The following is a 57,671-nucleotide window of genomic DNA, read 5'->3' as shown; positions in this document are numbered from 1 at the left end:
CGGACTTTGAAGGGATTATTCTATTAGATGGAAAATCCATTCATCAATACAGTACAAATGAATGGCAGGATAAGGTTAGTGCTATTTTCCAAGACTTTGTTAGATATGAACTAGATGTTAAAGATAATATTGGCTATGGTGATTATAAAAAAGCCGATCAAGTGATGGCTATACAAGCGGCTGCTAAAAAATCTGGAGCATTAAAGATGATTAATAATTTGCCTAACAAAATGGATACACAACTTGGTAAAACTTTTGCGAACGGAATACAGTTATCTGGAGGACAATGGCAAAGAATCGCCATTTCACGAGCATACATGAGGGATGCGGGCCTATATATTCTAGATGAACCTACTGCCGCATTAGATCCAGAAGCAGAAGAAGAGGTTTTTAGAGATTTTAAAGAAATTACAAAGAATTGTATGGGGCTTTTTATATCTCATCGGTATTCAACTGTAAGGCATGCTACAAAGATTATGGTCCTTGATAAAGGTAGAGTCGCGGAACTAGGTACTCATAATGAATTACTAAAAGTAAAAGGAATATACGCAAGACTATTTGAGTTGCAAGCTAAAAATTTTATAAATCATTCTAAAATTCAAGTGAAGGTGTAATTAGAGAGGAGAAAACTATGCGATTAACTACAGAAAAAAAATCATTTTGGTTACAGGGAATTAGTATTGAAAAAAGAAATAAAGCATTAAAGTTAGTTCGTGATATAGCAGAGCGATTAAAGGATCCGATGTATGTAGAAAAAATTGTTATGGAGCCTGATAATATACCAAACGGAGGAACACTTCATCCATGGGACCCCATTACTTTATCCCATGGTTATCCAGGAACTATTATGTTATTTGCAGAATTAGATCGACAGTTTCCAGAAGAGGGATGGGATCTTATTGCACATAGTCACTTGATAGAAATACAAAAGGCAATAGAAAAACAAGGTGTGAATAGTATTTCTATGTTTGGCGGTGTTTCTGGTATTGCGTATGCGACTTCATATGCTTCGCGTAACTATGAAAGATATCATATATTTTTGAAAAAGTTAAATGAATTTGTATTATCGCAGTTACATCTTGTATTGAACTATCAGAAAGAAGAGTGTGGTGTTCATCCATTTATGTACGATACAATTCAGGGCGCTACTGGAGTAGGTCGTTATTTGTTGCAAAATATTCAACTTGAATCAAATTCAGAAGCACTCAAAAAAATTCTCAATTGTTTTATTAATATGTCTAATGACATTGAAGTGAATGGTGAAGTTGTACCTGGTTGGTACGTACCGTACGCCAATCAGTTTTTGGAAACTGATAAGATACTATTTCCGGATGGGAATTTCAATTGTGGCCATGCTCATGGAATGCCTGGCCCGCTTTCCTTGATGGCGTTGGCTATTGAACAAGGAATTGAAGTCCCTGGGCAAAAGCAAGCGATTCGTAAAATGATAGATTGGTTAATAAGATGGCAAGATGAAGGTTCGTGGCCTGCCAGGCTTAGTTTTAAAGAAGTGGTCAATGACCAAGCATACCATGTGTATCCAAAGCGAAAAGGTTGGTGCTATGGAAATCCAGGAGTAGCAAGAGCTCTCTATCTGGCTGGGAGATCTTTGAAGGATCAGAAATCCATGAAAATAGCTTTAAGTTCTTATCAAGATACACTTTTGCAAAGTGAGGAGGAATGGGATTTAGCATCTCCAACATTTTGTCATGGAAGAGCGGGATTATTACAAATGTCTATTAGGATGGCAAAGGATGAAAATGGGGAGATATCGATGCAGTCCATTATAAAATTAATAGATTATGTAATGGATGCATATGATCCTCAAGCACCATTTGGTTTTAAAGACTTACAATCCAATGAGCAAACATCCAATGAGTTAAACAAGGTTGGACTATTGGAAGGTGTAAGTGGTGTACTTTTAACTTTATTAAGTCTAAGCGCAGTAGAGGAGCCATGGTGGGACGGAGTATTTTTAATTTCCTAATAAAAAATTGAGAGGATGTTACAGTATGGACCAAATGAAGCAATTGCTCAGTTCTAAGAAAATATTAGTAGGAGTAAGCGGATCTATTGCAGTAGCTGGGATTTTTCAATATTTAGCTATATTGAAAGCGAATTTTAGTGAAGTAAAGGTTATCATGACAAAAAGTGCAATAAAGCTTATCCCTGCAGAAACTGTGAAATTATATTGTAATGAGGTATTTGTTGATGAGGAACTTACTCTAAGTGGTAAACCAGGTCATGTGGAATTGGCTAGATGGGCAGACTTACTAATGGTACTACCGGCTACAGGAAATACTATTTCAAAAGTAGCTCATGGTTTAGCTGATGATTTATTAAGTACAGTCATTCTTGCTCATGATAAACCAGTTCTCTTTTTTCCTAATATGAACAAATTAATGTGGGAGAAAAAAGTAGTTCAGAATAATGTTAGTCTTTTAGGAGAATATGATCATATAGTGATTCCGCCTTTGAAAACAACGGCTTTTGAAATTGCGACTATGTCTTTGAAACCGAACTATGTTTTACCTAATAATCAAGAAGTATTGCATATACTCTTTAAGGAATTTGAGAAAAGAAAGTCAGTAACTGTACATGAAACAGTTGAAATGCACTAAAACTCACAAAAATGTGAGTTTTTTATTTTTTTATTTTTTTCTTTCTTTTCTTTATTTTTTTTTTATATTTGTCTTCTATATTAGTCCATAAGGAGGGATTTTATATGAATAATGAAATAGTTTTAGAAGCAAATCACTTAACAAAAACAGTAGGTGGTAAGACAATAGTAAATGATTTTTCAACTAAAATATATAAAGGAGATATTTGTGGTTTTCTGGGGCCGAATGGGGCAGGAAAAACAACTGTTATGCGTATGTTTACAGGATTAATTCGCCCGACAAAAGGGGCCATAAAAATAAGTGGTCAAGATGTAAATCAAAATAGACAACAGGCTTTGCTGAATATGGGGGCAATTATTGAATCACCAATATTCTTCCCATATATGACGGGTAGAAAAATGCTACAAAATTTAGCGAGATTATACCCTGCTCTTTCGCGAAAAGAACAATTGGAACAAGTAGAAGCAATACTATCTATTGTAAGGTTAACTGAGGATGCGGATGTGAAAATTAAAAATTATTCATTAGGAATGAGACAGCGACTTGGCATTGCACAAGCTCTTCTAGGTGATCCTGATGTTATTTTGTTAGATGAGCCAGCAAATGGCCTGGATCCTATGGGCATGAGAGAGTTAAGGGAATTAATTCTTGAACTTCGTGAAAAGAAAAATTTAACCTTTTTTATTTCAAGCCATTTACTAGATGAAATTCAGCAAATGTGTGACCGTCTTGTCATAATTAGAAATGGAAAACTTATTACGCAAGGAAGGAAAGATGAATTAATTACAGATCCAACAAAAAGGTTGGAAGATGTGTTTGTGGAGATGATGACATCATGAGGGGACTTTTTATTTCTGAATTCGAAAGGCTTTGGACGCAAAAAATAACTTGGTTAATCTTGCTTTTCTTACCTTTAATGGTAGTTGCGTCAGTGAAATATTACTTAAACTGGAATCAACATACTTCTCCTGGAAGACCAGATTACGTTACTGCTTTAAATTTTCCTATAATAAGTATTTCTGAGCATCTTGTGGTTTCGTTTAATATTATCGCTATAATACTGATTTCCACTGTTATAGCGTATGAAGTAGAAAATGGACAATTAAGAATGATTTTAATTCGTCCATTCTCTACCTCACAATTGTTTGTAGCTAAACTTGCTACTATATTAACTACCATGTTTCTATATTTAACTTTGTTTTGGATTTTTAATTCTATAGCGGGTTATTTATTCTTTCCAAAGGTAGATACATTAATAACATTTATAGATGAAACCAAGGTGTCTATTGCAGGGGCGATATTATATAACTTAAAGTATTTTTTCGCATGTTTCATTACTATGGTTTGTATTGTTTCTGTATTTACATTAATAGGGGCGTTAAGTAGAAGTACGATGATTACTCTTGGATCAGGAGTAGCCTTTATTTTCTTTGCTATTGCAATTCCACAGATGTTAGAATTCTCTAACCAAACGATAATTAGCGCTAATACTGTACTACACCTTATGTACATGTCAATCGTTAAAATTCAGCATACAGGTATAGCATTTATACTTTCAACAAGTAATAGTATAAACATTTATATTGTTATAGTGGAAGCGATTTATATTTTCCTATTTGGAATGTTCGCATACCTGTCATTTGTGAAAAGAGATTATTTTATTTGAAAACTAGGAGGGAGTTTAATTGAAAGCATTAGTTATAAGTGAATGGGAACGACTATGGAATCAGAAAAAAAGCAAATGGATGTTGGGGATTTTTACTGTCATTGTTTTTCTTCAGGCTTGGTTTTTAAAGTACTATGGAGTGGGGATTTATAATGATGGGCAACAAGTTCCACTAAATTCTTGGAATTTTTCATGGTTTTTATTAAAGGAATCTTCTTTCTTAATTACTTTGATTTTCATGCCTGTAAGTTTCTTGAATAGCTTAAATGTAGAATACAACTCAGGAGCATATCGTCTATTTTTAATTAGGCCTTTTCAACGTATAACCTTTCTTATGTCAAAATGGTTTTCTCTTTCTATAATGGTGTTACTCTACTTATTTGTTGTTCTTTTTGTTGGCATAGTACTTGGGTTGGTGTTTTTTAAAGCCGATGATGCTTTTATGTTCTACGGCCAACAAAAGACCGCGATAGAAGCGATATTATATACAGTACAAGTATATGGATTGTTTTTTATTATTCAAATGTGTGGCTTAGCTCTTGCTAGTTTAATAAGTGTCATAATTTCAAATGCAGTTATTAGCTTTTTCCTTCTGATCGGAATCTACATCGGGTGCTTGTACATTAGTCAATTATCGTTCTTTTTATTATCTGTCCAGAGTATCTTCCATGCGCTCAGCACAGGAAGTAACACTTTATACGTTCTGATTCTAGGTATCATGATTATTAGTGTTAGCGTTTGTATAAGCATTTGGAATAAAAAAGAATTTACATGTTAATGCACAGGATAGAATGGAGGTATACCATGATTATGTTAGAAGCTAAAGGAATCGAAAAAGTTTACAAAACTAAATTCCGAGAATATCCAGTTTTAAATAATGTCAACTTAACTGTTCATGAAGGAGATTTTGTAGGAATTATGGGACCTTCAGGGAGTGGAAAGTCTACACTTTTAAATGTACTTTCCTCTCTTGATTTTCCTTCAAATGGAGATATTACAATTAAAGGACAAAATTTAACTAATATGGATGGTAATCAATTAAGCAATTATCGTCGTGAAAATATTGGTTTTATTTTTCAAAATTATAATTTGTTAGATCACTTAACAATTGAAGAAAATATTCTTCTACCCGCAGCTTTAAGAATGGGGAGTAAAAAAGGTGTCAGGGATAAACTCAATACATTAGGGAATGAACTAAATATTGAATCACTTTTGCCAAAGTATCCCTATGAAATCTCTGGGGGACAACAACAAAGAGCAGCTATTATCCGTTCATTAATTAATGATCCTTATCTGTTATTTGCTGATGAACCGACGGGAAATCTAGATTCAAAATCTGCTTATGATGTATTGAATATACTAAAAACATTGAATGAAACACATAAAACAACTATTTTAATGGTAACTCACGACTCTGTAGCTGCTAGTTTTTGCAACAGGGTCATATTTTTGAAAGATGGCAAGATTGTTCATGAGATGCAACGTTCCTATGAAGAAAAGCAATTCAGTTTCAATCAACGTATACTACTGTATATCTCTAAAGAAGTGGGGGAGAATGATGTCAATATTTTCACTCGCACTTAAAAATATAACTCGCAATTTTTCACTGTATATAGTGTATCTTGTAAGTAGTATTCTATCAGTTACAATTTTTTATATGTATGCAGCATTTCTTTCATATCCAAAAGTTTCTGGAATAGAGCAACTGTTAATTGCATGTGAATTCATTATCCTGCTATTTTCATGTTTTTTCATTTCCTATTCTTATGACCATTTTCTTACTGAACGGAAAAAGGAAATTGGTATTTGGAAAACGTTCGGAGCTTCTAAAAAACAATTATTTATTATCATTGTTTTAGAAAATACGATAATTGGAGCAATTTCTATCGTAATTGGAATTATACTTGGTATAGCACTATCAAAAAGCTTTTTTGAATTCATCGGGAAATCGCTCTTCTTAAGTGAGTCATTTTCCTATTTCTTCTCTCCAATTGCTACTTTTTTTACAGTTATTTTGTTTGGAGTTCTATTCTTTTTTGTTTCATTACGTAGTTATTATAAAATTGGACGCATTTCTGTTTTGGAGTTATTTCAAGAGACAAAAAAAACAAAAGATTTACCTAGGTTTTCTAAGAAGAAATTCATAATTTCCCTGTTAATTTTGGTTATTTCGTATGTTTTTATCCTTTATGCAACTTTACCTGTACTATTATTTTCTTTTTTGCCTTTATCTGCTCTTTTATTGTTAGGGACGTACCTTTTTTGTTCACACGGATTAGTAGGAACTGTATCGTATTTAATTAATAAAGAAAAAAAACATTTAAATGGCATTCGAATGCTAATATTTATAAGTCTAAGGAAAAAACTTTATTATAATGCTAAAATCATCTTTCTTGTTTCAATATTCTTATCAATGATAATGATATTAATCAGCTCTATATATTTATATTCGGAGTTGAATGATCAAAGAATGCGAAGTAGCCACCCACAGCCAGCTGTATTTATTGTTGATAAAAAACAAGAGAATACATTAGAATCTGCTTTAGAAAAAAATTTCAAAGGAGAGGTTGAGGGATTTCATAAGAAAAAATGGGAAGGTGTATTACTGAAATCATCAAAGGAAGAAGGACAAACTCTTATACTACAAACAGATTCATTCTTTATAAAGAACTGGACAAAAACAAAAAAAGATAACCTGTTATTTAGTAAAAAAAATGCTAATATCGATAAGTTGAATATCCAAACAAATAAAGGGAATACAAAATTGATAGTAAAAAATGTAGTTGAAGGACATGCGATAAACCCGGTATCTGGGATAGATAATGTAGTTTTTGTACCAGCAGATATACTTAATGAATTAGAGAAGGGAATATTACCTACTCAACATGTTTCATTTTATACATTAGATTTCAAGGAAGATAATAAGAGTTATAGTGCACTAAAAACTTTATTTGAGGCACTCCCTTTAGAGATAAAGGAACAGTCCAGCGTTCGTCTTCTTCATTATGAAAATACAGTTCAATTAACTTCAGTTTTATGGATAATAGCATTATTTATTGGTTTTATCTTGCTAATTGCTTTATCCAGTCTTCTTTGGTTTAAGTTATACGAAGATATATCTAATGATAGAAAAATATTTCACGCTTTAAGAAAAATTGGTTTGAATTTCAATGAAATAAAAAAAACATTAAGAGTTCAAATTGCAATAATTTTCTTTGTACCAATTATTCTCGGGGGAATAAATCTATTCATAGCAATCTATGCCTTGCAAAATATATTGGGAGGATTTAAAATTTACTCAATAATATTAATATTTTTTATTTTCTTGGTATTCCAATTGGTATTTTGCTTCATTTCAAACCACGTTTATTATAAGAAGGTTGTTCATGAAAAGAATATTAATTAGCAAGAAAATATATTTCACAAAATAATAAGAGTTTTAAAATAAACTAGAGAGGAGTGTTTTTTTGAATGGAACGATTCTTGTTGTAGATGATGAGTCAGAAATTGTAGATGTACTCTCTGATATATTCTGTGATCGGGGTTATAAAGTTCTCAAGGCCTACAATGGAGAACAAGCTCTAAATCATTTGAAAACACAAGTTGATTTAGTCATTTTAGATATTATGATGCCAAAAATGGACGGTTTTGAATTTTGTAAGGTCGTTCGTGAACAAATAAAATGCCCGATTCTATTTTTGAGTGCTAAACATTCAGAAATAGATAAAGTGAAAGGCTTTACTTTAGGTGGAGATGATTATATTACAAAACCATTCCAAGTTAAGGAGCTCATCGCACGTGTGGAGGCCCACTTGAGGCGTGAGAAAAGAGAACGTGTAAACTTGCAAAATCAACGTTTCTTAGGAAACTTGACCATTAACTATTTACAGCATGATGTTTTTATTGATGGAGTAAAAATAGATGTAACGAGTAAAGAGTTTAAAATATTAGAGCTTTTAACGGTAAATTTAGGACAAATTTTTTCTAAGGAACAAATTTATGAGAAAATTTGGGGATTGGATGCAGTAGGAGATCTCAATACAATAATAGTGCATATTAATAACTTAAGAGCTAAATTAAGTTTGGGTATGTCAACTTACCATATTAAAACCGTATGGGGAGTTGGCTATAAGTTGGAGAAATGTTAATGTTAAAAAAATTATCGTTGAAAAACCAATTTATTCTAACATTTGCAGCTGTAATATTTTTAAGTATTGTCAGTACGGTTTGTACGTTAATTTTAATATACTCTTTTCTTTTTATTTATAATGAAAAATCTGTTTTACCTGCCAACCATTATGAAAAACAAGTGCCTAGCATTGAAAAATTTGTAGAAATGAATGGAGATAAAATAGTAGATTTATCCTATCAAAAAAAAATAGAGAAAGTGATTCCAATGCAAGGAATTACTTATCAAGTTATGAATACGAATGGAAATAGGTTATATGGTACATTGAGTGATGAATTATTGAAAAACGATAAAGAAGTGTATCATAAAATAAATACCTCTACTCAAAATGGTAAACTAATTACAAAATACATTCCAATTATGAGTAATGATCAACTAGTTGGTGTGCTTGCTGTACGATACATACTAGCTGCATCTATTGATTATTACATAGAATATGTTTTTATTATTGCTTTTCTTATTCCTTTTATATTTTTAACGCTTTATTCTTATCTATTAGCTAAACGTTTAGGAAAACAATTGAATAAACCTATTAAAGAAGTAATAATGGCCTCACAAAAAATTAAAAACAAAGATTTAGACTTTGAAATAAAATATGAAAGCGAAAATGAAATAGGTATATTAATTGATTCATTTAACAGTATGAAGGAAGAATTAAAAAATTCATTATATGTTCAATGGAAATTAGAACAGGAACGTCGGGATATGGTTGCTTCCATTGCACATGATTTGCGAACACCGCTAACTATTATTTTGTCTCATGTAGAAGTATTAATGGAGCCCATGCCAAATAATCAAAAACGACTTCATCACTACTTACAAACAATAAAGAATAATACCGAAAGAGTATTGCATTTAACCGAAGAGATGAGAAGAATTTCTGAAGTGGATAACCCTGATTTCACTCTTATGATTTGTAATATAGCTCCAGCTGAAATGATTCCAGAAATGCTTGAAGAGTTTAAGGAATTGGCAAAAAATGAAGATATCCAATTAACCTATACTTTACTTATTAAACCAGAAGAAAAAAATCTTAAGTTTGCACTTGATCCAAATCGCTTGCATCAAATTCTGACGAATATTATTTCTAATAGTATTCGCTTTACGCCAAAAAAAGGAAGGATTAATGTGCAAGTGGAGGTGAAAAAAGACGTTATGTCTTTTTCTATCTCGGATTCTGGAGTTGGATTTAATACTAAAGATATCCCATTTTTATTTAGTAAATTCTACCAAGGGGATCTTTCAAGGTCAAATCAACTACATCATGGACTAGGTTTGTATATTGTAGAAAAATTGGTTGAAAAACATGGTGGAGAAATTCATGCTGAAAATAATGAGATTCAAGGAGCTCGGATTTCATTCACGATACACGCTCTGTTTAGTAATAAAAAAAGGAACTATGAATTGTCATAGTTCCTTCTCCGTTATTTAATAGCATTATATACATCCAGCTGTCCGTACCCCCAAGAAGCTTTATCAGGTGCTATATCTTTCTTTATTCCATTTTTGTAAAGGTGTGAAATTGATCGATTTGGTTGATTTTTATAATTATAGTGATTGATAATTAGAGCTAGTGTAGCGGATACTTTCGGAACTGCCATCGATGTTCCAGCGGCAAATAAGTATCTTCCAGTATTAAAAGTTGTCAGTACTTCTTCTTGTCGGAAAAGACCAGTATTCCACCATACCTCTTCGCCATATTGTTGCCACAAACGATAATCTCCTCCTGGAGCAGATATGTCAATGAATCCTTCTCCGTAATTAGAGAATACAGAACGTTGTCCAGTTGGACCAGTAGACGATACTGTTACTACTCCTGGTAATTCCCCAGGTGCTTCTATTCCTACACCAGTATATGTTTTACCCTCTTTTTCATATTTTTGTTTAAGAAAGTTATTTAGCTCCTGTTTATTAGCCACGTTTATAGAATCATTTCCTGCAGAAGCTACTACTATACTACCACGTTGATTGGCATATTCTATAGCACGTTTGTAACCTTCTACTTCTGCCCATCCATTGTCTACAAGTTTTCCATTTTCATAGACTTTTCCATTTACATAATAGGAACCAAGACTAAGGTTGATGACATCTACATCATCCTTAGCTGCTTCGATGATGGCATTAATGACCCAAGCTGCATCAGCTGATTTATTTCCAAATACACGATATGCTCTGATTCCCGTATTAGGAGCAACACCTTTTATTTCCCCATTTGCAGCAATAGATCCAGTAACGAGAGTTCCATGGCCGTTGATATCATTGATATTATTAATATCGCCTGTTTCTTCAGGTTCAGTACCTCTCAATCCTCCTTTTGGAACGAAATTTTTAGATCCGGGAATAAGGTTTTTTACTAAGTCAGGATGATCCACATCGACTCCCGAATCAATAATTCCAACAACCACATTATGAGAGCCAGTTTCCTTTTTATAACTTTCTCCATTATGAGTAAGTTCCTTCATGTCCCACTGCATATCCCATAAGGGAGGTAGGTTTGTATCTAAGGTTTTTGTTGAAAAATTAGATAAATTAGGTATCTTTATGGAATGAGAAATCTCTGGTGTTTCGACTTGCAAAGAAGGATTAACTGATTCGAATAAAGGAGATTGATTTGTAGACACTTGTGTATCTCCTTTGAATTGAATGAGTCCTATCTCCGGGACAGTGTAAGTAATTTCTCCATCCTTCTTTTTTATTTCGGTAATGCCTTGGTCTAATTTTGATGGGTCTTTTAATAAAACGGTGTAATATTGCTTAGGTTTTTCTTGAGCATGTCCTACATTTGAAAATAAAAAATACGTTAACACGGTTGCAATGACAGTGATTGCTTGTTTTTTCATAATTATCCCCTTACCTTTATAAATTGGAGGTGGAATTTGAAGATGGACCGCAAAATAAGTTTTGACAAATACCCCTATTGCCCATTTTGCTATCCCACCTAGATCCTATAAATAAGGTAACAAACCATTGGAAATTTCAAATCCGTAAATCCCGAACTTATAAGTGGTATATAGCGCAATATACTTCTTTATGTAAACACCCTGGAATTTCTACTCTAGATTTATTTCCAAAGGAATAATTCAGAAAATACAGAAAAATGTCGTAATCATTTGTAGAAGTCTGTTATAATAAACGAAAAAATGAAAACGTTTTAAAGGGGGACATAACCAATATGATGATGAATGTACCGCTAACAATTAGTTCTATGATGGAAAGAGCAGAGAAACTGTTTTCGAAGAAAGAAATTGTTTCACGGACACATGATACAGTTACAACGTTAACGTATAAGCAGTTAGGGGAAAGAACGAGAAGGCTTTCCAGTGCGTTGAAAAAGCTTGGAATTAAAGAAGGTGAACGTGTAGGAACATTAGCGTGGAACCATCATCGGCATGTGGAAGCGTATTTTGCTATTCCAGGTATTGCTTCTGTTTTGCACACAATTAACATTCGTTTATCTCCTCAACATATTTCATACATTATTCAGCACGCAGAAGACCGAATTCTACTTATAGATGAAGATCTCGTACCGTTTGTTGAAATTATTCAATCACAATTATCAACTGTACAAGCTTACATTATTATGACTGATAAAGATGAACTCCCAAATACGACGCTGAAGCCTGTATATCATTATGAAAAGCTATTAGAAGAAGGTGATCCAAATTTCCAATTTGTAAAAGATATTGATGAAAATACACCTGCTGGTATGTGTTATACGTCAGCGACTACAGGAAATCCGAAAGGTGTTGTATATACGCATCGTAGTACTGTATTACACTGTATGGCACTCGGTTTAGCTGATACAGCTGCTTTATCGGAAAGTGATGCAGCAATGGCAATCGTCCCGATGTTTCATGTGAACGCTTGGGGACTTCCTTTTGCGGCTACTTGGTTTGGATCAAAACAAGTTCTTCCTGGACCGATGTTTACTCCAAAAATTTTATTAGAGATGATTCAATCAGAAAAAGTGACGTTAGCTGCGGGTGTGCCGACAATTTGGCTCGGCGTATTACAAGAGTTAGAAAATAATAGTTACGATTTATCTAGTATGACGAGAATACTATGCGGAGGTGCAGCGGCACCGAAAAGTGTTATTAAAGCATTTGAACAGAAACATAATGTTCCGTTCATACATGCATATGGTATGACTGAAACGAGTCCACTCGTAACACTTGCACGTTTAAAAAGTTATGAAACGGAATTATCGTATGAAGAGCAACTAGAAATCCGCTCCAAACAAGGATATCTTGTACCTGGTGTCGAGATGAAAGTAGTCGGTACAAATGGTGAAGTGAAGTGGGATGGTACTGAGATGGGAGAATTATGTTTACGAGCACCTTGGATCGCTGAAAGCTATTATAACGATGATCGTACTGTCGAAGGTTTTCGCGATGGATGGTTATATACTGGTGATGTTGTCACAGTGGATGAGGAAGGTTGCGTGAAAATTGTTGACCGTACGAAGGATGTTATTAAAAGCGGGGGAGAATGGATTTCTTCGGTCGATCTTGAAAATGCTTTAATGGCACATGATGCTATATTTGAAGCGGCTGTCGTTGCAGTTCCTCACCCTCAGTGGCAAGAGCGACCAATTGCCTGCGTTGTTCAAAAGAAAAATAGTACGGTTACAAAAGAAGAAATATATGAGTTTTTAAAACCACAGTTTGCGAAGTGGTGGTTGCCAGACGATATTGTCTTTATGGAAGAAATACCGAAAACATCTGTTGGGAAGTTTTTAAAACAGGCGCTTCGGAAAGAACTGGAGCATTTGCATAGAGAGAAATAAGTGAACTTCTATTTGTAAACTCTAATACATTAACGGTTGACAAAAGAGGAGTGGAAAGATAATATAATTTTTGTGATATGTTATCTAAAATGAATTTTAAGTTTACAAATAGGAGAAGCAAATATGAATACAAAAAACTTAGTTTTCGTCGCTTTATTTAGTTCTATTATGGGAGTGTTAGGGTTAATACCTCCGATTGCTCTTTCTATTACACCAGTTCCAATTACATTGCAATCACTCGGTGTTATGCTTGCGGGTGGGTTGTTAGGATCACGTCTAGGTGCGTTAAGTCAGCTTATTTTCTTACTTGTTGTAGGAGTTGGAGCACCATTACTTGCTGGTGGACGCGGTGGCCTTGGTGTATTTGTTGGGCCAAGTGCAGGATATTTACTTGGTTACATCATTGGAGCGTTTGTTATTGGTTATTTAATTGAGCGTTTACGTGAAGTTTCTATTATAAAAGTATTATGTATTAATATAATTGGTGGTATTTTCGTAGTTTATGTATTGGGTATTACTGTACAAGCGTTTTTAATGAATGTTTCTGTATGGGAGACAATGAAAGTGAGTGCTGTGTTTTTACCAGGGGATTGTATAAAAGCAATTATTGCGGCAGTTCTCGTAACAAAATTACATCGTTCATTGAAACATATTATTACACCCGCTTTAAAGAATGGAAAATATACAAATGCGGGATGATAAAGGGAAGAAACACGTACATTGCGTGTTTCTTTTTATTATTTTTGTAAAGAAAGGATGTCTCATATGGGTGTTACAAAAGAATATAAAAAGCAAGCCTCTTTACAACCAAATAAAATAGCGATAAAGGAAAATGATAGAGTTTTAACATATAAAGAGTGGTTCGAATCAGTTTGTAAAGTAGCAAACTGGTTGCACGCAACAGAATCAAAGAATAAAACAATAGCAATCCTATTAGAAAATCGTATAGAGTTTTTACAACTATTTTCTGGTGCCGCTATGGCCGGGTGGGTTTGTGTTCCGTTAGATATAAAGTGGAAACAAGATGAGCTCAGAGAAAGAATTGAAATTAGTAATCCGGATATGATTGTGACAGAACGATATAAGGTGAATGATCTATTGGATGAAGAAGGAAGAGTAATTGAAATTGATGAGTGGAAAAGAATGATAGAGAAATATCTTCCTACATATTCCACTGTAGAAAGTGTACAACATGCTCCTTTTTATATGGGATTTACATCAGGATCAACAGGAACAGCAAAAGCATTTTTACGTGCACAACAATCGTGGGTTCATAGTTTTGATTGTAATGTACATGACTTTCATATGAAAAGGGAGGATTCAATTTTAATAGCTGGGACGCTCGTTCATTCTCTTTTCTTATACGGGGCAATAAGTGCATTATATGTAGGACAAACAGTGCACATTATGAGAAAGTTCTTTCCAAATCAAGTATTAGATAAGTTAGAAACTGAAAATATATCAGTTATGTATACAGTTCCGACAATGCTTGAATCTTTATATAAAGAAAGTAGATTAATAGAAAATAAAGTGAAAATTATTTCGTCAGGAGCGAAATGGGAACCTGAAGCGAAAGAAAAAATAAAGAATATATTTCCTTATGCGAAAAGATATGAATTTTATGGTGCATCAGAGTTAAGTTTTGTAACAGCACTAGTCGATGCAGAAAGCGAAAGAAGGCCAAATTCAGTAGGAAAACCTTGTCATAATGTGCAAGTTCGAATATGTAATGAAGCAGGCGAAGAAGTACAAAAAGGTGAAATAGGAACTGTTTATGTGAAAAGTGATCAGTTTTTTATGGGATACATAATAGATGGGGTTTTAACACGGGAGTTGAATGCAGAAGGCTGGATGACAGTGCGAGATGTAGGCTATGAAGATGAAGAAGGCTTTATATATATTGTTGGTAGAGAGAAGAATATGATTTTATTTGGAGGAATCAATATTTATCCAGAAGAAATAGAAAGTGTATTACATGAACACCCAGCTGTTGATGAAATAGTTGTAATTGGTGTGAAAGATAGTTACTGGGGTGAAAAGCCCGTCGCGATTGTAAAAGGAAGTGCTACGAAACAACAATTAAAGAGTTTTTGCTTACAGAGATTATCCTCTTTTAAAATACCGAAAGAATGGCATTTTGTAGATGGAATACCTTATACAAATAGTGGGAAAATCGCTCGTATGGAAGCGAAAAGTATGGTTGAAAATCGGGAGAAAACATATGAATAAGGCAGTTATTGTAGAGGCGAAAAGAACACCTATCGGTAAGAAGAATGGGATGTTAAAAGAGTATGAAGTTCAGCAATTAGCAACGCCGCTTCTTACGTTTTTAAGTAAAGGAATTAAGAGAGAGATAGACGATGTTATATTAGGGAATGTTGTTGGGCCAGGAGGGAATGTTGCAAGATTATCTGCTTTAGAGGCAGGACTTGGCTATCATATTCCTGGTGTAACGATTGATCGGCAATGTGGTGCTGGTTTAGAAGCAATTCGAACTGCGTGTCATCTCATTCAAGGCGGGGCAGGTAAGTGTTATATCGCCGGGGGAGTAGAGAGTACAAGTACGTCAGCTTTTCAAAAAAGAGCACGATTTTCACCTGAAACAATTGGTGATCCTGACATGGGAGTAGCGGCTGAATATGTTGCGGAGCGTTATAATATAACGAGAGAAATGCAAGACGAGTATGCTTGTCTTAGTTATAAGCGGACACTGCAAGCGTTAGAAAAAGGATATATACATGATGAAATATTCTCTTTTAATGGATTATTAGATGAATCTATAAAGCCAGAAATGAATTATGAACGAATCATTAAAAGAACAAAGCCCGCATTTTTACAAAATGGAACAGTGACGGCAGGTAATTCATGTGGTGTAAATGATGGGGCATGTGCTGTTCTTGTAATGGAAGAGGGACAAGCCCGAAAGTTAGGTTATAAACCTGTCCTTCGTTTCGTTCGTAGTGCTGTAGTGGGAGTGGATCCCAAGCTTCCAGGGACTGGTCCGATATTTGCGGTGAACAAATTATTAAACGAAATGAATGTAAAAGTAGAGGACATCGATTATTTTGAAATAAATGAAGCATTCGCCTCAAAAGTTGTTGCTTGCGCAAAAGAGTTACAAATTCCGTACGAAAAAGTAAATGTAAATGGTGGAGCAATTGCGCTCGGTCATCCGTACGGTGCATCTGGTGCTATGCTTGTAACACGTTTGTTTTATCAGGCACAAAGAGAGTCTATGAAATATGGAATTGCTACATTAGGAATTGGAGGCGGGATAGGGATTGCGCTATTATTTGAGAAAGTAGAAGACTAGCGAGGTAACTAGTTTTCTACTTTTTGAGGAACATAAACATTACTACCAGGCTTCGCTTTCATTTCGTTCCAAGCAGCAATCGCATCAGCTTTTGCTTTCTCTTTATTATTTGGATCTTCGAAAAAGTCACGAGTAAAGCGATTGTATTCAAATTGTGCACCGATAGTTGTTTTGTATGTAGGGTCTTTTTTTCGTTTGTTTTCTTCATGCCAAAAAGCTACCGCGTCTTCATATGTTTTTCCAACATTCTCTTTAAAAAACTTTTGAAGAGCTACTGTAAAGCGGAAGTTTGCTCCGATTTTTTCTTTGAAAAAAGCACGAACATCTTCGCTACAGCGGTGATTGTTAGTAATAATCGTTTGAAGAGAAAGGTCTTTATAGGATAGGGAAGCTTTACTCACCTTTTGAACAGAGCTGTTTTTTAATATTTTACCAGTAGTTAAATAATGTGAGATACGCTCGGTTATTTCGATCTTAGAGCCACTAGCTGGCAACCCATTCTCACGACAAAATGTTTGGAGTTCTGCTTTTAACCAATAATAGTTTTGGAAATCTTCAAGTGATATAGACTTTGTTAAAGGTGGACGCATGAATGTAACAACTACTTTCTTCCATAGTTTTCTTCAATTATAAAACGTATGTTCTTTTTATGGAAGGGTTAATTTGTAAATATAATGGGAAGAGGAGATTACATATGGAAAATATAATGCAAGTTCGTGTTACGGGAATTTTAATTGAAGGTGAAAAATTATTGCTAGTAAAGCAAAAAGTTGCTAATAGGAATTGGTCTTTACCTGGAGGAAGAGTGGAGAATGGTGAAATGTTAGAAGAGGCGATGATTAGAGAAATGAGAGAAGAAACGGGATTAGAAGTTAAAATTAAGAAGCTACTCTATGTTTGTGATAAACCGGATGCCAGTCCATCTTTATTACATATTACATTTCTACTTGAAAAGCTTACAGGGGAAATTATGTTACCCTCTAATGAATTTGATCATAATCCAATTCATGATGTGCAAATGGTGCCGATTAAAGATTTAAGTCATTATGGTTTTTCGGAAACTTTTATAACTCTTATAAGTGAAGGTTTTTCAAATGCAGGGAGTTACCAAGGATTGAAACAAAATATTGGTTTGTAAGTATAGAGTAAGGATAGCTGTTAGCTATCCTTACTAAAAATGCTTTACACCGCCGACTGTAAAGAAGAAACAAGCTGATTTAAAAATTCATCTCCGCTCATAATTGCTTTCCCGCCACCGCGAGCACTCTTCTTATTTCCGCCACCTTTTCCTTCGATTGTAGGAAGAGCGTCTTTTAAAAGAGCATTCATATCGAGTGATACTGATTTTCCGCAAGCGAGAATACATTGTAGTTTGTCATCATTTTCGATGACGAAATACGTAATTGCATGCTCTTGTTGTTCTGTAATAATAGCGGAAAGCTTTGCGATTTCTTGCATAGAACGATTTGTAAATACTTTAGAAATAAGTATGTCAGCATGAATTTTTATAGGCTGTAGAAGTAGTTCATTTGCCTCTGCAAATAATAATTTTTCATTCATTGTTTGTATTGCTTTTTCGTTTTCTTTTTGAGAAGTAAGCAGTTGCGCCACTTTTGCTGGAATATCAGTTTCGCTACTGTTTAATTGTTTAGAAACATCTTTCATAATTTGTTGCTGTTGTCCCATTAATTTAAGTGTACGCCAACCAGCGATAAACGTTAAGCGTATACCACCTTTATTGCGCTCCCATCCTAGTACTTGAATAGGACCAACTTCACCAGTTCGTTTCGGATGCGTTCCACCACAGCCGTTGTAGTCAAAGTTTTCGATAATAACAACCCGTATATTTTCTGTCATAGTCGGTTCTTTACGAAGGGGCAACGTTTTCGCTTCTTCTAAGTTCATCCACTGGATGCGGATTGGATGGTTTTCAAAAACAATTTTGTTTGCAATTTGTATTGCTTTTTCAACCGTTTCTGCATGAAGATTTTCTGTTTCTAAATCAATTGTTACTGTTTCTTTACCAAGATGGAATCCAATTGTAGGCATGTTAAAATGGTCCCAAAAAGCAGCAGATAAAATGTGCTGAGCTGCATGTTGTTGCATATGATCAAAACGGCGCTCCCAATTGATTTTACCTTCTACGTCTTCTGTATGTAATTGTTCTGCAATGTAGTGACGAATTTCTCCGTTTATCTCTTCTACATTGATTACATTGATATCATTTAATGTACCAGTATCATATGGTTGTCCGCCACCTGTCGGATAAAATGCTGTTTCATTCAAAACAACGTATAAGTTACCGTCTTTATCATAATCTTGCTTTATAATTTTAGTAGTAAAGTCTTGCTTATAAGCGTCAGTGTAATATAATTTGTGCTCCAATTTTCTTTCTCCTCTCGCATTAACTAGTTTCATTGTAATGCAATTGAAATTAGTTTCCTAATATTTCAGAAGAAAGAAACTATTTTTAGAATTTTCTTGCTATAATAAGGGAAAGAAAATGCGGGGGTGGAATAAATATGTTATATGAAAACGGCGTAGATAAACTGCTTAGTTTAAGTAGAAATATTTCCGAATTATATCGAGAATTAAACGAAATGACCCGGATTTTAACGGATTGTAATCGAGAAAGTGTGAAGTTTGATCGATTATATGTAAAAGAGTTACTTTGGAAGAAAGAAGATGTAATAGAGAAATATGACCAGCTACTTGTACAACTTTGTATTAACGAATGCTTTGATCTAAAAAGTGTCATTACAGGGGAATATAAGTATACATATGAAGAAGTAGAAAACATAGTTTTACAATTTAATGAAAAGTATAATGTCGCAATCTTAATTAAAGATGTGTGTAAAGAATTACAGTTCACATATGGAATTGATATGGACATAACGAGAACAACTCGGGTATCAACAGCTCAAGTATAGAAAAAGGAAAAGAAAGCAGATCCTTTGCTTTCTTTTTTTTGTGAAAATAGAGAGAGTAGGTTTAACGATGAAGGGGAAGTTACAGCATATTCATCCGCTTGGAATGAGTATTATTTTAGGGACATTATTTGCTAGGTTTGCAACTTCAATGAGTATCCCTTTTTTAGCGATTTATTTAACGACTGTTAAAGGTGTATCAGCTGGAATGACTGGTGCTATTATCGGAACGAGTGCACTTGTTGGTGTTTTTGCTAGTTTTATCGGAGGGAATTTATCAGATCGATTTGGCCGGAAAACGATTATGCTCTGGTCCATGATCGTTTGGATTTTTGTGTTTATAGGTTTTTCACTTGCGAATCATGTTTTAAGTTTCTTTTTATTAAACGCTTTAAATGGATTATGTAGGTCGTTTTTTGAGCCAACATCAAGAGCATTATTATCAGATTTAACAAAGCCTGAGTATCGGTTACTCGTCTATAACTTACGATACGGTGCAATAAATGTTGGAGTTGCAATTGGACCAATTGTTGGATTACAGATTGGAAGTGCAAAATCAACAATTCCTTTTTTAGTAGCAGCTGGGGTATATATTCTATATACAGCTATATTAGCGTTCCAATTTAAGAAGTATCCAATGGAAAAAAAGAAAGTGAGTACAGAAAAACCTGTTACAATGCTAAATGCAATACGTATATTGCGAAAAGATATAGTATTTTTAGTTGCTTTAGTCGGTATTATTTTGAGTAATTGCGGTTTTTCACATTTAACGACGACAGTATCTCAATATTTTGCAAATGCACATATATTTGAGGATGGGGTGAAGCTATTCTCATACATGCTCGCTTTAAATGCAATTGTTGTAGTGATTATCCAATACCCTGTTATTCAAATGTGCAAAAAGTATACACCGTTAACATCAATTATGGTTGGGACTTTATTTGTGAGCGGAGGATTATTTGGCTTTGGAATAGTAGAATCTATGCTAGGTGCTGCCGTTTGTACAATTATTTTTACAATTGGAGAAGTCTTAATGTTTTCAATGACGGATGTATTTATTGATGATATTGCTGTTGCGCATCTAAAAGGAACATACTTCGGTGCGATGGGCTTTTCGGGAATTGGAGCAGTAATAGGTCCGTGGTTCGGAGGAGTACTTCTCGATTACTACGGGTACCAAAATGGGTTTGCAGTATTTTCAGCACTAGCTATATTTTCAACTGTGGCATTTCCTGTGCTTTTAGTTACAAAAGGTTTATCGAAAAAAAGATATGATAGAAATTCTAATATAGAAATGCATGCGAAATAACATAAGCCCCAGTAACCAACTGGGGCTTAGTTTGAATTATATTAACTCTTAATTTGAAAAAAGAACTTTTTTTTCATGCTTATCAGCAACTTCATTTTTGGAAATATGAATGGCTAAAAATCCGTTTTCTAAGCAGGCTAGCATCTTTTTATAAATGATAGTAGTAGGTAAAGGGATTGTTCGTTGTAAGGAAATGTTTTTATGAAGTATGCATATAGCTAGGCCTGTCTCTAACTTTTTAATGAGTACATTTTGTTCCGTGATATTTTGTACATCTGTTTCCAAAATATATTCTTCTTCGGTTTCGCAAAGGTCGATGTGAATTTGATTTGGAAAGCTAAAGTTACTATAAGAATCGGAACAAAATTGATCCATCCATTCTTCGAAACCATCAACATGAAAAAGACAATTCTTCTTTTTCTTGCCCATGTAAGACACCCTCCGTAAAATATCAATTCATATCATGTTATGCATGAATGAAACAGAGGTGAAGAATAAATGATGAAATACAAACATTTTATGTTGAATGTGCACGGTATGTGAATGTTTTTATTACATATCATGATGTGAATGTTTTTTTTGGCGTGAATGGTTACGGTTTTTTACTTTATGAGATCCGCTTAATGGCTCAGGTTGTCCTTGTTTTTCTTTTGATTCACGGTTGTTTTTACCCATTGTATATGACACCTCCTCTTTCTTTTTAGAATGAGAGAAGTTGACGATTTTATACGAGAATGTTTTTAGAAAAAAAGGTAAAGATAAAGGGGACTAACAATTATAGAAAGGGGATTATATAATGCCATATCATAAAGATAAGCAACAAGCCTTTCAAGCGGCACAGCAAGGAGTTACACAAGCAGAAAATGCATTTAATAATATTGTGAAAAATGACCCTAACTACGGTCATGATTTAAAAGAGTTACGCCAAGAGGTCCAGGAAGCATATGAACAAATTCAAAATGCACTAGAGGTAGCTTCAGAAACACAACGTCCACAACTTGAGCAATATGAAAATAATCTCCAAAATATAATGCGAAATGTAGATCAATTAGAAAAGTAAATGAGGTTGTTGTTTATTCGACAACCTTGTTGCTTTAGTGAACGTTATGCTAAAACAGAAAATTTTTCTATTAGTTTTTTCTTTGCTATGTGCAGTACATATATTTCAAGTGGAAAAAGTGGAAGCGAAAATGTTGCTCAGAAAAGAGTTAGAACCAACTGGTTATGTAACATGGGAAGTACCTAATAATGAAAAAATTATTGCAATTACATTTGATGATGGGCCAGATCCAACGTATACACCACAAGTTTTAGATTTATTACGTCAATATAAGGCGGAAGCGACATTTTTTATGATTGGATTTCGAGTTCAGCGTAATCCATATTTAGTGAAGCAAGTGTTAAAAGAGGGACATGAAATTGGAAATCATACGATGAATCATTTGTATGCAAGTAATTCGTCAGATGAAAAATTAGAAAATGATATTTTAGATGGAAAGAAATTTTTTGAAAAATGGGTGAAAGAACCTTTGCTATTCCGTCCTCCTGGCGGATATATTAACGATGCTGTATTTAAAACAGCGAAAGAGGCTGGCTATCAAACCGTTCTATGGTCGTGGCATCAAGACCCGCGTGATTGGGCAAATCCAGGGGTTGAATCCATTGTAAATCATGTAGTGAAAAATGCTAAAAGTGGCGATATTGTATTGTTACATGATGGAGGGAATGATCGTAGTCAAACGGTAGCAGCGCTAGCAAAAATTTTACCTGAGCTGAAAAAACAGGGCTATCGATTTGTAACGGTTTCGGAATTACTACGTTATAAACATTAGAAGAAATCCCAAAAGGAAAATAGACCTTTTGGGATTTTTCTTTACTGGTTCTTTTTACGTTTCTTATTATTTTGTCGCTCTGCTGGAGTTAAAGGCTCGTTTGCAAATTCTTCATTGTAACCAGTTCCTTGTCCTTGTGCAGATGCAGCATTCATTCCTGAAATAGTATGATTTGCTTTTCTTTTACCCATTTTATTTCACCTCTATAACATTTTTTGTATGTTGAATGATGAGCAGTTCATAGTATGTATGAACTGTAAGTAAACCGCTGATAGAGCACTTTACTTTATGATAATAGTATTCATAAGGAGCATGAAAGCTATTCAAATTTAGAAACATAAAGAAAACTTATGATAATCTATAAGTTTCTTATTATTTACTTATTTAGAAAGTTGTAATAAGATATTATCGTAAGGTATTGAAAAGTTTGTCTACATTTTATATTCAGACAACTTAGTCACGTTTAACAGGGGGGAAACATAATGGTCAAACATAATCCATTTCAATCACGTGCAACTTTTGAAGTAGATGGAAAAACGTATCATTATTATGATTTGAAAGCGCTTGAAAATGCAGGGGTTGGCAACGTATCTCAATTACCATATTCCGTGAAAGTTTTACTTGAATCAGTACTTCGTCAAGTAGACGGACGTGTAATCACAGAAGAGCATGTTACAAATTTAGCGAAATGGGGAACGAAAGATGTGCAAGATATCGATGTTCCATTTAAACCATCTCGTGTAATTTTACAAGATTTCACTGGTGTTCCAGCTGTTGTTGATTTGGCTTCGCTTCGTAAAGCAATGGCAGACATGGGTGGGGATCCTGACAAAATTAATCCTGAAATTACTGTAGACCTTGTAATTGATCACTCTGTACAGGTTGATAGAGCGGGTACGGCAGACGCGCTTGCATTCAACATGGACTTAGAGTTTAAACGTAATGAAGAACGTTATAAATTTTTAAGCTGGGCACAAAAATCATTTGATAACTACCGTGCGGTTCCACCAGCTACAGGCATTGTACACCAAGTAAACCTTGAATATTTAGCACCAGTTGTTCATGCTGTGAAAAATGCTGAAGGTGACTTAGTTGCATACCCAGATTCATTAGTTGGAACAGACTCACATACAACAATGATTAACGGTATCGGCGTTCTTGGATGGGGCGTTGGTGGTATTGAAGCAGAAGCAGGAATGCTTGGACAGCCTTCATACTTCCCAGTACCTGAAGTAATCGGTGTGAAATTAACTGGCACACTTCCAAGTGGTACTACAGCAACAGACGTTGCATTAAAAGTAACACAAGTATTACGTCAAAAAGGTGTAGTTGGTAAATTTGTTGAGTTCTTCGGTAATGGACTAAAGAGCATGCCTTTAGCTGACCGTGCAACAATTTCAAATATGGCACCAGAATACGGCGCAACTTGTGGATTCTTCCCAATCGATGATATTTCATTAGAATACTTACGTTTAACAGGTAGAGATGAAGAGCAAATTCGTATTGTTGAAGAATACTGTAAAGCGAACGGTTTATTCTATACAGCAGACAGTAAAGATCCAATCTACACTGATCTTGTTGAAATTGATTTAAATACAATCGAATCTAACCTTTCTGGACCGAAACGCCCACAAGATTTAATTCCACTTTCAGATATGAAAGATGCGTTCCACAAAGCTGTTTTAGCACCAGTTGGAACACAAGGACTTGGATTTAATGAGCAAGAGTTCGATAAAGAAGTGAAGGTTACATTAGAAGATAAAGAAGTAACGATGAAAACAGGTGCAATTGCAATCGCTGCAATTACAAGCTGTACAAATACATCAAATCCATACGTATTAATTGGGGCAGGTCTAGTTGCGAAGAAAGCAATTGAAAAAGGACTTGTAGTACCTGAGTACGTAAAAACATCATTAGCACCAGGATCTAAAGTTGTTACTGAGTATTTAGATAAATCAGGTTTAACAACATATTTAGACCAATTAGGTTTCCAAACAGTTGGTTACGGCTGTACGACTTGTATCGGTAACTCTGGTCCATTAGCGCCAGAATTAGAAGAATCAATCGCAGCAAACGACTTACTAGTAACATCTGTTTTATCTGGTAACCGTAACTTTGAAGGTCGTATTCATCCTCTTGTAAAAGCAAACTACTTAGCATCACCACCACTTGTTGTGGCATATGCACTTGCAGGTACTGTTGATATTGACCTGAAAAATGATGAAATTGGTAAAGATGCAAATGGCAATGCTGTTTACTTCAACGATATTTGGCCATCAGCTAAAGAAATTGAAGATGTAGTTCAAAGTGTTGTTACATCTGAACTGTTCAAGAAAGAATATGCACAAGTATTTAACAGCAATGAGCGTTGGAATGAAATCCAAACTTCAAACGAAGCTTTATATACTTGGGATAATGATTCAACATACATTCAAAACCCGCCATTCTTTGAAGGTTTATCTAAAGAGCCAGGTGAAGTTGAAACGTTATCAGGTTTACGCATAGTTGGTAAATTTGGTGATTCTGTAACGACAGATCACATTTCACCAGCAGGTTCAATTGGTAAGCACACACCAGCTGGACGCTACTTATTAGAAAACGGCGTACAACCAGTTGACTTTAACTCTTACGGTTCTCGTCGTGGTAACCATGAAGTTATGATGCGTGGTACATTTGCAAACATCCGTATTAAAAACCAAATCGCACCAGGAACAGAAGGTGGATATACAACATATTGGCCAACTGGTGAAGTAACATCTATCTATGATGCTGCTATGAAATATAAAGAAGATGGAACAGGTCTTCTAGTTGTTGCTGGTAAAGATTACGGTATGGGAAGTTCTCGTGACTGGGCTGCGAAAGGTACTAACTTATTAGGTATTAAAGCAGTAATCGCAGAAAGCTTCGAACGTATTCACCGCAGTAACTTAGTATTAATGGGTGTACTACCACTTCAATTTAAAGATGGCGAAAGTGCTGAAACGTTAGGTCTTGTTGGTAACGAGTCATTTGAAATTCAAATCGACAAAACAGTTAGACCGCGCGATCTTGTAAAAGTAGTTGCAACTGATTTAGATGGCAACGAAAAACAATTTGAAGTAGTAGCTCGTTTCGATAGTGAAGTAGAAATTGACTACTACCGCCACGGTGGTATTCTGCAAATGGTTCTTCGTGAGAAAATCGAAGAGTCAAAAGTGTCAAACTAAATAATTGAAATGAAAAATAAGGGAGCTAACAATAGTTAGCTTCCTTATTTTATGGAAAGGGATGAAACCATATGGTTTCATCCCTTTCTTTTTACTACGAAAAGTGGAGGGAACGTCATGAAAGAATATAAAAGAATATTGTTGCCGTTACGAAAAGAGAAAATATTAGTAATGGCAGCTGTATGTAGTGGGATAATTGCTGCCATTTTAAATTTATCACGCCCAATTTTCATGGGATTAATTGTAGACAATCTTATTCAAAGGGAGCTAAAAGGTGCGTATTTATATATAGCTTTGTTTGCGGGTATTCGCTTTTTAATGTGGACGAACAATCTTTTATTTGATTATATAAGCTCAAAAGCGAGTCAACGTATATTACAAACGAAACGTATAGAATTATTGCGTCACTATTTCTCATTACCGTTTGAAGAGAGTGAGAAGATTAAGCAAGGGGAGTTAGAAACTTTGGTCGTATCTGATATTCCGAACTGGGTCAGATTATATGGCTCTATATTAATAGAGTATATACACGCTATTGCCCAATTTATTGGAGCTTTCATAGCACTACAACATATAGATATACAGTTTATATTGTGGGTAACTCCGTTTTTATTTTTAAGTGCAATTGTTCCAATACTGATGGGAGGAAAGGTAAGGGGTATTGCAAGCATTGCTCAAAAAAATCAATCGAGTGTTGTAGAGATGGTGTCACAGTTTGTAAAGGGGATACAAGATTTACGTAGTTTACAAAAAGAAAAATGGGCCATTCGCTTATTTAAAGGAGTAACGGCACAATCTTATAAATCGGAAGTAAAGAAGACGATGATGCAACATTGCATTGGAGTAGTTGAAACAGTGATTGAAACAGGAGCATATATCGTTGTTCTCATTGTAGGTGCACAAAAAATAATGAAAGGGGAAATGGAAGTTGGTTCACTTGTTGCAGTGTTAGCTACAATTGAAATGCTCTTTTTCCCAGTCCGTTACGTGGGCGATTTATTAATGATGACACAAGTTGCAGTCGCTTCGGCAAATAGAGTTTTTTCCTTTTTAGATAAAAGAGTGGCAGATAGTAATGTAGAAAGAGCGATGGGGATGATAATAACAAATGTTTCATTTCAGGAGAGTGAAGAAGAGAAATGTAGAATTAATAATATTGATTTGCAAATTAATCCTGGTGAATTCGTTATCATTGTCGGAGAAAGTGGTGCAGGAAAAACAACGCTTTTAAAATTAATGACAGGTTTGTATAAACCATCTAACGGTAGTGTTGTTTATTATGGTCAAAAGGCTCGAATGACTACAGTGTGGCAAGAACCACGTTTTTTCCGAACGACGGTAACAGAGAATATGTATTTCGGGGAAGAGGGTTTAGAAAATCAGTTAGAAAAAAATAGTGAACTTATAAATGCAACGCCGATTATTAGAGGGTTACCTGAAGGGAGTCAAACTGTGCTACATAAAAGCGGTGAAGAGTTTTCAGGAGGCGAAAGAAAACGTCTTGCATTATTACGAGCAATTGGTTCAAATCCAAATCTTATTATTTTAGATGAACCGACTGCGGGGTTAGATCCGAGTAATCAAGAAACTGTTTGGAATATGATTGAAGGACTAGGAAGAGATGTAACGAGAATTGTGGCAACACATGATGTAGAGAAAGTGATACTAGCGGATCGTGTTGTCATAATGAGAGAAGGAAGTATTATTGCATGTGCAAGTCCTGAAAAATTAATAAATAGTCATTCATTTTGAAAGAAATGTGAATAAAGATAAGAGCAGTGCCCTTATCTTTATTCAACATCATTTATTTGATATTGGATAGATTCTGAATGATTTAGATCTACGTTAAAAGTAGCAGTCATAAGGAAAGTTGCAATTCCAAGGATTAAGAAAAGGACGAATGAGACTAGAGAGATGTAAAGACAAATACGCCCTACTTTCTTCTTTTCAAGATCGTTACTAAAGAGTGAAATGATCCATGTAATAATACCGATTGGGTATAAAAGAAAACTAAGAATATATAATGTTATTTTTTCGAATGAATTCATAAAAAATCCCCCTTTTGTTGAAGTTTATATAACTACGAAAGTAAAAAGGTGAATGGGCCCATAAGAAGATAAACAACACTTCATCTATTTTTCTAATTATATGATAAAAAGGAAAAGATTGCACTTTAAATAAGAATATTCTAATTATTTAGACTCAGAATATTTCCAAGCTTGTCCGTATAAGCTAAAATAAGGTATATAGTATTTGAGTAATTAAGTTATAAGAAGATAAATACGTTAGGGTGATATAAAATGTGGCGGAAGCTTACGATTATTGTAGTGTTACTTTGTTTAGCGGGATATGCTGCTTATGAACAGTTTGGTAAAAAAGAGCAGGTGGTACAGGGGGAGCAAGAAAAAAGTGAAGCTGCGATGAAAGAGATTATCGCAAGGAATGGTATTGAAATAGGGAAGAGTGCGCCAGACTTTGAATTAACGAAGTTAGATGGGACGAATGTAAAGTTATCGGATTTAAAAGGAAAGAAAGTAATTTTAAACTTTTGGGCTACGTGGTGTGGACCATGTCAGCAAGAAATGCCTGATATGGAGGCTTTCTATAAACAACATAAAGAAAACGTAGAAATTTTAGCAATCAACTATACGCCTTCAGAAAAAGGTGGGGGGGAAGAAAAGGTAAGCAATTTTGCTAAAGAAAAAGGAATTACTTTTCCTATTTTATTGGACAAGAACATTGATGTGACAACAGCGTATAAAGTAATTACGATTCCAACTTCGTATTTTATAGATACAAAAGGTGTCATTCAAGATAAGTTTATTGGGCCGATGACGCAAAAAGAGATGGAGAAAAGGGTTGCTAAATTAAAATAATGGTGAAAAGGTAGAGGTGGAGAGTTCCCATTTCTGCCTTTTCTTTTTCAAGTAGTAATAACTTCATGATATGATGTAAGAAATATAAACGCTTAGAGATAAAGGAGTGTATGGAGTGGGGAATGTATCCTTACCGTTAGATTATGTTGTAATTGATTTTGAAACAACAGGATTTAACCCTTATAATGATAAAATTATTCAAGTTGCAGCGGTGAAATATCGTAATCATGAACTGGTAGATCAATTTGTTTCATACGTGAATCCAGAGCGGCTAATTCCGGACCGAATAACGAGTTTAACCGGTATTACCAATTATCGTGTTTTAGATGCACCGACGATTGAAGAAGTATTACCTTTATTTTTAGCATTTTTACATACAAATGTTATTGTGGCCCATAATGCTTCTTTTGATATGCGCTTTTTGAAAAGTAATGTAAATATGCTAGGGCTACCTGAACCTAAAAATAAAGTAATTGATACTGTATTTTTAGCGAAGAAATACATGAAGCATGCGCCTAATCATAAACTTGAAACGTTAAAGCGAATGCTTGGCATTCGTTTAAGTTCTCATAATGCATTTGATGATTGCATTACGTGTGCTGCTGTTTATCAAAAGTGTGCAGCTATTGAAGAAGAAGGACAGAGAAAAGTAAATAAGGTCTCACTTGATGAAATCGTAGTATACAAAGCGGTGAAAGAAATGCTTGCACGTAATAAACGTAATGTAGAATGGCTACGTTGTATGAACGTAGGAAGTTATTTAGATATAAAAGCTTTTTATCCAGTTATGAGATTCAAGGTAAAAGGGCGAAAAAAATATGTATTAACAGAGATATTAGAAGATGATGTGAAAGAAATATGTACAAGCTTAAAATGCGAACCAGCGTTAAAAAGTGAAGTTGGTAATACGAGAATTATGCTTAATAGCTTAGAGGATGTTATGAAATTAGAAAGTTATATTTTAGAACAGTATGATTTTGTATTACAGGCGCTTCATGATTATAAAGAAAATGAAATGAATGCAGATGAAAAGTTGAAAGAGTATTTAAACGTTATGGTATAAAAACTCCGTGTGCAATATATTGTACACGGAGTTTTTATAGCAGTACTAAAACATAAAATTTTCTTACAAATCTGATTAAAGAGTTTTTCGTTTGCTCATACTATGTAATAAGAAAGCGAAGGAGAGAGGGTGAACAACATGAGAAGAAGTCGCCGTAAATCGTTTGAAGAACTTGTAAATGAAAATAAACAACAATTATTAAGCGATCGTGATGCAATTGATCGCATTGAAGAGCGCATTGAAAAACGTTATGAAATGAAACTTTTTAAGCAAGCTGAATAATTCTTAACACTAGTACGATACTAGTGTTAAGGAGGCGATAGTAATGGGTAATCCGAAAAAAAATTCAAAAGACTTTGCACCAAATCATATTGGAACACAATCGAAAAAAGCTGGTGGAAATAAAGGAAAGCAAATGCAAGATCAAACAGGTAAACAACCGATTGTTGATAATGGTTAAAGAAAAGGAGAATATTACATTCTCCTTTTTTATGTATAAATTTGAGGAAAGATAGGTAATTTAAGATGGTGTGTATATACAATATTAGGAGGGAAGTACATGCCAAATCCAGATAATCGAAGTGACAACGCTGAAAAGTTACAAGAAATGGTGCAAAATACAGTTGATAACTTTAATGAAGCAAAAGAAACAGCGGAACTTTCTAATGAAAAAGATCGTGCTGCTATTGAAGCAAAAAATCAAAGACGTTTAGAAAGTATTGACTCATTAAAAAGTGAAATCAAAGATGAATCTTAACAAAATGTACAAAAAGGGCTGACTTTTGTCAGCCCTTTTTCGTAATCGTAAAATTTTCAACGAGTAAACGCCAATTTTGCGGGAATGGTAAACCGATTTTCCAGTAGCTAATACCACCTATACCTTGTTCTTTCATTAAATTAAATTTACTTTGAATAGACCGTGAATCTTCAAACCAAACTTCGTGTTGCACGCCGTTTTCATCAAAATAATTAAAATGAGGAGCTTGGGCTGTGAAATCATAGCGAATAGGAACATTATATTTACGAGCTAGTGCAACAGCTGCGACAGAGCTAATTGCTTTTGCGGGGGGATTTCCTTGTTTGAACGGTAGTTTCCAATCAAATCCGTATAAATTTTGCCCCATCATAATTTTTTGTGGAGGCATTTGAGATTTTGCGTATTGAAGTACTTCTTTTACAGGACCGATAGGAGAAATCGCCATCGGTGGCCCGCCTTGCCAACCCCAGTCGTATGTCATAATGACGACGAAATCAACAATTTGTCCTTGTGCTTTATAATCATGAGCTTCAAAAAACTTTCCTTTTTGATTTGAACTTGTTTTCGGTACGAGAGTTGTGCTCAATGTGTACCCGCTAGGTAAGCGTGTTTTTACATTTCGTAAAAAGCGATTATACGCTTCGCGGTCTTCAGGTGCTACACTCTCGAAATCGAAATGAATGTCTCGCATGCCATATTTTTCAGCTGTTTGCAAAATGTTTGTAATAAATTTGTTTTGAATCGTTGCGTCGCGTAAAATAACCGATGTTAGATCGGCACTGAAATTACCATTTTCAATATTTGTAATAACGAGCATAGGAATCGTTTTACCTTGCGTTGCAATATTGGCGATTTTAGCTGTTTCAGTGGGTTCTTTTAATGTTCCATCTCTTTTTGCCTCAAAACTAAAATAAGCTAAGTATGTTAAGAATGGATTGATGGCACGTGTAGCATTAACTAAACTCTCTTTAATCGGTATAGTGGAAGGTTGCAAATAAGCGATGGATTCTACAGCTCGTTTTGTTCCTTTCGGTACATATAATTGTTGTCCGACATGGAGAATGGATTTTAAAGATAAATTATTAACTTTAGCTAAACTAGCGAGAGGGACATTGTATGTTTGAGAAATTCGATACAGGCTATCACCCGGCTGTACATAATAATTATTCCCTTTCGTATTAACGATAAGTGCCTGACCAACAACGAGCGTTTCAGCTGGATTTAGTCCATTGTCTTTTACTATTTCGTCAGGTGTTGATCCATATTTTGATGCCAAGCTATATACGCTATCACCACTACGAACAGTTACAATTTGAATCATATGCTGGCTCCTTTCAGTAAAAGATTCACTGTTTTTATTTTATTTTTGATGTTACTGTATTATGATTAAATGTATGCAAGGTAGCAGAAGTGAAAGAAGGCGAATACATATGTTTGTAGCAGAACATGAAGTTGAAATCCGTTATGCGGAAACAGATCAAATGGGTGTTGTTTACCATTCAAACTACTTAGTGTGGCTTGAGTTAGGTCGCACGAAACTTATACAAGATTTAGGTTTTTCATATGTTGAAATGGAGAAAGAAGGAATTATTTCTCCTGTGTTAGATTTACAAATTTCATATCGTAAAGCGATGCGTTATGGAGAAAAGGCAATCGTAAAAACATGGGTAGATACTGTGAGCCCACTTCGCGTTGTATATGGATATGAAATATATAATGGTGATGGTGATCTTTGTATTACTGCAAGTACGACGAATATTTGTGCGAAAAAAGAAGGGTTCCGCCCTGTATCATTTAAAAAGTTATATCCTGAGTGGTATGCGAAATATGAGGAAATTAAGAAAAAATAAAAAAGCGTGGCAGAAGCCACGTTTTTTTATTTTTCATAATTAAATTGTGGGAAGTCGTCACCTTCGTTAAGTGTAACAGATAAATTATGTCCATCGAAGAACCATTCATCATCGCCTTCAATAAAGAAGTTAATACCTTCTTCTTGAATTTGAACAGCAGGATGTGCAGGATCATCTTTACGAATACCTAAAGAAAGTCCTTTTTGCACAGTACTGCAACCACCGTATTGTACGAAAAAGCGTAGTGTTTCATTTGATTGTAAGTTTAATTCATTTTTATACCATTGTGCTGCTTCTTTTGTTACGGAAAGATTCATGTATAGTTCCTCCAAGTTATGTTGCTTTTTCTTTAGTATAAAAAATAACGCAAAAAGACGCTATTAATATGCTTCACGTTTTCTTTTTGCGTTATGTGGGTTACGATCTTATTTTTGCTTTTTTGAAAAGTTTGCTTTTGGTTCAGTTTTATTTATAATTCGTCCGATATTTGCACGGTGTTTATAAATAACCATACCTGCTAATAAACACATCGCAATAATGAAGATTTTATCCCCGCTAACAATGGATGCAATAACAGCAACAACTGCTGTTACCATAGAAGAAAGTGATACGTATCTTGTTGTAAATAAAAGGGTGAAAAATACAACAGCCAATATTGCAAAAACAACTGGTGAATAGCATAATAGCACCCCAGCAGAAGTTGCAACTGCTTTACCACCGCGGAATTTCGCGAAGATTGGATAGACATGTCCAAGAACAGCCGCTAACCCGAACCATAGTGGATGAATATCTAATCCGAAAATCATTGGTAGACTTGTTGCTAATGTCCCTTTTAAAATGTCAGCAATTGTAACGGTAAAACCTGCTTTTTTCCCTAATGTACGGAATGTGTTTGTTCCGCCTAGATTACCGCTCCCGTGCTCACGAATATCGATTCCGTAGCCAATTTTTCCAACAACTAGTGCAAATGGAATCGAGCCAAGCAAGTAGGCAACGATAAATAAAAGATATGTAGTAACCATAAGTTCAGTCTCCTTTATTCAAATGTGTTGATAAAGGGTAAAAAGAGTTTTTCCCGTATATTGTACCATACATTTGTAAAGAGCACATTTCTTTTTTGTAAATGAAAAATTCATTATTTCGTGAAAAAAATTTCACAGTAATGTTACATTTCTCACAGAAACAGCAAGACTATATGTAGTAACATTTTAATCAAAAGACAACAACATATTGGTGGAGGGTTATAAATGTTACAAAATAATACACGTGGAGAAGAATTAATGAAAGTGCTCGAGACGATAGTCCACGGCAATGAACAAGATTTAATGCAAGAAAATGCAAATGTAGACGGCCGCTCTCCAATGGGTGTAATGGGAACGTTCGCATCTGAGAGTGCAAAATATTATGCTATTGAGAATTTATTGTCAGATCAAGTGAAAAAAGCGATAAATGAAAATATATTATATCCACATGATTTAGATTTTTATGCGACAGGAACGACGACTTGTTCGCAAATTCCGTTAGCGCAAATGCTTGCTAACGGTTTTCATACTGGACATGGACATATGAGACAACCACAAGACATTAAAAGTGCATTGGCTCTTTCGTCTATTATTTTTCAAGCGAATCAAAATATGCAGCATGGCGGTCAATCGTTTGCACTCTTTGATATTGATTTAGCACCTTATGTACGAAAAACAATTGAGAGACATAAAAAACGATTACTATCATATCCGCTTACGAAAGAACAAATAGAAGAATTCGCATGGAAAGAAACGGAAAATGATACGTATCAAGCGTGTGAGGCTTTCGTTCATAATTCGAATAGTATGCATAGTAGGGGCGGAGGACAAGTACCGTTTATTTCTATTAATTACGGAACAGATACATCAAAAGAAGGAAGAATGTTAATTAAACAACTATTAAAAGCGACACAAGCTGGACTTGGTAAAGGAGAGACACCGATTTTTCCGATTCAAATTTTCAAGATGAAAAAAGGTGTGAATTTTGAAGAAAGTGATCCGAATTACGATTTATTTGAATTAGCATTAGAGACAACTGCAGAGAGATTATTCCCAAACTTTTCATTTTTAGATGCTCCGTTTAATGCAGTGCATTATGATGGAAGACCAGAAAGTGAAGTATGTTACATGGGATGTCGTACCCGTGTTATGTCTAATATACATGGAGAAGAAACAGCGATTGGTAGAGGGAATTTATCATTTACGTCTATTAATTTAGTGAAATTAGCGTTAATTAGTGGTTCAAAAGAAGCATTTTTTGAAGCGCTAAACTACTATTTAAATTTAGGAATTAAGCAGTTATTAGAAAGATTTGCGTATCAATGTACGAAGCGAGCAAGAGATTTTCAGTTTTTATATTCACAAGGTGTATGGCGTGGTGGAGAAGCGTTGCAGCCTGAAGACTCCGTAGCTTCGATTTTAAAACAAGGGACGTTAAGTGTTGGTTTTATCGGTCTTGCGGAATGTTTAGTAGCTTTAACAGGAAAGCATCATGGGGAAGATGAAGAATCATGGAAACTTGGGTATGAAATTATTTCCTTTATGAGAGATAGAATGGATAAAGCGACAGAAGAACATCAACTGAATTTCTCGATAATTGCAACTCCAGCAGAAGGATTATCAGGAAAGTTTGTGAAAAAAGATAGAGAAGAATTTGGCGTGATTAGCGGTATAACGAACCATAATTACTATACCAATTCATTCCATATTCCAGTTTATTATAACATTCAAGCGATAAATAAAATCCGTTTAGAAGGCCCGTTCCATGCTCTCTGTAATGGAGGACACATTACGTATATTGAACTAGACGGAGCAGCGATGCATAACAAAAAGGCATTAAAACAAATTGTACAAGCGATGGCAGAACATGGCGTTGGATACGGTTCAATTAATCATCCTGTTGACCGATGTAAGTGCTGTAGTTATCACGGGGTTATTGGAAATGAATGTCCAAGTTGCGGGAATGAAGATGAGGCTAATATAGAAAGAATTCGCCGTATAACAGGCTATCTTGTAGGAGATATGTCGAAGTGGAATAGTGCGAAACGTAGTGAAGAGATAGATCGGGTGAAACATAAATGAAAGTGATGAATATTATTCATGATAGTGTAGTAGATGGAGAAGGATTGCGGACAGTCGTGTTTTTTGCGGGCTGTCCGCATCGTTGTGTCGGTTGCCACAATCCAAAATCGTGGAATATTTGTAACGGAATGGAAATGACAGTAGAAGAAATTGTGAAAGAGATTGCAAGTAATCCATTAACTGATGTAACATTTTCAGGTGGAGATCCATTTTTTCAAGCTGCTGAAGTGAAAAAGGTAGCAAAAATCGTGAAAGATTTGAAAAAAAACCTATGGATGTATACAGGTTATACGCTAGAAGAGATACAGAGTTCTCAAAATAATGATATGATAGAGTTGTTACATTATGGGGATGTTTTAGTCGATGGAAGGTTTGAAATTGAGAAAAAAGATTTAACACTTCCATTTCGCGGAAGCTCCAATCAACGTATTATTCGATTGAAAGAGTAAAAAGGCGGGATAGATTATATGAATAAAACAGTATTGCTTGTTGAAGATGAAAGAAGATTACGTGAAATTGTTAGTGATTATTTTCGTAATGAAGGCTTTGAAGTAATCGAAGCAGAAGATGGAAAAAAAGCGTTAGAGTTATTTGCAGAGCATGAAATTGATTTAATTATGTTAGATATTATGTTGCCGGAAATAGATGGATGGTCTGTTTGTAGACGAATTAGAAAAGAATCAGCAGTACCAATTATTATGTTGACAGCGCGTTCGGATGAGGATGATACATTGCTAGGTTTCGAATTAGGTGCAGACGAGTATGTAACGAAACCATTTAGCCCGAAAGTGTTAGTAGCTCGTGCAAAGACGTTATTGAAACGTGCGGATGGTGCGGTAGGTGTAGCGGAAGAAAATGCTATGTCTTTAGCTGGAATTGAAGTGAATCGTCTATCTAGAACTGTTTTAGTAGATGGAGAAGAAATTATATTGACACATAAAGAATTTGAACTTCTCGTTTATTTAATGGAGAACAAAGGAATCGTTTTATCACGTCAACATTTATTAGACCAGTTATGGGGATATGACTATTACGGTGATGACCGAACGGTTGATACTCATATTAAAAAACTTCGAAATAAGTTAGGAGATAAAGCGAAGCATATAGGTACTGTTATTCGAGTTGGTTATAAATTTGAAGAATAATCTAGAACGATTTGTTTAATTTAGCCTAGGAAAATGGCGATTTTATACTCTCTTTTGAAGGTATAATGTACAAAAAATACTTTTCTTGTCTACAATGTTAGATAGGAGTATTTTTTTAATTGGATTTCACGATGAGTTCACAAGAAGGACACAAAACGTGACTATACTGAAAATACGAATTCACCAGAGAGGGGAAATAAAACATGGGATATTACGACGGACCAAATTTAAATGAAGAGCATAGTGAAACGAGAGAAGTGAGAAAATCAGGTAGTAAAAAAGGCTATTTCTTCACAGGTTTAGTGGGAGCTGTAGTCGGAGCGGTTTCGATTAGTTTTGCAGCACCATATATGCCATGGGCTCAAAATAATGGAGCACCAGTATCATCATTTAGTTCGGATTCAAAAGTAGAAGGTACTGTAGTTCCTGTTGTAAATAAAGCGAAAAATGAAACTGATTTACCTGGTATGATTGAAGGGGCGAAAGATGTTGTTGTAGGTGTTATTAATATGCAACAAAGTGTTGATCCATTTGCAATGCAACCGACAGGCCAAGAACAACAAGCTGGTTCAGGATCAGGTGTTATTTATAAAAAAGCAGGAAATAAAGCATACATTGTAACAAACAACCACGTAGTAGATGGTGCAAATAAACTTGCTGTAAAACTAAGTGATGGTAAAAAGGTAGATGCAAAGTTAGTAGGGAAAGATCCTTGGTTAGATTTAGCTGTTGTTGAAATTGACGGCTCTAATGTGAATAAAGTTGCAACTTTAGGTGACTCAAGTAAAATCCGTGCGGGTGAAAAAGCAATTGCAATCGGTAACCCACTAGGATTTGATGGAAGTGTAACGGAAGGCATTATTAGTAGTAAAGAACGTGAAATTCCAGTTGATATTGATGGCGATAAACGACCAGATTGGCAAGCACAAGTTATTCAAACAGATGCAGCGATTAACCCTGGTAATAGTGGTGGTGCATTATTTAACCAAAATGGTGAAATAATTGGGATTAATTCAAGTAAAATTGCACAGCAAGAAGTTGAAGGAATTGGATTTGCTATTCCAATTAATATCGCAAAGCCAGTTATTGAATCACTTGAAAAAGACGGAGTAGTAAAACGTCCAGCTCTTGGAGTAGGTGTCGTTTCGTTAGAAGATGTGCAAGCTTATGCAGTCAATCAATTGAAAGTACCGAAAGAAGTAACGAATGGTGTTGTATTAGGTAAAATTTACCCAATATCACCGGCAGAAAAAGCTGGTTTAGAGCAATATGATATTGTAGTAGCATTAGATGATCAAAAAGTAGAAAACTCACTTCAATTCCGTAAATATTTATATGAAAAGAAAAAAGTAGGCGAGAAAGTAGAAGTTACATTCTACCGTAACGGTCAAAAAATGACGAAATCGGCTACTTTAGCAGATAATTCAGCTACAAAGAATCAATAATCGAAATAAAAGAAAGTCTCTTTCATATTGAAAGAGACTTTCTTTATCGGCTATACTAAAGGAATAGGAGGGATTAATTATGACAATTGAAAACCCAACTCGTACGGAAATTGGTGAAGTGTTAAAGAAAAGCAAAACAATTGCGGTTGTTGGATTATCAGATAAGCCAGAACGTACATCGTATATGGTTTCAAAAGCAATGCAAGATGCTGGATACCGTATTATTCCAGTTAATCCAACAGTAGATGAGGTGCTTGGAGAAAAGGCAGTTTCTTCACTAAAGGATATTAAAGAACACGTTGACATTGTAAATGTATTTCGTCGCTCAGAGTTTTTAATGGATGTTGCAAAAGAATTTGTAGAGATTGATGCAGATGTTTTTTGGGCACAATTAGGAGTACAAGATGAAGATACATATAAACTTTTAAAAGAAAAAGACTATACTGTAATAATGGATCGTTGTATTAAAGTAGAACATGCGATGACAAAATAGTATAGATTTAAAGGTAGAAAGATTGATTCAGCCCTCATTATAGATAAGTAGGGCCGATGAACGAGGTGTTCATCATGAGATTTTTTAAAGGCTGTTTTTGGGGATTGTTATTTGTAATCCCATTTTGGATCTTGATCATTTGGATCATAATAAAGGTTTGGAATGTGTAATCTTGGAATACATATCCATTTCTCGTTGACAAACGATTATTTTTCTGAAATAGTAGCCTAGAGGAATCCTTGTGAGAAAACAAGGATTTTTCTATTGAAGATGGTATATAAAAGAGATAAGATAACTTGCCAAAACTATAGTCGAGGCGTTATTCTATAATAGAAACATATGTTCTGATTTTGGATTAGGAAAGGGGCAAGGAGTTTGGCGAAGCATCAGTTCCAATATAATGAAGATGCGATTCAAGTGTTAGAAGGACTTGAAGCCGTTCGAAAACGCCCGGGTATGTATATCGGGAGTACGGATAGCCGTGGATTGCATCATTTAGTATATGAAATAGTAGATAACTCCGTTGACGAAGCGTTAGCGGGATTTGGCGACGAAATTTCAGTCGTAATACATAAAGATAATAGTATTAGCGTTATAGATAAAGGGCGAGGAATGCCTACGGGAATGCATAAACTTGGGAAACCTACACCTGAAGTTATTTTAACTGTACTTCATGCAGGTGGTAAGTTTGGTCAAGGTGGCTATAAAACGAGTGGTGGTTTACACGGTGTTGGGGCATCAGTTGTAAACGCCTTGTCAGAATGGTTAGTAGTAACAATTAAGCGTGATGGTAACATTTATGAACAACGTTTTGAAAATGGTGGCGTTCCTGCAACAACGTTAGAGAAAATCGGGAAAACAAAAGAGTCTGGTACGACAATGCACTTCAAACCAGATACAACGATTTTCAGCACGACAAATTATAATTATGAAACATTATGTGAGAGATTACGTGAATCTGCATTCTTATTAAAAGGAATGAAAATCTCGATAAAAGACGAACGTAATGATTTAGAAGATATATTTCATTATGAAACAGGAATCGAAGCTTTCGTTTCATATTTAAACGAAGAAAAAGATTCAATTCACCCGGTTGTATATTTCACTGGTGAACAAAACGGGATTGAAGCAGAACTAGCATTCCAGTTTAATGATGGTTACTCAGAAAATATTCTTTCGTTTGTAAATAACGTACGTACAAAAGATGGTGGAACACACGAAGCTGGATTTAAAACAGCAATGACGCGTGTGTTCAATGAGTATGCTCGTAAAGTTTCATTATTAAAAGAAAAAGATAAAAATTTAGAAGGTACAGATATTCGTGAAGGTGTAGCGGCTATCGTTTCTGTACGTGTACCAGAAGAAGTACTTCAGTTTGAAGGACAAACGAAGGGGAAACTTGGTACAAGTGAAGCTCGTTCTTCTATTGATGCCATTGTATCAGAGCATTTAGCTTACTTTTTAGAGGAAAACCCGGATGTAGCTACACTTCTTGTGAGAAAGGCAGTTAAAGCAGCGCAAGCACGTGAGGCTGCTCGTAAAGCGAGAGAAGAAGCACGTAGTGGTAAGAAGAAGAAAAAATCAGAAGGTACGTTAAGCGGGAAGTTAACACCTGCACAATCACGTAATCCTCAGAAAAACGAATTGTATTTAGTAGAGGGTGACTCTGCTGGTGGTTCAGCGAAACAAGGACGAGACCGTCGTTTCCAGGCCGTATTACCATTACGTGGTAAAGTAATTAATACAGAGAAAGCAAAGCTTGCTGATATCTTTAAAAATGAAGAGATTAATACAATCATTTATGCGATTGGCGGCGGTGTAGGGAATGAATTTGATGTTGAAGATATTAACTACGATAAAGTTGTAATTATGACCGATGCCGATACGGATGGAGCTCATATTCAAGTATTGTTATTAACGTTCTTCTACAGATATATGAAGCCACTTATCGAAGCGGGTAAAGTGTTTATCGCACTCCCTCCTTTATACAAAGTAAGTAAAGGAAAAGGTAAGAGTGAAGTAATTGAATACGCTTGGTCAGATGAGGAATTAGACGGTGTAACGAAAAAAGTTGGAAAAGGCTATATGTTACAACGTTATAAAGGACTTGGTGAAATGAATGCGGATCAATTATGGGAAACAACAATGAATCCTGAAACGCGTACATTAATTCGCGTGAAAATTGATGATGCAGCAAGAGCAGAGCGTCGCGTTACAACATTAATGGGCGATAAAGTAGAACCGCGCCGTAAATGGATTGAACGTAATGTACAGTTTGGTATGCAAGAAGAAGGAAATATTTTAGAAAATGAAATGATTATGGAGACGGAGGTGGAATAACATGCAAGCAGAGAAGTTTCATGACCTCCCGCTTGAAGACGTGTTAGGTGATCGCTTTGCACGTTATAGTAAATATATTATTCAAGATCGTGCACTTCCAGATGCACGTGATGGCTTAAAGCCAGTACAAAGACGTATTTTATATTCTATGTATGTAGAAGGTAATGTACATGATAAAGCGTTTCGTAAATCAGCTAAAACAGTAGGTAACGTTATTGGTAATTATCATCCACATGGAGATTCCTCTGTATATGAGGCAATGGTACGCTTAAGCCAAACTTGGAAAGTACGTAATGTTTTAGTTGAAATGCATGGTAATAATGGTAGTGTAGATGGGGATCCAGCGGCAGCAATGCGTTATACGGAAGCTCGTTTATCACCAATCGCATCTGAATTATTACGTGATCTTGATAAAGAAACAGTTGAATTTGTGTCAAACTTTGATGATACGAGTGAAGAACCAGTTGTATTACCAGCAGCGTTCCCGAATTTATTAGTGAACGGATCTACAGGGATTTCCGCTGGTTATGCAACAGAAATTCCTCCGCATCATCTTGGAGAAGTTATTGATGCTACAATGATGCGTATTGATAAGCCAAATAGTACTGTTGATGATTTATTAACAGTTATGAAAGGACCAGATTTCCCAACAGGCGGTATTATTCAAGGGATTGATGGTATTAAAAAGGCGTATGAAACAGGAAAAGGTAAAATTATTATTCGCGGAAAAGCAGAAGTTGAAACAGTGCGCGGTGGGAAACAACAAATTGTAATCACTGAAATTCCTTACGAAGTGAATAAGGCAAACCTTGTAAAGAAAATGGATGAATTACGTCTAGATAAAAAGTTAGATGGTATTGCTGAAGTGCGTGATGAGACAGATCGTACTGGTTTACGAATTGTTGTTGAATTAAAGAAAGAAGCAAACGCCGAAGGTATTTTAAATTATTTATATAAAAATACAGATTTACAAATTCCATATAACTTTAATATGGTAGCGATTAATAATCGTCGTCCAACACTTATGACATTACCAAAAATTTTGGATGCTTATATTGGACATCAAAAAGAGGTTATTACGAGACGTTCGCAATATGAATTAAGAAAAGCAGAAAATCGTCAACATATTGTAGAAGGTTTAAAGAAAGCATTATCGATTTTAGATCAAGTAATCGAGACAATTCGAGCTTCAAAAGATAAACGTAATGCGAAAGATAATTTAAGTACAAAATTTGGCTTTACAGAAGCACAGGCGGAAGCAATTGTTTCCTTGCAATTATATCGCTTAACGAATACAGATATTACGGCGTTACAAGAAGAAGCAGATGAGCTTAATAAGAAAATTCTAGAGCTGCAGTCGATTTTACAAAGTGAAAAAAGATTACTTCAAGTCATTAAAACTGATTTGAAGAGAGTTAAGAAAACATATAGTGATGATCGCCGTGCTATTATTGAAGAACAAATTGAAGAAATTAAAATAGACGTAGAAGTGATGATTCCACAAGAAGATGTCATCGTTACTGTAACGAAAGAAGGATATGTGAAACGTACTGGATGGCGCTCACATAATGCATCAAACGGCAAAGACTTCGGTATGAAAGAGGGTGACATCTTACTTGAACGATTCGATACGAATACGACTGAAACAGTTCTTTTATTCACAAGTAAAGGAAACTATATATATCTTCCAGTATACGAAATGCCAGATATTCGTTGGAAAGATTTAGGTCAGCACGTTGCAAATATCGTTTCACTCGACCGAGATGAAACAATCATTTGGGCAACGGTTGTACCGAACTTTGAGGAAGAAAAACGATTTATCGTATTTGTAACGCGAAATGGTATGATAAAGAAAACAGAATTAAATCAATATAAAGTTCAGCGTTATTCAAGGGCATTCGTTGCTGTAAACTTGAAAAAAGATGATGAAGTTGTCGATATATTTGCGACAGATGGAACGAGTGATATCGTTCTTGCTACACACGGTGCATATGCACTTATTTTTCATGAAGATGAAGTAAGTCCAGTAGGTGTAAGAGCTGCTGGTGTAAAAGCAATTAATTTAAAAGAAGATGACTATGTCGCTTCTGGTAAACCGTTAAATGGTGACAAAGATCAACTTATTCTCGTAACGCAGCGCGGTGCTGTAAAACGTCTAAAAGCATCAGAAATTGAAAAATCAACGAGGGCGAAACGAGGTCTTGTTATTTTCAAAGAATTAAAACGTAATCCGTACCGCATTGTCGGTATTGAAATTGTTCGGGACGATGAATTAGTTTACATGAAGACAGAGAAAAACATTGTAGAAGAGATCGATCCGAAAGCGTATCGAAATAAAGATCGGTATAGTAATGGTAGCCTAGTGCTAGATGTTAATGATACTGGTGAAGTAGTAGAAACGTGGACGAAAAAACGACCGGAGTAAAAAAAGCATCTTGCTATGAATAATAGCAAGATGCTTTTTTCTAGGCAATTTATTATGTGAATAATAATAATCTTGTTATAATAACTGAATGAAATCGTTCTCATAAAGTGAAACTTTAATCAATCGGACTTTTATGAGCAGTTGATTCCTCAACTAACTTCTTTACTTTCGCTGAATTTTGAGGTAGGGGTCTTACTGTCCGTTAAAGCGGGATAAATGGAGGGGCAACATGAAAAAAATAGGTGTAGGGATTGTAGGATTTGGATTTTCTAGTACAACATTTCACATTCCATTATTACAAACGATAGAAGAATATGATATTCGTGCTATTTTATCATCAAAAGAAGAACTCGTGAAACAAGCATTACCAAATGCTGAAGTTGCTGGCACAATTGAGGAATTAGTAAATCGTGCTGATATTGACTTAGTGGTCATTACTTCACCGAATACAACTCATTTTCCATATGTAAAAGAAGCAATTTTACATGGTAAGCATGTAGTTGTGGAGAAGCCATTCGTTGTTTCAATTGAAGAAGGCGAAGAACTAATTTCATTAGCAAAACAGCATAATGTGGTGTTAAGCGTATATCATAATCGCCGTTTTGATAATGATTTCTTAACGATAAAGAAATTGTTAGAAGAAAACAGAATAGGGAATCTATACGCATATGAAGCGCATTTCGATCGTTTTCGCCCGAATGTACGTGATCGCTGGAGAGAAAAGAATTTACCAGGATCAGGTATACTATATGATTTAGGATCGCATGTAATTGACCAAGCATTATCATTATTTGGGAAACCAGATGCGATAAGTGCAGATGTAATCAAACAAAGACAAGGTGCAGAAATTGATGATTACTTCCATGTTATACTTCATTATGGAGTAAAGCGTGTCATTTTACATAGCAGCAGTTACGTAAAGCAAGCAGGTCCACACTTTACACTGCATGGAGATAAAGGTTCTATCGTGAAATACGGTATGGATTCACAGGAAGAACAATTAAAAAATGGAATGAAGCCAGGCGATAACGGTTATGGAGTAGATGCTGAAGAGAATTTTGCTACTTTACATACGGAAGAAAAGCTAGAGCGTATTCCAACAGAAGTTGGCTGTTATGACATGTATTATAAAGGTGTAAGAAATAGTATAGTAAATGGTGAGAAACCACCTGTAACAGCACAAGAAGGCTTAGAAGTTATTCGACTTATTCAATTAGCGATTGAAAGTAGTGAAACCGGTAGAGTCATCACTGTAAAGTAAAAAAGACACGAATTTCGTGTCTTTTTTACTAGGAATATGTGAATATGGATAATTATTTAGTTTAATCGTTTGTCATACATTAACTGGATTTGTATGCCGTAAGGATCTTCAATAATACCATATGCTTCACTAAATATATTTTTTTCTAGCGGAGAGATTATCTTCACATACTTATCGGAAATTAAATTATTATAAAACCTTTGTATTTCTTCTAAATTAGCGCTTTGAATGCAAAGTGACATGTTATTTCCAACGTTATAACGTTCATTATGCTTCATTGTATCTTCTGCTATCATTAGCTTTGTATTCCCAATTTGTAAAACAGAGTGAGCAATATGATCTTTATTTTCACTTGTAATTTTAAAAGAACGATCTCTTTTGGCCAGTTCTTCATACGTCACAATCATTAAATTCTTGGCTTCTAAATTACGTGTGTAAAAATTAATTGCCTCCTTTGCTTGCCCATTCATTGAAAGAAAAATAGCTATTTCTAATGTCATAAATATATAACTCCTTTACTAGTTAATAATTATAATATAGACTAAAAAGATTTCAATACATGACACCTTTTGGGAGGGAAATATGAAAAAAACGGAACGAATAAATGATATGCTTATTTTCTTAAATAATAAAAGATATTTTAATTTAAAAGATTTAATGGCTAGATATGATATTTCTAAAAGTACCGCGTTGCGAGATATTCAATCATTGGAAGAAATAGGTGTACCAATATATTCTGAACTAGGTAGAAATGGAAGTTATAAAATTATAGAAAATAGTGTGTTATCGCCAATTTATTTTAGTGTGGATGAAATGTATGCGTTATACTTTTCGATTCTTACACTAAATGGATACAAGACAAAACCATTTAATGTAGAAAGTATTGCGCTTGAAAATAAATTTAAACATGTATTACCTGATAATGTGAGTAAAAATATTTCAATCATGGAACGGACGCTTTCTTTTGAAGTAACAAATCATAGTAATTTTAGTCCGTTCTTAAAAGAAATTTTACAGGGGATTTTTGCTGAGCGAGTTTATCATTTAACATATTTTAAAAAAAATGAGGAAAAAGTAATGGTCGCTCAATTTATTCGAATAGAATCTAAATTTGGCCAGTGGTATGCTAAAATCTTTAATTTTGAGACAAATAATGTTCAAATAATTAGATGTGATAAAATTCTTTCTATTGTGGAAACAAACAATACGAATCCAAAAAATCTTGAAGAATTATTAAGCTATCTTACTACTTTTCACAGAAAGCCGGATGCAATTGATTTTCGTGTCATTGTTAATCAAAAAGGAAAAGACATTTTTGATAAAGAGAATTATCCTTCCATGAGGATACAAAAAGAAAATGAAAATTACATTATAACAGGCTATTTTAACAAGAAAGAATTTGATTTTATTTCAAGTTATTTTCTGAATTTCGGTGAAACAATTATCTCGATTCAGCCAGTTATGCTAAAAGAGTTAATCTATAATAAGGTATTATCTATAAAGCAGCATTTAACTGCTTTAAGATAAAGTTAGTTTTAATCATTTTATTGACATGAAAAAGCCCTTGAGATTTAAATATCCAAAGGGCTTTTTTTGTGATGGTATTTGTTCTTTAGAAACATTATTTTTCTGGGACGGACAGTCCATAAAAGAACATCGTAACGATATCTTGTATATGTTTTTCGCGATCTCCTTCAAGAAGCTGAGCCCCGAAATCATCACCTAGTTTAGTGAACATTTGAATGTATAGTAACATCATTTCTTTAGTAAGGTGAGGGTTAATTTCATTTTTTTGCTGTGCTTGTTCTAGTATTTCTAAATACCAAGGCAGGATTTTTTCGTTTTGATAACTATAAATAAACTCTCGGAGCTCTTCATCTCTTTGCATCATTTGTAGTAACATATCCGGCTGAAATAACCCACCAGTATTCATTTTTCTTACAATCATTTTTTGCATCATTTCATGAAAAGGTAATTTTTCCTCTGCAAGATCTTTATAATATTGAAATTCAGATATGATAAAGTCTTGTATAAGCTCTCTAAATAACGCATCTTTACTTCCGAAATGATTATAAATGGTAACTTGAGAAACATTTGCTTTTTTTGCAATATGTTCTATTTTAACTTCATTAAATCCACGTTCTGAAAATAATAAGAAGGCCGCCTCTTTAATAGCGCGTTTTTTCTTTTCTTTCACTCTTTCAAAGCCGTTCAATGCAATCACCTCAATTAAAATATACAAGAAAAAATAATGGAAAACAATATTTTTGAAATGTGGACATATAAATATTTCAAAAAATTGTTGCGAATATGAAAGATGAGGAGTACAATAATTTTGAAATATCACATATTAAATATTTCAAAAAATGAGGTGGAATTATGATTTCAGTTCAAAATGTCACAAAACAGTTTTCAAATGGAAAAGGTTTGTTTCATATTACATTTGATGTAAAAGAAGGGGAAGTATTCGGTTACTTAGGACCAAATGGTGCTGGGAAATCCACAACAATTCGTAATTTAATGGGATTTATAAAACCGACAGCTGGTAAAGCGACAATTTTTGGATTAGATTGCTGGGATGAAGCAGCGAAAATTCAAAGAGAAGTTGGTTATTTACCAGGAGAAATTTCTTTTATTGAAGGAATGAACGGATTAGAGTTTTTAAAGTTAATGCAAGGAATGCGTGGGTTAAAGGATACGGAAAGACGAGATGAATTAATAGAACGTCTACAATTTGATCTGAAAACACCGATTCGAAAAATGTCTAAAGGAATGAAGCAAAAAGTAGGAATTGTTGCTGCTTTTATGCATGATCCAGAAGTGTTAATTTTAGATGAACCAACATCAGGACTCGATCCACTTATGCAGCAAGTGTTTATAGATTTAATATTAGAAGAAAAGCAAAGAGGGAAAACAATCCTTATGTCATCGCACATTTTTACTGAGATTGAGAGAACTTGTGACAGAGTGGCTATAATTAAAGATGGTCGCCTTGTAACGGTTGAAAATATTCATGATTTACAAAGCTTGAGACGACAGGTAATAGATGTAACCGTATCATCGCAAGAAGAGATTGAATCTCTTACACAATGTAATTTGCAATTTGAAGCGGTGAAAGGTAGAGAAGCATCGATTATTGTGCAAGGAAACTATCAAACTGTTTTACAAACACTTTCAAACTATAATGTAACGGCGCTTCAAACGAGAGCAATGGATTTAGAACATTTATTTATGCATTATTACGATAAGAAAGAAGGGGTAAAGCATGAATAAGCAATTGTTTTTAGCTAGTTTGAAAGAAACACAAAAAAGTATTTTGAGTTATGCAACTGGTGCAGCTCTATATTTATGGTTATTAATTTGGATCTTCCCTTCAATGGTATCAGCGAAAGGGTTAAATGAATTAATAAGTGCTATGCCTGATAGTGTGAAAAAAATTGTTGGAATGGAAAGTCCGATTCAAAACGTAATGGATTTTTTAGCTGGCGAATATTATAGTCTATTGTTTATTATCATATTAACAATTTTTTGTGTAACAGTTGCAACGCATTTAATTGCTCTTCATGTAGATAAAGGAGCGATGGCATACTTGCTAGCAACACCTGTATCTAGAGTGCAAATTGCAATCACGCAAGCGGCTATTCTCGTATTAGGGCTACTAATCATAGTAACTGTTACGTATGTAGCGGGTATAGTAGGTGCAGAGTGGTTTCTACAAGATAATAACTTAAATAAAGAATTATTCCTGAAGATAAATATAGTCGGTGGGTTAATATTTTTAGTCGTTAGTGCGTATTCATTTTTCTTTTCTTGTATATGTAATGACGAAAGAAAGGCACTTAGCTACTCAGCAAGTTTAACTATTTTATTTTTCGTAACGGACATGGTAGGTAAATTAAGCGATAAGTTAGAGTGGATGAGAAATATATCATTATTTACGCTATTTCGTCCGAAAGAAATTGCTGAAGGAACGTATAATATATGGCCAGTGAGTATAGGTTTAACTGCTGGAGCACTTTGTATTTTCATAGTAGCAATTGTAGTGTTTAGGAAAAGGGATTTACCGTTGTAAAGTAGAAAGTCCACTGAGAAAGTGGGCTTTTTTTGATGAGGAGGAAACGAATGAATCATTTGTTCCGGGTTAAGCTATATGTAAATGATATTGAGCAGTCATTATTGTTTTATGAAGAAGTAATTGGTTTACAGTTGTATAAAAGAAGTATGCATGCAGCACCCTTTAATCACGATCAGTTTTCTCTGTTACTAGCTACTGATTCAACATTGAATGAAAATCACTATTTTTACAATCAAAAAGAAATGAAAGGGAATGGCTTTGAACTAATTATTGTTGTCGACCGAATTGAAGAAGTATATGACCGTTGTAAAGAGAAGCGGTGCACAATACAAGAAGAAATTCAAACTTATCCGTGGGAGATGAGAGGATTTAAAGTTGTTGATCCAGATGGATATTTCCTTAGAATTACATCTGAGTAAAGGTAAACATGAAGAATGTTTACCTTTTTTTATGGGAATATTCAAAAAAATGAACCTTTTTCTAGGCTCATCCGTCTAATACATGTAAAGTTAAATTTGAAGTGAGGATGAAACAGGAGGAGCAATTGTGAAAGTAATCCCTTTATATAAAATGATTATAAAAGAAGAAACCGATGTTTCCTTAGCGAAAAAAGGTGATCACGAAGCGTTTATGGCGCTTATACATACAGAGAAAGTGAAGATGTATCGAATAGCAAAGGCGATGTTACGTGATGAGACAAATATAGAGGATGCGATACAGGCAACAATTTTAAAAGCCTATGAAAATATAAAAAAATTAAAAAAAGAAGAGTTTTTTCAAACGTGGTTAATTCGAATTTTAATGAATGAGTGTAACAATATTATTAGAGCGTATAAAAAGGTAATTGTGACAGAAGAGAATGATTACAATATGAGCGCATGTGATCAGTATGAAGATATAGATTTGTGTAATGCGATTCAATCGTTACATGAAGAATTAAGAGCTGTTACGGTGCTTTATTATTATGAAGATATGAATCAAGAGAGTATTGCTAAGTTTTTAGAAATACCAAAAGGAACAGTGAAATCGAGATTGTCACGTGCGAGGGAACAACTGCAAAAACGATTAAAGATGGAATAGGGGGTGTAAAGAGTGGATAATGAAAAATTATTTGATGAGAAATTAAAAAAGAGAATAAAAGATGAGAATGTTATAATGCCGCCAGAGTTAAATGAAAAGATTAATCGTACACTACATAATCTCCCTGTAAAAAAGAATGGTTACAGAGTTTACATGATGGTTATAAGTGCTGCTGTTCTAGCACTTTCAATTGTATCTATGTCGGAGTTTTCTGATCAAATTTTTGCTCAAAATGGTGGAGTATTTGAATATGTAAAGAAAAAGGCGTTTTCTGATTATGAAAATGAAGAAGAAATAAAATCGAACGTAAATTATCCAGATAAAGAAAAAATTCATGAAAAGATGCTAGATTCCATTGATTATTTTAAAAATATTTCAGGACAATTTGAGGAATATTCTAGTTCGTCAAGAATTGCTACAACATACAAATATGCGATTGATACGGAGCAACAAAGAGGTATCTCTTCGAAAGAAGATAAGCTAACGAAAAAACGAACCATTATATATAACGAGGGCAAGAAAAAAGAATTTGACGATGAGAAATATACATATAAAGAGACAAAATGGAGCCCGAAGGAAAGAAACTATGAACTATTAAAATTAAATCCTACGGAAAGATTATTGAGAAAATCAGGCGAGAAAAAAAGGTATGATGATGAATATGTGGGATTTGCGAAGTATAGTATGCAATCAGAATTTGCTGATTTGTTAATCCGATATAAAGATTGGAATTATAAAGAAACGAAGTATCTTGGACTGGATTGCTACAAAATAGAAGGGACAATAAATATAGAAATGCCTGTAAGTACATCTGAAGATTTAAGAGGGAAATTTGAAATGGTTGTAGAGAAAAATACGGGGGTTATGCTAAAATTCCTTAGTTTCCACGAAGGTATGATTCAATATTCGATTACGACTGAATGGATACAAATAAACAAAGGGTTGAAAGAGAATGTGTTTCAAAAGGATAGCGCTAAGTATGAAAAATTGAAAAATATATTAGATGAATAGAAAACGGAGGGAACTATATGGAGAATACCTCTTCTTCAAGAGAAAAGAAAAATAAAAGACAATATAAAAAGACAATGATAATAAGTGTATTGTTAGTAGTATTATTATTTGGCGGAGTGGGATACGGTGCTTATGTGTATATGAAAACTTCTAATCTCGTACAAAAGTCTAGTTTAAATTTAGCGCGTGGTGAAAAATCACATTTACGTGAGAACACCGTAAAACCAATTGCAAATAATGTTTCACTTTTAATTATGGGAATTGATGAAAATCAAGAACGACAAAAGGAGTATAATGGTGCTTTTCATACAGATGCACTACTGTTAGCTACTTTTAATAAAGATGATAAGACAGTGAAATTAACGAGCATACCACGTGATACATATACATATGTTCCAGTTGAAAAGAAAAAAGATAAAATAACGCATGCGTATGGAAGTGGTTTCGTTAAAAATGGTAAAGATGGAGGACCACAAGCTTCAGTGGAAGCGGTAGAAAAATTGCTACAAGTGCCTGTTGATTATTTTGTGAAGTTTAATTTTAATGCATTTACTAAAATTGTTGATGGATTAGATGGGATTGAAGTAGATGTCCCAGTTGAATTTACGGAGCAAAATAGTAAAGATGAACCTGACGCGATTCATTTGAAAAAAGGACTACAAAAATTAACAGGGGAAGAAGCACTTGCACTGGCAAGAACGCGTCATATTGATAGTGATGCAATGAGAGGTCAGCGCCAACAACTTGTTATTGAAGCGATGTTAAGTAAATTAAAAAGTGTAGGCTCGATTACGAAACTAGAAAAAATAGTTGAGGCGGTTGACGGCGATTTTAAAACAAATTTAGTAATGGATGATATTTTATCATTTTATAAATACGGTTTAAACGGTTCAGTTGAAAAAATACAATTAACTGGTGATGATTTATATTTACCTAACGGTCCAAATGGGCAACGTGTATATTATTATAATCCTAATAAAAAAGATCTACAGAGTTTGAGTAATACGCTTAGAACACATCTAGGATTAAGTGAAAAGCAGATTGAGGAGAATTAAAGCAGGCATAATGTCTGCTTTTTTATTATGTTTAATAGTATGACATTTAAACTCTAATGTTATATGCTGTTTTAAAATTATGGATAATAGTGTAACATAATGATGTGGTTTAAGTTAAATAGCAGGGGGGGATATTACATAAAATACATCATTAGCAATTATTGAAGTCGTATGGGAGAAATGGAAGAAACAGGGGAGTATTAAAAATGAGAATTGTAAAGAATTTAACATTCCAAGTTATTGTGGCAATTATTTGTGGTATTGCAGTAGGGGCAATTTGGCCTAGTGTTGGACAAGAGATGAAGCCAATTGGTGAAACATTCATCAATATGATTAAAATGGTTATTGCACCGATAATCTTTTTAACGATTGTGCTTGGTATTGCAAGTATGGGAAGTATGAAAAAGGTAGGTCGTGTTGGTGGGAAGGCACTATTATATTTTGAAATCGTTACAACAGCGGCTTTACTTATTGGTATCATCGTAGCGAATGTTGTACGTCCCGGAGATGGATTAGATCCTTCGAAACTAAAGGGCGGAGATGTTTCACAATATGTACAAAGCGGGCAAGAAATGCAGTGGATGGATTTCTTTTTACATATTGTGCCGTCTAACATGTTTGAAGCATTTGCAAAAGGTGATATTTTACAAGTTCTGTTTTTCTCCATTTTATTCGGTGCAGGGTTAACGATGCTCGGGAAAAATGGACAACCTGTTATCGACTTTTTTGAAAGATTATCGAAAGTATTTTTTAATATTTTATCTATTGTTATGAAGTTAGCGCCAGTTGGAGCATTCGGTGGAATGTCGTTTACAATTGGTAAATATGGTTTAAGTACGTTAATACCACTTGGTAAATTAATGATTTGTGTATATGCAACAATGGCATTATTTGTTTTTATTGTTTTAAATTTTATTTGTAAACTGTACAAATTTAGTTTGTGGAAATATTTAGCTCACATTAAAGAAGAATTACTCATTGTTCTCGGGACATCATCATCAGAATCAGTATTGCCGCGAATGATGACAAAGATGGAAGACTTCGGATGTTCGAAGCCGGTAGTAGGTTTAGTCATTCCAACAGGATACTCTTTTAATTTAGATGGAACGACAATTTATTTATCGATGGCTACTATATTTTTAGCTCAAGTCTTTCACATCGATCTTTCACTAGGTCAACAATTAACTATAATAGCTATTTTGTTGGTTACATCTAAAGGAGCAGCGGCAGTAACAGGCGGGGGATTTATTGTATTAGCCTCTACTTTGTCAGCAATGAATGTTATTCCATTAGAAGGGTTAGCACTATTACTTGGGGTAGATCGTTTCATGTCAGAGGCACGTGCTATCGTCAATTCAATTGGTAATGGTATTGCGACTGTAGTTGTTGCAAAAAGTGAAAATGAATTTGATGAAGAGAAGTATACGAGAGTAATAGAGGAAATGAAAAAAGAGAAAATGGTCGGATAAAAAAGTCAGCAAAGCTGACTTTTTTATTTTTGTAGAAAAGAGGTTTGTTACGATATACATTATTTATTAACAATAATTTACAGGTGTTTTATAGTGAAGGGATATAAAGACTATTAAATCAATACATAGAATTCAATGAGATATAGTGTTTCGAAAGATTATGGAATTTTTATGAATATTACTGTAAAAAAATAATTTTTTAAAAATTTTCAATAATAACACTTTACAAAACTCAAAAAATTAGTAGAATAATAGTTAATAAGAATCTTCTGATAAATATATAAAGAAAAACAGAATTATCAGAAAACTTCTTAAATGAGAGCGTTTAGAATTAGGGAGGGTACAGAAAGTGAAAAAGAAAAAAATGAAAAAACTAACAGCAGTTGTAGCACCAGTTTTAGCAATGAGTATGGCATTGACAGCATGTTCTACATCAGGCGGAGATAAGAAGACAAGCACAAATTCTAGCTCTGGCGGAGATAGCAAATCAGAAGAAAAATTAGCAGCGAAACAAGTGTTCAATAAAACAGAAAATCAGGAAATTCCAACAATGGATACGTCGAAGAGTACAGATACTTTGGGCTCTCAAATTTTAGGGAACACAATGGAAGGCTTATACCGTTTAGATAAAGAGAATAAACCAATCCCAGCTGCGGCAGAATCAAGCACGAAGAGTGAGGATGGTAAAAAATATACATTTAAATTACGTAAAGATGCAAAATGGTCAAATGGTGATCCTGTAACAGCGAAAGATTTCGTATTTGCATGGCAACGTTTATTAGATCCAAAAACAGCTGCGGAGTATGCATTCATTGCATTCCCAATTAAAAATGCAGAAGCGGTTAATAAAGGTGAAAAACCTGTAACAGAACTAGGAGTTAAAGCAGTAGATGACCTTACTTTAGAAGTTGAATTAGAACAAGCAGTACCATACTTCTTAAACTTAGTAGCATTCCCATCGTACTATCCATTAAATGAGAAATTCGTAAAAGAAAAAGGGGATAAATACGGTTTAGAATCTGATACAACTGTATATAATGGACCGTTCGTTCTTACTGATTGGAAGCATGAGCAAGGTTGGAAACTGAAGAAGAATGATCAATATTGGGATAAAAAGACTGTAAAATTAGATGAAATTAACTATAGTGTTGTAAAAGAGCCAGCAACTAATGTGAATTTATATGATAGTGGTCAAATTGATTTCTCCTTATTAACAGGTGAATTTGTTGACAAATTTAGAAATAATAAAGAGGAATATGGGGTGTATAACGAACCAAGTACGTTCTTTATACGTTTAAACCAAAAACGTGGTGGACAAGATACACCATTAAAGAGTAAAAAATTACGTGAAGCAATTGCGCTATCAATTGATAAAAAGAATTTAACAAATGTTATTTTAAATGATGGGTCAAAACCTGCAGATTATTTAGTGCCGAAAGGCTTAGCAGCTGGACCTGATGGGAAAGACTTCCAAGAAACGTTTAAAAACGGTATTAAACCAGATGCGAAAAAAGCAGCTGCTGCATGGGAAGAAGCGAAAAAAGAACTTGGAAAAGATCAAGTTACAATTGAGTTTTTAAACTATGATACTGGTAATGCGAAAAAAGTTGGAGAATATGTAAAAGATCAAATTGAGAAAAACTTAAAAGGTGTAACAGTAAATATTAAACTGCAGCCGTTTAAACAAAAACTTAAATTAGAATCAGAGCAAGATTATGATATTTCATATGGTGGATGGAGCCCAGATTATGCGGATCCAATGACATATTTAGATATGTTTGAAAGTAAGCACTCTCATAACCAAATGAGTTTCTCTGATCAGAAATATGATGAAATAATTAAAAAAGCTGGTGGGGAATTAATGAGTGATGCGAAGAAACGCTGGGAGGAACTAGGAAAAGCAGAGAAACTACTTCTTCAAGAAGATGTAGCTCTTGTACCTTTATATCAAAGTGCTAGATCTTATGTTATGAAACCGTATGTAAAAGGTGTTGTTAAGCATAATATTAGCCCAGAATACAGCTATAAGTGGGCATATGTTACTGAAAAATAATAGAGTTGAAAAAGTACTTCAAAGCAGTCTACATGCCTTGAAGTACTTTTTTTATTGTACAATTGAACGTGAAAATGAAAGAGTAGAGAAGAAATGAAATGTAGTAGATGGAGGATACATGTAGTATGGTCATAGAAAATAGAATGTTACTATCTTTAAGTAAAAAAAATTTTCTAAATATTTTAAAAATAACTTTACAAAACTAGAAAAAATAGTAGAATATTAATTAATAAGAATTTTCTGATAACTAGTTATTAGAAAGTCTATCAAAGATGGTTTCGTACATATAATTGGGGAGGATACAAAAATGAAGAAAAAGATGAAAAAGTTTACGGCGGTTGTGGCGCCAGTATTAGCGATGAGTATGGCGTTAACAGCATGTTCTGGATCAGGTGGGGAGAAGAAAACGACTACGACGTCTAGTGGTGGGGAAGATAAAAAGTCTGATATTAAATATGCAGCGAAGCAAGTGTTAAATCGTACAGAGAATCAAGAAATTCCGACAATGGATACTTCTAAGTCTACTGATACGTTAGGGGCACAAATTTTAGGAAACACGATGGAAGGATTATATCGTCTTGATAAAGATAATAAGCCAATCCCGGCTGCGGCAGAATCTAGTACGAAAAGCGAGGATGGCAAAAAATATACATTTAAACTGCGTAAAGACGCAAAATGGTCGAATGGTGATCCAGTAACAGCGAAAGATTTCGTATTTGCATGGCAGCGCTTACTTGATAAAAATACAGCGGCAGAATATGCGTTTATTGCCTACTATATTAAAAACGCAGAGGCGATTAATAAAGGTGAAAAACCTGTAACAGAATTAGGAGCAAAAGCGGTAGACGATTATACACTAGAAGTAGAACTAGAGAAACCAGTACCGTACTTCTTAAACTTATTAGCATTCCCGTCATACTATCCGCTAAATGAAAAATTCGTAAAAGAAAAAGGAGATAAATACGGTTTAGAAGCTGACACGACAGTGTATAACGGTCCATTTGTTATGGCTTCATGGAAACATGAACAAGGATGGCAGCTAAAGAAAAATGATAAATATTGGGATAACAAGACTGTGAAATTAGAAGAAATTAATTATAGTGTAGTAAAAGAAGTTGCGACGAAAGTAAACTTATATGATACAGGATCAATTGACTTTACATTACTATCAGGAGAATTTGTAGATAAATATAAATCGAACAAAGATGAGTACGGTGAGTATTCAGAAGCAAGTACATTCTTCTTACGTTTAAATCAAAAGCGTAACGGACAAGATACACCGTTAAAGAGCAAAAAGCTTCGTGAAGCAATTGCGTTATCAGTTGATAAAAAAGGATTGGCAAATGTAATTTTAAATAATGGATCAAAAGCAACGGATCAATTGGTTCCAAAAGGACTTGCGACAGGACCAGACGGTAAAGATTACCAAGATACATTTAAAAATGGTTTGAAATATGATCCGAAAAAAGGTGCAGCAGCTTGGGAAGCAGCGAAAAAAGAACTTGGAAAAGATCAAGTGACAATTGAATTACTAAGTTATGATGATGGAACTGCGAAAAAGATTGCTGATTATGTTAAAGATCAAATTGAGAAAAACTTAAAAGGTGTAACGATTAATACAAAGATTCAGCCGTTTAAACAAAAATTAAAATTAGAGACTGCACAAGATTATGAAATCTCTTATGCAGGTTGGAGTCCAGACTACGCGGATCCAATGACGTTTATTGATATGTTTGAGTCGAAGAGCCCGTATAACCAAATGAGTTACTCAAATGCTAAATATGATGATATGGTATCAAAAGCAGGTAATGAATTAATGGGTGATGCGAAGAAGCGTTGGGAAACGTTAGGAAAAGCTGAAAAACTATTCCTTGAAGAAGATGCTGGGCTAGTTCCTTTATATCAAACAGGAAGAGCGTATGTAATGAAACCGAATGTTAAAGGAATTGTGAAACACAATATTAGCCCAGAATATAGCTTTAAGTGGGCTTATGTAACAGAAGGGAAATAATAAAAAAGAGCGTTTTAAAAGTGGATTGTGAAGTGACCCCTAAAAGTTAGACACGGTTATTTCATTAGGCAGCTTGATAAAAGTGAGTCCGGTATTGTACCGGGCTCATTTTTAATTTTGCCTTAATCCGTTTCGTATTATAATAATCTATATATTTTTCTAATTCTATTTTAAAGTGCTCTACATTTTCAAATTCTTTTATGTAGAGAAACTCCGACTTCATAATCCCAAAGAAATTTTCTATTACTGCGTTGTCGTAACAGTTGCCTTTTCGAGACATACTCTGGACGATAGCTCTTGATTCAAGTG

Annotated in this window: 58 protein-coding genes (1 of these 58 running past the window's edge); 45 read left to right on the top strand and 13 right to left on the bottom strand. The window is 34.5% G+C overall.

All coding sequences use genetic code 11. The features are described from left to right. The 10 genes from ACTJJY_RS17430 to ACTJJY_RS17385 form a co-directional block, all read left to right on the top strand. Window positions 1-614, top strand: the final stretch of a protein-coding gene (locus ACTJJY_RS17430; protein WP_440606120.1) for an ABC transporter ATP-binding protein. It extends 1,270 nt beyond the left edge of the window; the window shows 614 of its 1,884 coding nt (coding positions 1,271-1,884); the start codon falls outside the window, past its left edge; the stop codon is at window positions 612-614. A 17-nt stretch (window positions 615-631) separates the two neighbouring features. Then, entirely contained in the window at window positions 632-1,987 is a 1,356-nt protein-coding gene (locus ACTJJY_RS17425) for a lanthionine synthetase C family protein (protein WP_023522748.1), read from the top strand. 25 nt (window positions 1,988-2,012) lie between these two features. Beyond that, on the top strand, window positions 2,013-2,621 hold the full coding sequence (locus ACTJJY_RS17420) for a flavoprotein (protein WP_023522747.1): 609 nt from the start codon (window positions 2,013-2,015) through the stop codon (window positions 2,619-2,621). A 104-nt stretch (window positions 2,622-2,725) separates the two neighbouring features. Continuing rightward, a complete protein-coding gene (locus ACTJJY_RS17415) occupies window positions 2,726-3,460 on the top strand; it encodes an ABC transporter ATP-binding protein (RefSeq protein WP_440606119.1) in 735 nt (244 codons plus the stop codon). Then, the gene (locus tag ACTJJY_RS17410) at window positions 3,457-4,287 is read left to right on the top strand and encodes an ABC transporter permease (protein ID WP_440606118.1); all 831 of its coding nucleotides are present in this window, start codon (window positions 3,457-3,459) and stop codon (window positions 4,285-4,287) included. Before ACTJJY_RS17415 ends, ACTJJY_RS17410 begins: the two co-directional genes overlap by 4 nt. A 19-nt stretch (window positions 4,288-4,306) precedes the next feature. Continuing rightward, the gene (locus tag ACTJJY_RS17405; RefSeq protein ID WP_440606117.1) at window positions 4,307-5,065 is read left to right on the top strand and encodes an ABC transporter permease; all 759 of its coding nucleotides are present in this window, start codon (window positions 4,307-4,309) and stop codon (window positions 5,063-5,065) included. Between the two features lie 26 nt (window positions 5,066-5,091). Further along, complete coding sequence (locus ACTJJY_RS17400; protein WP_440606116.1) at window positions 5,092-5,871, top strand: ABC transporter ATP-binding protein; 780 nt, start codon at window positions 5,092-5,094, stop codon at window positions 5,869-5,871. Next, entirely contained in the window at window positions 5,846-7,693 is a 1,848-nt protein-coding gene (locus tag ACTJJY_RS17395; protein WP_326341117.1) for an FtsX-like permease family protein, read from the top strand. Before ACTJJY_RS17400 ends, ACTJJY_RS17395 begins: the two co-directional genes overlap by 26 nt. Before the next feature lie 61 nt (window positions 7,694-7,754). Next, a complete protein-coding gene (locus ACTJJY_RS17390) occupies window positions 7,755-8,435 on the top strand; it encodes a response regulator transcription factor (protein ID WP_023522741.1) in 681 nt (226 codons plus the stop codon). Next, entirely contained in the window at window positions 8,435-9,889 is a 1,455-nt protein-coding gene (locus ACTJJY_RS17385; RefSeq protein WP_043924693.1) for a sensor histidine kinase, read from the top strand. The genes ACTJJY_RS17390 and ACTJJY_RS17385 overlap by 1 nt, the downstream gene beginning before the upstream one ends. 11 nt (window positions 9,890-9,900) lie before the next feature. Here the strand turns inward: ACTJJY_RS17385 and ACTJJY_RS17380 are convergent, their stop codons facing one another. Continuing rightward, on the bottom strand, window positions 9,901-11,316 hold the full coding sequence (locus ACTJJY_RS17380) for a S8 family peptidase (RefSeq protein WP_065484953.1): 1,416 nt from the start codon (window positions 11,314-11,316) through the stop codon (window positions 9,901-9,903). Between the two features lie 332 nt (window positions 11,317-11,648). On the opposite strand from ACTJJY_RS17380, the gene ACTJJY_RS17375 reads away from it, so the two are divergent. The 4 genes from ACTJJY_RS17375 to ACTJJY_RS17360 all read left to right on the top strand — a co-directional run bounded on the left by ACTJJY_RS17375 (window position 11,649) and on the right by ACTJJY_RS17360 (window position 16,575). Continuing rightward, on the top strand, window positions 11,649-13,262 hold the full coding sequence (locus ACTJJY_RS17375) for a long-chain fatty acid--CoA ligase (RefSeq protein WP_440606115.1): 1,614 nt from the start codon (window positions 11,649-11,651) through the stop codon (window positions 13,260-13,262). A 123-nt stretch (window positions 13,263-13,385) separates the two neighbouring features. Beyond that, a complete protein-coding gene (locus ACTJJY_RS17370; RefSeq protein WP_440606114.1) occupies window positions 13,386-13,961 on the top strand; it encodes a biotin transporter BioY in 576 nt (191 codons plus the stop codon). A gap of 66 nt (window positions 13,962-14,027) precedes the next feature. Continuing rightward, window positions 14,028-15,491 carry an acyl-CoA synthetase gene (locus ACTJJY_RS17365; RefSeq protein ID WP_440606113.1) on the top strand — a complete coding sequence of 488 codons (1,464 nt, stop codon included), beginning with the start codon at window positions 14,028-14,030 and terminating at the stop codon, window positions 15,489-15,491. After that, window positions 15,484-16,575, top strand: a complete 1,092-nt coding sequence (locus ACTJJY_RS17360) for an acetyl-CoA C-acyltransferase (protein ID WP_440606112.1) — start codon at window positions 15,484-15,486, stop codon at window positions 16,573-16,575. Before ACTJJY_RS17365 ends, ACTJJY_RS17360 begins: the two co-directional genes overlap by 8 nt. Before the next feature lie 8 nt (window positions 16,576-16,583). Here ACTJJY_RS17360 and ACTJJY_RS17355 read toward each other — a convergent pair whose 3' ends face one another. Next, window positions 16,584-17,165, bottom strand: a complete 582-nt coding sequence (locus ACTJJY_RS17355; protein WP_440606111.1) for a DUF6434 domain-containing protein — start codon at window positions 17,163-17,165, stop codon at window positions 16,584-16,586. Window positions 17,166-17,269: 104 nt separating this feature from the next. Here ACTJJY_RS17355 and ACTJJY_RS17350 point away from each other — a divergent pair, with 104 nt between their 5' ends. Further along, a complete protein-coding gene (locus ACTJJY_RS17350) occupies window positions 17,270-17,713 on the top strand; it encodes an NUDIX hydrolase (RefSeq protein WP_440606110.1) in 444 nt (147 codons plus the stop codon). A 44-nt stretch (window positions 17,714-17,757) separates the two neighbouring features. On the opposite strand, the gene ACTJJY_RS17345 is transcribed toward ACTJJY_RS17350, so the two are convergent. Continuing rightward, entirely contained in the window at window positions 17,758-18,960 is a 1,203-nt protein-coding gene (locus ACTJJY_RS17345) for a serine-tRNA(Ala) deacylase AlaX (RefSeq protein ID WP_000400374.1), read from the bottom strand. Window positions 18,961-19,097: 137 nt separating this feature from the next. Here ACTJJY_RS17345 and ACTJJY_RS17340 point away from each other — a divergent pair, with 137 nt between their 5' ends. Together ACTJJY_RS17340 and ACTJJY_RS17335 are read left to right on the top strand one after the other, a co-directional pair. Beyond that, a complete protein-coding gene (locus ACTJJY_RS17340) occupies window positions 19,098-19,505 on the top strand; it encodes a hypothetical protein (protein ID WP_000965149.1) in 408 nt (135 codons plus the stop codon). Window positions 19,506-19,572: 67 nt separating this feature from the next. Beyond that, on the top strand, window positions 19,573-20,811 hold the full coding sequence (locus tag ACTJJY_RS17335; protein WP_440606204.1) for an MDR family MFS transporter: 1,239 nt from the start codon (window positions 19,573-19,575) through the stop codon (window positions 20,809-20,811). A 48-nt stretch (window positions 20,812-20,859) separates the two neighbouring features. Here ACTJJY_RS17335 and ACTJJY_RS17330 read toward each other — a convergent pair whose 3' ends face one another. After that, complete coding sequence (locus tag ACTJJY_RS17330; RefSeq protein WP_440606109.1) at window positions 20,860-21,240, bottom strand: Hsp20/alpha crystallin family protein; 381 nt, start codon at window positions 21,238-21,240, stop codon at window positions 20,860-20,862. Between the two features lie 123 nt (window positions 21,241-21,363). Next, window positions 21,364-21,486 carry a small acid-soluble spore protein P gene (locus ACTJJY_RS17325; RefSeq protein WP_000517654.1) on the bottom strand — a complete coding sequence of 41 codons (123 nt, stop codon included), beginning with the start codon at window positions 21,484-21,486 and terminating at the stop codon, window positions 21,364-21,366. Between the two features lie 121 nt (window positions 21,487-21,607). Here ACTJJY_RS17325 and ACTJJY_RS17320 point away from each other — a divergent pair, with 121 nt between their 5' ends. Next, window positions 21,608-21,871, top strand: coding sequence for a hypothetical protein (locus tag ACTJJY_RS17320; protein ID WP_001146295.1), 264 nt, complete (start codon window positions 21,608-21,610; stop codon window positions 21,869-21,871). Between the two features lie 46 nt (window positions 21,872-21,917). Next, entirely contained in the window at window positions 21,918-22,643 is a 726-nt protein-coding gene (gene pdaB, locus ACTJJY_RS17315; RefSeq protein WP_061665781.1) for a polysaccharide deacetylase family sporulation protein PdaB, read from the top strand. A 41-nt stretch (window positions 22,644-22,684) separates the two neighbouring features. Here pdaB and sspO read toward each other — a convergent pair whose 3' ends face one another. Then, window positions 22,685-22,834: an acid-soluble spore protein SspO gene (gene sspO, locus ACTJJY_RS17310; RefSeq protein ID WP_000518057.1), complete on the bottom strand. Its 150-nt coding sequence runs from the start codon at window positions 22,832-22,834 to the stop codon at window positions 22,685-22,687. 291 nt (window positions 22,835-23,125) lie between these two features. Between sspO and acnA the strand changes: the two genes are divergently transcribed. Together acnA and ACTJJY_RS17300 are read left to right on the top strand one after the other, a co-directional pair. After that, complete coding sequence (acnA, locus tag ACTJJY_RS17305; RefSeq protein WP_000238552.1) at window positions 23,126-25,849, top strand: aconitate hydratase AcnA; 2,724 nt, start codon at window positions 23,126-23,128, stop codon at window positions 25,847-25,849. A gap of 117 nt (window positions 25,850-25,966) precedes the next feature. Then, a complete protein-coding gene (locus tag ACTJJY_RS17300) occupies window positions 25,967-27,601 on the top strand; it encodes an ABC transporter ATP-binding protein (RefSeq protein WP_440606108.1) in 1,635 nt (544 codons plus the stop codon). Window positions 27,602-27,639: 38 nt separating this feature from the next. On the opposite strand, the gene ACTJJY_RS17295 is transcribed toward ACTJJY_RS17300, so the two are convergent. Continuing rightward, window positions 27,640-27,897 (bottom strand): hypothetical protein, encoded by a 258-nt coding sequence (locus ACTJJY_RS17295; RefSeq protein WP_001083876.1) that lies wholly within the window; start codon window positions 27,895-27,897, stop codon window positions 27,640-27,642. Between the two features lie 252 nt (window positions 27,898-28,149). On the opposite strand from ACTJJY_RS17295, the gene ACTJJY_RS17290 reads away from it, so the two are divergent. The 5 genes from ACTJJY_RS17290 to tlp all read left to right on the top strand — a co-directional run bounded on the left by ACTJJY_RS17290 (window position 28,150) and on the right by tlp (window position 30,545). Further along, window positions 28,150-28,725, top strand: coding sequence for a TlpA family protein disulfide reductase (locus tag ACTJJY_RS17290; protein ID WP_440606107.1), 576 nt, complete (start codon window positions 28,150-28,152; stop codon window positions 28,723-28,725). Window positions 28,726-28,840: 115 nt separating this feature from the next. Next, window positions 28,841-29,788 carry a 3'-5' exonuclease gene (locus tag ACTJJY_RS17285; protein WP_440606106.1) on the top strand — a complete coding sequence of 316 codons (948 nt, stop codon included), beginning with the start codon at window positions 28,841-28,843 and terminating at the stop codon, window positions 29,786-29,788. Between the two features lie 138 nt (window positions 29,789-29,926). Next, window positions 29,927-30,070, top strand: a complete 144-nt coding sequence (locus ACTJJY_RS17280) for an FbpB family small basic protein (protein WP_001254699.1) — start codon at window positions 29,927-29,929, stop codon at window positions 30,068-30,070. 43 nt (window positions 30,071-30,113) lie between these two features. After that, window positions 30,114-30,248, top strand: coding sequence for an acid-soluble spore protein SspN (gene sspN / locus ACTJJY_RS17275; protein ID WP_000527987.1), 135 nt, complete (start codon window positions 30,114-30,116; stop codon window positions 30,246-30,248). 99 nt (window positions 30,249-30,347) lie between these two features. Next, window positions 30,348-30,545, top strand: a complete 198-nt coding sequence (gene tlp, locus ACTJJY_RS17270; RefSeq protein WP_001133511.1) for a small acid-soluble spore protein Tlp — start codon at window positions 30,348-30,350, stop codon at window positions 30,543-30,545. A gap of 28 nt (window positions 30,546-30,573) precedes the next feature. On the opposite strand, the gene ACTJJY_RS17265 is transcribed toward tlp, so the two are convergent. Continuing rightward, on the bottom strand, window positions 30,574-31,866 hold the full coding sequence (locus tag ACTJJY_RS17265; RefSeq protein ID WP_153581159.1) for a glycosyl hydrolase family 18 protein: 1,293 nt from the start codon (window positions 31,864-31,866) through the stop codon (window positions 30,574-30,576). 109 nt (window positions 31,867-31,975) lie between these two features. Here ACTJJY_RS17265 and ACTJJY_RS17260 point away from each other — a divergent pair, with 109 nt between their 5' ends. Then, entirely contained in the window at window positions 31,976-32,395 is a 420-nt protein-coding gene (locus ACTJJY_RS17260; protein ID WP_000495808.1) for an acyl-CoA thioesterase, read from the top strand. Window positions 32,396-32,421: 26 nt separating this feature from the next. Here the strand turns inward: ACTJJY_RS17260 and ACTJJY_RS17255 are convergent, their stop codons facing one another. Together ACTJJY_RS17255 and plsY are read right to left on the bottom strand one after the other, a co-directional pair. Then, window positions 32,422-32,712: a HesB/YadR/YfhF family protein gene (locus ACTJJY_RS17255; RefSeq protein ID WP_001054453.1), complete on the bottom strand. Its 291-nt coding sequence runs from the start codon at window positions 32,710-32,712 to the stop codon at window positions 32,422-32,424. Between the two features lie 108 nt (window positions 32,713-32,820). Continuing rightward, window positions 32,821-33,417 (bottom strand): glycerol-3-phosphate 1-O-acyltransferase PlsY, encoded by a 597-nt coding sequence (gene plsY / locus ACTJJY_RS17250; protein ID WP_000258974.1) that lies wholly within the window; start codon window positions 33,415-33,417, stop codon window positions 32,821-32,823. Between the two features lie 225 nt (window positions 33,418-33,642). Between plsY and ACTJJY_RS17245 the strand changes: the two genes are divergently transcribed. From ACTJJY_RS17245 to ACTJJY_RS17210, 8 genes are all read left to right on the top strand, one after another. Continuing rightward, window positions 33,643-35,499, top strand: a complete 1,857-nt coding sequence (locus tag ACTJJY_RS17245; RefSeq protein ID WP_440606105.1) for an anaerobic ribonucleoside triphosphate reductase — start codon at window positions 33,643-33,645, stop codon at window positions 35,497-35,499. Then, a complete protein-coding gene (gene nrdG, locus ACTJJY_RS17240) occupies window positions 35,496-35,948 on the top strand; it encodes an anaerobic ribonucleoside-triphosphate reductase activating protein (protein ID WP_098235307.1) in 453 nt (150 codons plus the stop codon). The genes ACTJJY_RS17245 and nrdG overlap by 4 nt, the downstream gene beginning before the upstream one ends. 18 nt (window positions 35,949-35,966) lie before the next feature. After that, the gene (locus ACTJJY_RS17235; protein ID WP_001044679.1) at window positions 35,967-36,644 is read left to right on the top strand and encodes a response regulator transcription factor; all 678 of its coding nucleotides are present in this window, start codon (window positions 35,967-35,969) and stop codon (window positions 36,642-36,644) included. 203 nt (window positions 36,645-36,847) lie between these two features. Then, a complete protein-coding gene (locus ACTJJY_RS17230; protein ID WP_000542643.1) occupies window positions 36,848-38,089 on the top strand; it encodes a S1C family serine protease in 1,242 nt (413 codons plus the stop codon). A 79-nt stretch (window positions 38,090-38,168) separates the two neighbouring features. Continuing rightward, entirely contained in the window at window positions 38,169-38,582 is a 414-nt protein-coding gene (locus ACTJJY_RS17225; protein ID WP_000151390.1) for a CoA-binding protein, read from the top strand. Window positions 38,583-38,957: 375 nt separating this feature from the next. After that, entirely contained in the window at window positions 38,958-40,922 is a 1,965-nt protein-coding gene (parE, locus tag ACTJJY_RS17220; RefSeq protein WP_001062197.1) for a DNA topoisomerase IV subunit B, read from the top strand. 1 nt (window position 40,923) lies between these two features. Then, the gene (gene parC / locus ACTJJY_RS17215) at window positions 40,924-43,347 is read left to right on the top strand and encodes a DNA topoisomerase IV subunit A (RefSeq protein WP_440606104.1); all 2,424 of its coding nucleotides are present in this window, start codon (window positions 40,924-40,926) and stop codon (window positions 43,345-43,347) included. A gap of 229 nt (window positions 43,348-43,576) precedes the next feature. Then, window positions 43,577-44,608, top strand: coding sequence for an oxidoreductase (locus ACTJJY_RS17210; protein WP_046957745.1), 1,032 nt, complete (start codon window positions 43,577-43,579; stop codon window positions 44,606-44,608). Window positions 44,609-44,664: 56 nt separating this feature from the next. Here the strand turns inward: ACTJJY_RS17210 and ACTJJY_RS17205 are convergent, their stop codons facing one another. Then, the gene (locus ACTJJY_RS17205) at window positions 44,665-45,108 is read right to left on the bottom strand and encodes a VOC family protein (RefSeq protein ID WP_440606103.1); all 444 of its coding nucleotides are present in this window, start codon (window positions 45,106-45,108) and stop codon (window positions 44,665-44,667) included. An 82-nt stretch (window positions 45,109-45,190) separates the two neighbouring features. On the opposite strand from ACTJJY_RS17205, the gene ACTJJY_RS17200 reads away from it, so the two are divergent. Then, on the top strand, window positions 45,191-46,135 hold the full coding sequence (locus ACTJJY_RS17200; RefSeq protein ID WP_046954577.1) for a helix-turn-helix transcriptional regulator: 945 nt from the start codon (window positions 45,191-45,193) through the stop codon (window positions 46,133-46,135). 94 nt (window positions 46,136-46,229) lie between these two features. Here ACTJJY_RS17200 and ACTJJY_RS17195 read toward each other — a convergent pair whose 3' ends face one another. Beyond that, window positions 46,230-46,850: a TetR/AcrR family transcriptional regulator gene (locus ACTJJY_RS17195; RefSeq protein WP_152665110.1), complete on the bottom strand. Its 621-nt coding sequence runs from the start codon at window positions 46,848-46,850 to the stop codon at window positions 46,230-46,232. A 137-nt stretch (window positions 46,851-46,987) separates the two neighbouring features. On the opposite strand from ACTJJY_RS17195, the gene ACTJJY_RS17190 reads away from it, so the two are divergent. From ACTJJY_RS17190 to ACTJJY_RS17150, 9 genes are all read left to right on the top strand, one after another. After that, window positions 46,988-47,881 carry an ABC transporter ATP-binding protein gene (locus ACTJJY_RS17190; protein WP_046954579.1) on the top strand — a complete coding sequence of 298 codons (894 nt, stop codon included), beginning with the start codon at window positions 46,988-46,990 and terminating at the stop codon, window positions 47,879-47,881. Continuing rightward, window positions 47,874-48,680 (top strand): ABC transporter permease subunit, encoded by an 807-nt coding sequence (locus ACTJJY_RS17185; RefSeq protein ID WP_440606102.1) that lies wholly within the window; start codon window positions 47,874-47,876, stop codon window positions 48,678-48,680. Before ACTJJY_RS17190 ends, ACTJJY_RS17185 begins: the two co-directional genes overlap by 8 nt. Window positions 48,681-48,730: 50 nt before the next feature. Further along, window positions 48,731-49,102, top strand: a complete 372-nt coding sequence (locus tag ACTJJY_RS17180) for a VOC family protein (RefSeq protein ID WP_440606101.1) — start codon at window positions 48,731-48,733, stop codon at window positions 49,100-49,102. 127 nt (window positions 49,103-49,229) lie between these two features. Beyond that, window positions 49,230-49,763: a sigma-70 family RNA polymerase sigma factor gene (locus tag ACTJJY_RS17175; protein ID WP_440606100.1), complete on the top strand. Its 534-nt coding sequence runs from the start codon at window positions 49,230-49,232 to the stop codon at window positions 49,761-49,763. Window positions 49,764-49,775: 12 nt separating this feature from the next. Then, window positions 49,776-50,774 (top strand): hypothetical protein, encoded by a 999-nt coding sequence (locus ACTJJY_RS17170; protein ID WP_046957753.1) that lies wholly within the window; start codon window positions 49,776-49,778, stop codon window positions 50,772-50,774. 17 nt (window positions 50,775-50,791) lie between these two features. After that, a complete protein-coding gene (locus ACTJJY_RS17165; protein ID WP_097917360.1) occupies window positions 50,792-51,829 on the top strand; it encodes an LCP family protein in 1,038 nt (345 codons plus the stop codon). Window positions 51,830-52,035: 206 nt separating this feature from the next. Then, window positions 52,036-53,298 carry a dicarboxylate/amino acid:cation symporter gene (locus ACTJJY_RS17160; protein ID WP_440606099.1) on the top strand — a complete coding sequence of 421 codons (1,263 nt, stop codon included), beginning with the start codon at window positions 52,036-52,038 and terminating at the stop codon, window positions 53,296-53,298. A gap of 349 nt (window positions 53,299-53,647) precedes the next feature. Further along, complete coding sequence (locus tag ACTJJY_RS17155) at window positions 53,648-55,351, top strand: peptide ABC transporter substrate-binding protein (protein ID WP_215561923.1); 1,704 nt, start codon at window positions 53,648-53,650, stop codon at window positions 55,349-55,351. Window positions 55,352-55,658: 307 nt separating this feature from the next. Continuing rightward, on the top strand, window positions 55,659-57,362 hold the full coding sequence (locus ACTJJY_RS17150; protein WP_000728456.1) for a peptide ABC transporter substrate-binding protein: 1,704 nt from the start codon (window positions 55,659-55,661) through the stop codon (window positions 57,360-57,362). Between the two features lie 64 nt (window positions 57,363-57,426). Here the strand turns inward: ACTJJY_RS17150 and ACTJJY_RS17145 are convergent. Next, window positions 57,427-57,671 (bottom strand): IS3 family transposase (locus ACTJJY_RS17145; RefSeq protein ID WP_140157801.1); only part of this gene is annotated, 245 nt, incomplete at its 5' end.

This window comes from Bacillus sp. 22475 (assembly GCF_052044835.1).
GTDB classification, from domain to species: domain Bacteria; phylum Bacillota; class Bacilli; order Bacillales; family Bacillaceae_G; genus Bacillus_A; species Bacillus_A cereus.
This window is presented reverse-complemented; position numbering and strand designations above follow the sequence as displayed.

Bases quoted from the DNA above. Each gene is read 5' to 3' on its own strand.
- ACTJJY_RS17265 (WP_153581159.1), bottom strand. From the start codon at position 31,866: ATGATTCAAATTGTAACTGTTCGTAGTGGTGATAGCGTATATAGCTTG.
- ACTJJY_RS17325 (WP_000517654.1), bottom strand. From the start codon at position 21,486: ATGGGTAAAAACAACCGTGAATCAAAAGAAAAACAAGGACAACCTGAG.
- nrdG (WP_098235307.1), top strand. From the start codon at position 35,496: ATGAAAGTGATGAATATTATTCATGATAGTGTAGTAGATGGAGAAGGA.
- ACTJJY_RS17210 (WP_046957745.1), top strand. From the start codon at position 43,577: ATGAAAAAAATAGGTGTAGGGATTGTAGGATTTGGATTTTCTAGTACA.
- ACTJJY_RS17230 (WP_000542643.1), top strand. From the start codon at position 36,848: ATGGGATATTACGACGGACCAAATTTAAATGAAGAGCATAGTGAAACG.
- parC (WP_440606104.1), top strand. From the start codon at position 40,924: ATGCAAGCAGAGAAGTTTCATGACCTCCCGCTTGAAGACGTGTTAGGT.
- ACTJJY_RS17190 (WP_046954579.1), top strand. From the start codon at position 46,988: ATGATTTCAGTTCAAAATGTCACAAAACAGTTTTCAAATGGAAAAGGT.
- tlp (WP_001133511.1), top strand. From the start codon at position 30,348: ATGCCAAATCCAGATAATCGAAGTGACAACGCTGAAAAGTTACAAGAA.
- ACTJJY_RS17380 (WP_065484953.1), bottom strand. From the start codon at position 11,316: ATGAAAAAACAAGCAATCACTGTCATTGCAACCGTGTTAACGTATTTT.
- acnA (WP_000238552.1), top strand. From the start codon at position 23,126: ATGGTCAAACATAATCCATTTCAATCACGTGCAACTTTTGAAGTAGAT.
- ACTJJY_RS17200 (WP_046954577.1), top strand. From the start codon at position 45,191: ATGAAAAAAACGGAACGAATAAATGATATGCTTATTTTCTTAAATAAT.
- ACTJJY_RS17290 (WP_440606107.1), top strand. From the start codon at position 28,150: ATGTGGCGGAAGCTTACGATTATTGTAGTGTTACTTTGTTTAGCGGGA.
- ACTJJY_RS17340 (WP_000965149.1), top strand. From the start codon at position 19,098: ATGTTATATGAAAACGGCGTAGATAAACTGCTTAGTTTAAGTAGAAAT.
- ACTJJY_RS17180 (WP_440606101.1), top strand. From the start codon at position 48,731: ATGAATCATTTGTTCCGGGTTAAGCTATATGTAAATGATATTGAGCAG.
- ACTJJY_RS17425 (WP_023522748.1), top strand. From the start codon at position 632: ATGCGATTAACTACAGAAAAAAAATCATTTTGGTTACAGGGAATTAGT.
- ACTJJY_RS17400 (WP_440606116.1), top strand. From the start codon at position 5,092: ATGATTATGTTAGAAGCTAAAGGAATCGAAAAAGTTTACAAAACTAAA.
- ACTJJY_RS17350 (WP_440606110.1), top strand. From the start codon at position 17,270: ATGGAAAATATAATGCAAGTTCGTGTTACGGGAATTTTAATTGAAGGT.
- ACTJJY_RS17385 (WP_043924693.1), top strand. From the start codon at position 8,435: ATGTTAAAAAAATTATCGTTGAAAAACCAATTTATTCTAACATTTGCA.
- ACTJJY_RS17150 (WP_000728456.1), top strand. From the start codon at position 55,659: ATGAAGAAAAAGATGAAAAAGTTTACGGCGGTTGTGGCGCCAGTATTA.
- ACTJJY_RS17255 (WP_001054453.1), bottom strand. From the start codon at position 32,712: ATGAATCTTTCCGTAACAAAAGAAGCAGCACAATGGTATAAAAATGAA.
- ACTJJY_RS17245 (WP_440606105.1), top strand. From the start codon at position 33,643: ATGTTACAAAATAATACACGTGGAGAAGAATTAATGAAAGTGCTCGAG.
- ACTJJY_RS17280 (WP_001254699.1), top strand. From the start codon at position 29,927: ATGAGAAGAAGTCGCCGTAAATCGTTTGAAGAACTTGTAAATGAAAAT.
- ACTJJY_RS17260 (WP_000495808.1), top strand. From the start codon at position 31,976: ATGTTTGTAGCAGAACATGAAGTTGAAATCCGTTATGCGGAAACAGAT.
- ACTJJY_RS17320 (WP_001146295.1), top strand. From the start codon at position 21,608: ATGCCATATCATAAAGATAAGCAACAAGCCTTTCAAGCGGCACAGCAA.
- sspO (WP_000518057.1), bottom strand. From the start codon at position 22,834: ATGGGTAAAAGAAAAGCAAATCATACTATTTCAGGAATGAATGCTGCA.
- sspN (WP_000527987.1), top strand. From the start codon at position 30,114: ATGGGTAATCCGAAAAAAAATTCAAAAGACTTTGCACCAAATCATATT.
- ACTJJY_RS17355 (WP_440606111.1), bottom strand. From the start codon at position 17,165: ATGCGTCCACCTTTAACAAAGTCTATATCACTTGAAGATTTCCAAAAC.
- ACTJJY_RS17360 (WP_440606112.1), top strand. From the start codon at position 15,484: ATGAATAAGGCAGTTATTGTAGAGGCGAAAAGAACACCTATCGGTAAG.
- ACTJJY_RS17330 (WP_440606109.1), bottom strand. From the start codon at position 21,240: ATGGGCAAGAAAAAGAAGAATTGTCTTTTTCATGTTGATGGTTTCGAA.
- ACTJJY_RS17415 (WP_440606119.1), top strand. From the start codon at position 2,726: ATGAATAATGAAATAGTTTTAGAAGCAAATCACTTAACAAAAACAGTA.
- ACTJJY_RS17335 (WP_440606204.1), top strand. From the start codon at position 19,573: ATGAAGGGGAAGTTACAGCATATTCATCCGCTTGGAATGAGTATTATT.
- ACTJJY_RS17410 (WP_440606118.1), top strand. From the start codon at position 3,457: ATGAGGGGACTTTTTATTTCTGAATTCGAAAGGCTTTGGACGCAAAAA.
- ACTJJY_RS17205 (WP_440606103.1), bottom strand. From the start codon at position 45,108: ATGACATTAGAAATAGCTATTTTTCTTTCAATGAATGGGCAAGCAAAG.
- pdaB (WP_061665781.1), top strand. From the start codon at position 21,918: ATGCTAAAACAGAAAATTTTTCTATTAGTTTTTTCTTTGCTATGTGCA.
- ACTJJY_RS17160 (WP_440606099.1), top strand. From the start codon at position 52,036: ATGAGAATTGTAAAGAATTTAACATTCCAAGTTATTGTGGCAATTATT.
- plsY (WP_000258974.1), bottom strand. From the start codon at position 33,417: ATGGTTACTACATATCTTTTATTTATCGTTGCCTACTTGCTTGGCTCG.
- ACTJJY_RS17420 (WP_023522747.1), top strand. From the start codon at position 2,013: ATGGACCAAATGAAGCAATTGCTCAGTTCTAAGAAAATATTAGTAGGA.
- ACTJJY_RS17225 (WP_000151390.1), top strand. From the start codon at position 38,169: ATGACAATTGAAAACCCAACTCGTACGGAAATTGGTGAAGTGTTAAAG.
- ACTJJY_RS17300 (WP_440606108.1), top strand. From the start codon at position 25,967: ATGAAAGAATATAAAAGAATATTGTTGCCGTTACGAAAAGAGAAAATA.
- ACTJJY_RS17185 (WP_440606102.1), top strand. From the start codon at position 47,874: ATGAATAAGCAATTGTTTTTAGCTAGTTTGAAAGAAACACAAAAAAGT.
- ACTJJY_RS17395 (WP_326341117.1), top strand. From the start codon at position 5,846: ATGTCAATATTTTCACTCGCACTTAAAAATATAACTCGCAATTTTTCA.
- ACTJJY_RS17165 (WP_097917360.1), top strand. From the start codon at position 50,792: ATGGAGAATACCTCTTCTTCAAGAGAAAAGAAAAATAAAAGACAATAT.
- ACTJJY_RS17375 (WP_440606115.1), top strand. From the start codon at position 11,649: ATGATGATGAATGTACCGCTAACAATTAGTTCTATGATGGAAAGAGCA.
- ACTJJY_RS17370 (WP_440606114.1), top strand. From the start codon at position 13,386: ATGAATACAAAAAACTTAGTTTTCGTCGCTTTATTTAGTTCTATTATG.
- ACTJJY_RS17295 (WP_001083876.1), bottom strand. From the start codon at position 27,897: ATGAATTCATTCGAAAAAATAACATTATATATTCTTAGTTTTCTTTTA.
- ACTJJY_RS17365 (WP_440606113.1), top strand. From the start codon at position 14,028: ATGGGTGTTACAAAAGAATATAAAAAGCAAGCCTCTTTACAACCAAAT.
- ACTJJY_RS17235 (WP_001044679.1), top strand. From the start codon at position 35,967: ATGAATAAAACAGTATTGCTTGTTGAAGATGAAAGAAGATTACGTGAA.